Annotated in this window: 54 protein-coding genes and 1 tRNA gene (1 of these 55 running past the window's edge); 33 read left to right on the top strand and 22 right to left on the bottom strand. The window is 60.2% G+C overall.

Features of this window, described 5'->3' with window-relative positions:
- On the top strand, positions 1-590 hold the 3' portion of the coding sequence (locus tag HUK82_RS01920) for an MlaA family lipoprotein (protein ID WP_176612339.1). It extends 148 nt beyond the left edge of the window; 590 of the gene's 738 nt are visible here — the last part of the coding sequence; its start codon lies off the left edge, out of view; it ends in the stop codon at positions 588-590.
- A gap of 17 nt (positions 591-607) precedes the next feature.
- Entirely contained in the window at positions 608-1,243 is a 636-nt protein-coding gene (locus HUK82_RS01915) for an MlaC/ttg2D family ABC transporter substrate-binding protein (RefSeq protein WP_176612338.1), read from the top strand.
- An 86-nt stretch (positions 1,244-1,329) separates the two neighbouring features.
- Here HUK82_RS01915 and HUK82_RS01910 read toward each other — a convergent pair whose 3' ends face one another.
- The 3 genes from HUK82_RS01910 to HUK82_RS01900 form a co-directional block, all read right to left on the bottom strand.
- Entirely contained in the window at positions 1,330-1,830 is a 501-nt protein-coding gene (locus tag HUK82_RS01910; RefSeq protein ID WP_176612337.1) for a GNAT family N-acetyltransferase, read from the bottom strand.
- A gap of 34 nt (positions 1,831-1,864) precedes the next feature.
- On the bottom strand, positions 1,865-3,544 hold the full coding sequence (gene ettA / locus HUK82_RS01905) for an energy-dependent translational throttle protein EttA (RefSeq protein ID WP_176612336.1): 1,680 nt from the start codon (positions 3,542-3,544) through the stop codon (positions 1,865-1,867).
- A gap of 76 nt (positions 3,545-3,620) precedes the next feature.
- Positions 3,621-3,694: transfer RNA gene (locus HUK82_RS01900), tRNA-Ile, on the bottom strand.
- 121 nt (positions 3,695-3,815) lie between these two features.
- On the opposite strand from HUK82_RS01900, the gene ppa reads away from it, so the two are divergent.
- Entirely contained in the window at positions 3,816-4,343 is a 528-nt protein-coding gene (gene ppa, locus HUK82_RS01895; protein WP_176612335.1) for an inorganic diphosphatase, read from the top strand.
- A 332-nt stretch (positions 4,344-4,675) separates the two neighbouring features.
- Entirely contained in the window at positions 4,676-6,130 is a 1,455-nt protein-coding gene (locus HUK82_RS01890; protein ID WP_246495585.1) for a carbohydrate porin, read from the top strand.
- Between the two features lie 142 nt (positions 6,131-6,272).
- On the opposite strand, the gene gmk is transcribed toward HUK82_RS01890, so the two are convergent.
- Complete coding sequence (gene gmk / locus HUK82_RS01885) at positions 6,273-6,917, bottom strand: guanylate kinase (protein WP_176612334.1); 645 nt, start codon at positions 6,915-6,917, stop codon at positions 6,273-6,275.
- Between the two features lie 681 nt (positions 6,918-7,598).
- Between gmk and HUK82_RS01880 the strand changes: the two genes are divergently transcribed.
- The 19 genes from HUK82_RS01880 to HUK82_RS01790 all read left to right on the top strand — a co-directional run bounded on the left by HUK82_RS01880 (position 7,599) and on the right by HUK82_RS01790 (position 26,467).
- Entirely contained in the window at positions 7,599-8,165 is a 567-nt protein-coding gene (locus tag HUK82_RS01880; RefSeq protein WP_246495588.1) for a hypothetical protein, read from the top strand.
- A 536-nt stretch (positions 8,166-8,701) separates the two neighbouring features.
- Positions 8,702-9,076 carry a hypothetical protein gene (locus HUK82_RS01875; protein WP_176612333.1) on the top strand — a complete coding sequence of 125 codons (375 nt, stop codon included), beginning with the start codon at positions 8,702-8,704 and terminating at the stop codon, positions 9,074-9,076.
- Positions 9,060-10,376: a phage terminase large subunit gene (locus tag HUK82_RS01870; protein WP_176612332.1), complete on the top strand. Its 1,317-nt coding sequence runs from the start codon at positions 9,060-9,062 to the stop codon at positions 10,374-10,376. The genes HUK82_RS01875 and HUK82_RS01870 overlap by 17 nt, the downstream gene beginning before the upstream one ends.
- A 215-nt stretch (positions 10,377-10,591) precedes the next feature.
- The gene (locus HUK82_RS01865; RefSeq protein ID WP_256126879.1) at positions 10,592-11,779 is read left to right on the top strand and encodes a phage portal protein; all 1,188 of its coding nucleotides are present in this window, start codon (positions 10,592-10,594) and stop codon (positions 11,777-11,779) included.
- A gap of 50 nt (positions 11,780-11,829) precedes the next feature.
- Positions 11,830-12,282, top strand: a complete 453-nt coding sequence (locus tag HUK82_RS01860; protein WP_176612330.1) for a regulator of G-protein signaling domain-containing protein — start codon at positions 11,830-11,832, stop codon at positions 12,280-12,282.
- A 25-nt stretch (positions 12,283-12,307) separates the two neighbouring features.
- A complete protein-coding gene (locus tag HUK82_RS01855; RefSeq protein ID WP_176612329.1) occupies positions 12,308-13,690 on the top strand; it encodes an autotransporter outer membrane beta-barrel domain-containing protein in 1,383 nt (460 codons plus the stop codon).
- A 467-nt stretch (positions 13,691-14,157) separates the two neighbouring features.
- The gene (locus tag HUK82_RS01850; protein WP_176612328.1) at positions 14,158-14,775 is read left to right on the top strand and encodes a hypothetical protein; all 618 of its coding nucleotides are present in this window, start codon (positions 14,158-14,160) and stop codon (positions 14,773-14,775) included.
- Positions 14,776-14,828: 53 nt separating this feature from the next.
- Complete coding sequence (locus HUK82_RS01845) at positions 14,829-15,632, top strand: hypothetical protein (RefSeq protein WP_176612327.1); 804 nt, start codon at positions 14,829-14,831, stop codon at positions 15,630-15,632.
- An 82-nt stretch (positions 15,633-15,714) separates the two neighbouring features.
- On the top strand, positions 15,715-17,208 hold the full coding sequence (locus tag HUK82_RS01840; protein ID WP_176612326.1) for a phage tail protein: 1,494 nt from the start codon (positions 15,715-15,717) through the stop codon (positions 17,206-17,208).
- 1 nt (position 17,209) lies between these two features.
- Positions 17,210-17,635: a hypothetical protein gene (locus tag HUK82_RS01835; RefSeq protein ID WP_176612325.1), complete on the top strand. Its 426-nt coding sequence runs from the start codon at positions 17,210-17,212 to the stop codon at positions 17,633-17,635.
- Between the two features lie 71 nt (positions 17,636-17,706).
- Positions 17,707-17,955, top strand: coding sequence for a hypothetical protein (locus HUK82_RS01830; RefSeq protein ID WP_246495592.1), 249 nt, complete (start codon positions 17,707-17,709; stop codon positions 17,953-17,955).
- Between the two features lie 1,089 nt (positions 17,956-19,044).
- Positions 19,045-19,749: a hypothetical protein gene (locus tag HUK82_RS01825; protein ID WP_176612324.1), complete on the top strand. Its 705-nt coding sequence runs from the start codon at positions 19,045-19,047 to the stop codon at positions 19,747-19,749.
- Between the two features lie 346 nt (positions 19,750-20,095).
- On the top strand, positions 20,096-21,073 hold the full coding sequence (locus HUK82_RS01820) for a hypothetical protein (protein WP_176612323.1): 978 nt from the start codon (positions 20,096-20,098) through the stop codon (positions 21,071-21,073).
- Positions 21,070-21,717 carry a baseplate assembly protein gene (locus HUK82_RS01815; RefSeq protein ID WP_176612322.1) on the top strand — a complete coding sequence of 216 codons (648 nt, stop codon included), beginning with the start codon at positions 21,070-21,072 and terminating at the stop codon, positions 21,715-21,717. Before HUK82_RS01820 ends, HUK82_RS01815 begins: the two co-directional genes overlap by 4 nt.
- On the top strand, positions 21,714-22,076 hold the full coding sequence (locus HUK82_RS01810) for a phage tail protein (protein ID WP_176612321.1): 363 nt from the start codon (positions 21,714-21,716) through the stop codon (positions 22,074-22,076). Before HUK82_RS01815 ends, HUK82_RS01810 begins: the two co-directional genes overlap by 4 nt.
- A gap of 23 nt (positions 22,077-22,099) precedes the next feature.
- Complete coding sequence (locus HUK82_RS01805; RefSeq protein ID WP_176612320.1) at positions 22,100-23,242, top strand: baseplate J/gp47 family protein; 1,143 nt, start codon at positions 22,100-22,102, stop codon at positions 23,240-23,242.
- Between the two features lie 80 nt (positions 23,243-23,322).
- Positions 23,323-24,477, top strand: coding sequence for a hypothetical protein (locus HUK82_RS01800; protein ID WP_256126878.1), 1,155 nt, complete (start codon positions 23,323-23,325; stop codon positions 24,475-24,477).
- Positions 24,477-25,163: a hypothetical protein gene (locus HUK82_RS01795; protein ID WP_176612318.1), complete on the top strand. Its 687-nt coding sequence runs from the start codon at positions 24,477-24,479 to the stop codon at positions 25,161-25,163. Before HUK82_RS01800 ends, HUK82_RS01795 begins: the two co-directional genes overlap by 1 nt.
- Before the next feature lie 188 nt (positions 25,164-25,351).
- Entirely contained in the window at positions 25,352-26,467 is a 1,116-nt protein-coding gene (locus HUK82_RS01790) for a hypothetical protein (RefSeq protein WP_176612317.1), read from the top strand.
- Between the two features lie 10 nt (positions 26,468-26,477).
- On the opposite strand, the gene HUK82_RS01785 is transcribed toward HUK82_RS01790, so the two are convergent.
- Positions 26,478-27,959 carry a mannitol dehydrogenase family protein gene (locus HUK82_RS01785; RefSeq protein WP_176612316.1) on the bottom strand — a complete coding sequence of 494 codons (1,482 nt, stop codon included), beginning with the start codon at positions 27,957-27,959 and terminating at the stop codon, positions 26,478-26,480.
- A gap of 123 nt (positions 27,960-28,082) precedes the next feature.
- Between HUK82_RS01785 and HUK82_RS01780 the strand changes: the two genes are divergently transcribed.
- Positions 28,083-28,526 (top strand): NUDIX hydrolase, encoded by a 444-nt coding sequence (locus HUK82_RS01780; RefSeq protein ID WP_176612315.1) that lies wholly within the window; start codon positions 28,083-28,085, stop codon positions 28,524-28,526.
- 14 nt (positions 28,527-28,540) lie between these two features.
- Here HUK82_RS01780 and minE read toward each other — a convergent pair whose 3' ends face one another.
- The 3 genes from minE to minC all read right to left on the bottom strand — a co-directional run bounded on the left by minE (position 28,541) and on the right by minC (position 30,476).
- The gene (minE, locus tag HUK82_RS01775) at positions 28,541-28,831 is read right to left on the bottom strand and encodes a cell division topological specificity factor MinE (RefSeq protein ID WP_176612314.1); all 291 of its coding nucleotides are present in this window, start codon (positions 28,829-28,831) and stop codon (positions 28,541-28,543) included.
- A complete protein-coding gene (gene minD, locus HUK82_RS01770) occupies positions 28,828-29,643 on the bottom strand; it encodes a septum site-determining protein MinD (RefSeq protein WP_176612313.1) in 816 nt (271 codons plus the stop codon). The genes minE and minD overlap by 4 nt, the downstream gene beginning before the upstream one ends.
- A gap of 86 nt (positions 29,644-29,729) precedes the next feature.
- Positions 29,730-30,476, bottom strand: coding sequence for a septum site-determining protein MinC (gene minC / locus HUK82_RS01765; RefSeq protein WP_176612312.1), 747 nt, complete (start codon positions 30,474-30,476; stop codon positions 29,730-29,732).
- Between the two features lie 170 nt (positions 30,477-30,646).
- Here minC and fzlA point away from each other — a divergent pair, with 170 nt between their 5' ends.
- Both fzlA and HUK82_RS01755 read left to right on the top strand, forming a co-directional pair.
- On the top strand, positions 30,647-31,315 hold the full coding sequence (fzlA, locus tag HUK82_RS01760; RefSeq protein ID WP_176612311.1) for an FtsZ-binding protein FzlA: 669 nt from the start codon (positions 30,647-30,649) through the stop codon (positions 31,313-31,315).
- A 68-nt stretch (positions 31,316-31,383) separates the two neighbouring features.
- Positions 31,384-32,562 (top strand): BaiN/RdsA family NAD(P)/FAD-dependent oxidoreductase, encoded by a 1,179-nt coding sequence (locus tag HUK82_RS01755; protein WP_317134850.1) that lies wholly within the window; start codon positions 31,384-31,386, stop codon positions 32,560-32,562.
- Positions 32,563-32,579: 17 nt separating this feature from the next.
- Here the strand turns inward: HUK82_RS01755 and HUK82_RS01750 are convergent, their stop codons facing one another.
- Both HUK82_RS01750 and HUK82_RS01745 read right to left on the bottom strand, forming a co-directional pair.
- The gene (locus tag HUK82_RS01750; protein ID WP_176612309.1) at positions 32,580-33,275 is read right to left on the bottom strand and encodes an SH3 domain-containing protein; all 696 of its coding nucleotides are present in this window, start codon (positions 33,273-33,275) and stop codon (positions 32,580-32,582) included.
- Positions 33,276-33,382: 107 nt separating this feature from the next.
- Positions 33,383-35,185: an ABC transporter ATP-binding protein gene (locus HUK82_RS01745; protein ID WP_246495596.1), complete on the bottom strand. Its 1,803-nt coding sequence runs from the start codon at positions 35,183-35,185 to the stop codon at positions 33,383-33,385.
- 298 nt (positions 35,186-35,483) lie between these two features.
- Between HUK82_RS01745 and HUK82_RS01740 the strand changes: the two genes are divergently transcribed.
- From HUK82_RS01740 to HUK82_RS01715, 6 genes are all read left to right on the top strand, one after another.
- The gene (locus HUK82_RS01740) at positions 35,484-36,524 is read left to right on the top strand and encodes a glycosyltransferase family 4 protein (RefSeq protein ID WP_176612308.1); all 1,041 of its coding nucleotides are present in this window, start codon (positions 35,484-35,486) and stop codon (positions 36,522-36,524) included.
- A gap of 86 nt (positions 36,525-36,610) precedes the next feature.
- Positions 36,611-36,862: a DUF3297 family protein gene (locus tag HUK82_RS01735; protein WP_176612307.1), complete on the top strand. Its 252-nt coding sequence runs from the start codon at positions 36,611-36,613 to the stop codon at positions 36,860-36,862.
- 96 nt (positions 36,863-36,958) lie between these two features.
- On the top strand, positions 36,959-38,212 hold the full coding sequence (locus HUK82_RS01730; protein WP_176612306.1) for an NAD(P)/FAD-dependent oxidoreductase: 1,254 nt from the start codon (positions 36,959-36,961) through the stop codon (positions 38,210-38,212).
- Between the two features lie 78 nt (positions 38,213-38,290).
- Positions 38,291-38,497: an entericidin A/B family lipoprotein gene (locus HUK82_RS01725; RefSeq protein WP_176612305.1), complete on the top strand. Its 207-nt coding sequence runs from the start codon at positions 38,291-38,293 to the stop codon at positions 38,495-38,497.
- A gap of 156 nt (positions 38,498-38,653) precedes the next feature.
- Positions 38,654-39,712 carry a flippase-like domain-containing protein gene (locus tag HUK82_RS01720; protein WP_176612304.1) on the top strand — a complete coding sequence of 353 codons (1,059 nt, stop codon included), beginning with the start codon at positions 38,654-38,656 and terminating at the stop codon, positions 39,710-39,712.
- Between the two features lie 155 nt (positions 39,713-39,867).
- Positions 39,868-42,459, top strand: coding sequence for an MMPL family transporter (locus HUK82_RS01715; protein ID WP_176612303.1), 2,592 nt, complete (start codon positions 39,868-39,870; stop codon positions 42,457-42,459).
- 9 nt (positions 42,460-42,468) lie between these two features.
- On the opposite strand, the gene HUK82_RS01710 is transcribed toward HUK82_RS01715, so the two are convergent.
- The 9 genes from HUK82_RS01710 to flgF form a co-directional block, all read right to left on the bottom strand.
- Positions 42,469-42,720, bottom strand: coding sequence for a hypothetical protein (locus HUK82_RS01710; protein ID WP_176612302.1), 252 nt, complete (start codon positions 42,718-42,720; stop codon positions 42,469-42,471).
- 79 nt (positions 42,721-42,799) lie between these two features.
- Complete coding sequence (gene trhO, locus HUK82_RS01705; RefSeq protein WP_176612301.1) at positions 42,800-43,801, bottom strand: oxygen-dependent tRNA uridine(34) hydroxylase TrhO; 1,002 nt, start codon at positions 43,799-43,801, stop codon at positions 42,800-42,802.
- 79 nt (positions 43,802-43,880) lie between these two features.
- Positions 43,881-45,449 (bottom strand): efflux transporter outer membrane subunit, encoded by a 1,569-nt coding sequence (locus tag HUK82_RS01700; protein WP_176612300.1) that lies wholly within the window; start codon positions 45,447-45,449, stop codon positions 43,881-43,883.
- The gene (locus HUK82_RS01695) at positions 45,446-46,627 is read right to left on the bottom strand and encodes an efflux RND transporter periplasmic adaptor subunit (protein ID WP_176612299.1); all 1,182 of its coding nucleotides are present in this window, start codon (positions 46,625-46,627) and stop codon (positions 45,446-45,448) included. Before HUK82_RS01695 ends, HUK82_RS01700 begins: the two co-directional genes overlap by 4 nt.
- The gene (locus HUK82_RS01690; protein ID WP_176612298.1) at positions 46,627-49,800 is read right to left on the bottom strand and encodes an efflux RND transporter permease subunit; all 3,174 of its coding nucleotides are present in this window, start codon (positions 49,798-49,800) and stop codon (positions 46,627-46,629) included. Before HUK82_RS01690 ends, HUK82_RS01695 begins: the two co-directional genes overlap by 1 nt.
- 438 nt (positions 49,801-50,238) lie before the next feature.
- The gene (gene flgH / locus HUK82_RS01685) at positions 50,239-51,000 is read right to left on the bottom strand and encodes a flagellar basal body L-ring protein FlgH (protein ID WP_176612297.1); all 762 of its coding nucleotides are present in this window, start codon (positions 50,998-51,000) and stop codon (positions 50,239-50,241) included.
- Complete coding sequence (gene flgA / locus HUK82_RS01680; protein WP_176612296.1) at positions 50,987-51,988, bottom strand: flagellar basal body P-ring formation chaperone FlgA; 1,002 nt, start codon at positions 51,986-51,988, stop codon at positions 50,987-50,989. Before flgA ends, flgH begins: the two co-directional genes overlap by 14 nt.
- A 10-nt stretch (positions 51,989-51,998) precedes the next feature.
- A complete protein-coding gene (gene flgG, locus HUK82_RS01675; protein WP_176612295.1) occupies positions 51,999-52,784 on the bottom strand; it encodes a flagellar basal-body rod protein FlgG in 786 nt (261 codons plus the stop codon).
- A gap of 26 nt (positions 52,785-52,810) precedes the next feature.
- Positions 52,811-53,551, bottom strand: a complete 741-nt coding sequence (flgF, locus tag HUK82_RS01670; protein ID WP_176612294.1) for a flagellar basal-body rod protein FlgF — start codon at positions 53,549-53,551, stop codon at positions 52,811-52,813.
- 192 nt (positions 53,552-53,743) lie between these two features.
- Between flgF and HUK82_RS01665 the strand changes: the two genes are divergently transcribed.
- On the top strand, positions 53,744-54,964 hold the full coding sequence (locus tag HUK82_RS01665) for an NADP-dependent isocitrate dehydrogenase (RefSeq protein ID WP_176612293.1): 1,221 nt from the start codon (positions 53,744-53,746) through the stop codon (positions 54,962-54,964).
- 107 nt (positions 54,965-55,071) lie between these two features.
- On the opposite strand, the gene HUK82_RS01660 is transcribed toward HUK82_RS01665, so the two are convergent.
- The 3 genes from HUK82_RS01660 to HUK82_RS01650 form a co-directional block, all read right to left on the bottom strand.
- Complete coding sequence (locus HUK82_RS01660; RefSeq protein ID WP_176612292.1) at positions 55,072-56,235, bottom strand: GNAT family N-acetyltransferase; 1,164 nt, start codon at positions 56,233-56,235, stop codon at positions 55,072-55,074.
- A gap of 53 nt (positions 56,236-56,288) precedes the next feature.
- Positions 56,289-56,756, bottom strand: coding sequence for a RidA family protein (locus HUK82_RS01655; RefSeq protein ID WP_176612291.1), 468 nt, complete (start codon positions 56,754-56,756; stop codon positions 56,289-56,291).
- Positions 56,757-56,774: 18 nt separating this feature from the next.
- Positions 56,775-57,671, bottom strand: an 897-nt coding sequence (locus HUK82_RS01650; RefSeq protein ID WP_456304191.1) for a TSCPD domain-containing protein, incomplete at its 5' end; no start/stop codon positions are given.

Genomic DNA, 57,671 nt, shown 5'->3' with positions numbered 1-57,671 from the left:
AGTATGCCTTCAGGCCGGTGGGTAAGGCCTATATTTGGGCGGTGCCGTCGCCGGTGCGCGACGCGCTGGGCGATATGGTGCAGACGATGAACGAGCCGATCGTCTTCTTCACGGACGTGGGCGCCGGCCGTCCCCGTCGGGCGGGCGACGCGTTTGTCCGTTGGACAGTCAATATGACGGCGGGCGTTGGTGGTTTGATCGATGTCGCCAAGATGCTGGGCTATCCCCATCATGACGATGACGCGGGTCTGGTCCTGGCGACGTGGGGCGTGCCCTCGGGCCCCTATCTGTTCCTGCCGGGCATGGGGCCCTCGTCGTTCCGCGACTCGGCGGGGTATGGTATCGATGTAGGTCTGTCGCCGTGGAACTACGTGCCGCGGGGTTACGGCCTTTTAACTTTCAACTGGGCTTATAATATTGCCGGTATAATCAACGGCGCGGCAAATTCGATCGACGCCTTCGATCAGGTGCAGCGTGACGCGCTCGACCCGTATGCGTTCATTCGCAGCGCGTATCAGCAGCAGCGCCGTGCCCAGGCCGAAGCGATCAAGAACGACCATCGGGCCACGACGCCCGACTGGTACAATTGAAGCAGGACAAGTCAGACATGGGTTCTACGTTCTTCCGGTCCGTTGCCTTCCGTCGCCGCGCGCTCGGGCTCGTGGTCATCGGTGGTCTTCTGGCAGGTGGTGGTGCGGTTCCGGGCCACGCGGCGTCGGGCTCGGCGCATGATTTCGTCCAGCATTTCGGCGATCAGCTGGTTGCGATCATCAACAGCAAGCAGTCGTCGTCCGCCAAGAAGGCCGCGCTGGAGCCGTTGATCCAGCAGAATATCGATGTCGATTCGATCGGCCGTTATTGTCTGGGACGCTACTGGAAGGTGGCGACGCCGGACGAGCGGGCGCAGTTCCTGCAGCTGTTCCACAAGGTCATGATCAACGCCGTGTCCGAGCGGATGGTCGGCGACTATCAGGGTGTCACGTTCACGATCGGGAACACCATCAGCCAGGATGGTGATGAACTGGTTGATGGCGTCATCAATCGTCCCGGCAACCCGCCTGCCAACGTTCAGCTGGAGATCAGCACGCAATCGGGATCGCCGAAAGTCGTCGATCTCAAGGGTGAAGGCGCCAGCCTGCGTCTGACCCAACGTGGCGACTATGCGAGCTATATCGCGCAGAATGGTGGCCAGGTGAGCGCGCTGATCAAGGCGTTGCAGAAGCAGGTGTCGCGCAACGACTGAACGGCGGGCGAAAGGGCCCGGCGATTTTGGACCTCTGGCGGGGCCGTCTCGGATGAGGCGGCCTTTTGTCTATGGGGGGTGGTCCTTTAGCCTCTGACGCTCTCGAAGACGAGCATGCTGTGTCCGTCGCGGTCGAAGCGATCGCAGACGCGCATGCCGATGCCGCCGAGGATGGTTCTTGAGGCGATATTGGTCTCGCGTGCCACGGCGATGACCCGCGGCAGTCCTTCGTCATGCGCATAGTTCAGCACGGCAGCCGCGGCCTCGCGCGCGAGGCCGCGGCCTGTGGCCCATGGCCAGAGAGCGAAGCGCAGGCCCATGCCGCGCCCGTCCGGCCGTTCGTGCAGTCCGGTGATGCCGACGAAGCGCCCATTTTCGTGGATGGTGAACATGCCGACGCGCCGCCGGGCCCAGAGGGCGAGGTCGTCGGCCATGTCGGCCTCGGACTGGGCCCGGGTCCGGACGCCGCCGAGCATCAGGCCAAAGGCGCCGGGGTCGGCTTTCAGGCGCGCGACCTCGTCAATGTCCTGCCAGGTGACAGGACTGACGATAAGGCGGGGGGTACGGAGTTGACGCAGGGCGGTCATGGCCGGGGATCAGTCGTGCCCCCGGCCATACGTGTCAGCGGGCGAGCGGGCGATACTTGATGCGTCCGGGTTCGGTGGCATCGGGGCCAAGGCGGCGGCGTTTGTCCTCTTCATAAGCCTGGAAGTTCCCTTCGAACCATTCGACGTGGCTGTCGCCTTCGAAGGCCAGGATATGGGTTGCGAGGCGATCCAGGAACCACCGATCATGGCTGATGATGACCGCGCAGCCGGCAAATTCGGCCAAGGCGTCTTCGAGCGCACGCAGCGTGTCGACGTCGAGGTCGTTGGTCGGTTCGTCGAGCAGGATGACGTTGCTTTCCTTGCGGAGCATCTTGGCGAGATGGACGCGATTGCGCTCGCCGCCTGACAGGATGCCGACTTTCTTTTGCTGGTCCGAACCCTTGAAGTTGAAGGCACCCACATAGGCACGCGACGGCACGGCCCGCTTACCGAGATAGATGACGTCGGTTCCGCCGGAGATTTCTTCCCACACGCTCTTGTCATCGTCGAGCGAGTTGCGGGACTGATCGACGTAGCCGAGCTTGACGGTGTCCCCGATCTTCAGTTCGCCGCTGTCGGGCGTTTCCTGGCCTACGATCATCTTGAAGAGGGTCGATTTACCCGCACCGTTGGGGCCGATCACGCCGACGATGCCGCCCGGAGGCAGCTTGAAGCTGAGATCGTCGATCAGGAGGCGGTTGCCGAACGCCTTGCGCAGGTCTTCGGCCTCGATCACGGTGTTGCCCAGGCGGGGGCCGGGTGAAATGGCGATATCGGCCGCGCCGGTCGCCTGCTCGCTGGAAGCGGCGAGCATTTCCTCGTACTTCTGGATACGGGCCTTGCTCTTGGTCTGGCGCGCCTTCGGGCTGGAGGCGATCCATTCCTGTTCGGCGGCCAGGGCGCGCTGACGGCTGCTTTCCTCTTTTTCTTCCTGGGCAAGGCGTTTGCGCTTCTGCGCGAGCCACGACGAGTAGTTGCCTTCGAACGGATAGCCGCGCCCGCGCTCGATTTCGAGAATCCAGTTGGTGACGTTGTCGAGGAAGTAGCGGTCATGGGTGATGACCATGACGGTGCCTTCGTAGTCGCGCAGGGTGCGTTCGAGCCACGCGACGCTTTCCGCGTCGAGATGGTTGGTCGGCTCGTCCAGCAGAAGGATATCGGGTTTTTCGAGCAGCAGGCGGCATAGGGCCACGCGACGGCGCTCGCCGCCCGACAGCTTGGTCACCGGGCTGTCGGCGGGTGGGCAGCGCAGGGCGTCGAGCGCGATTTCGGTCTTGCGGTCGAGGTCCCAGCCGTCGCCGGCGTCGATCTTTTCCTGCAGTTCGGCCTGTTCGGCGAGAAGGGTGTTCATCTCGTCGTCGTCCATAGGTTCGGCGAACTTCATGGAGATCTCGTTGAATCGGTCGACGGCGATCTTGAGGTCACCGAAGCCCAGTGCCACGTTTTCGCCCACGGTGAGGGTTTCGTCGAGCTTGGGTTCCTGTTCGAGGTAGCCCACGCGCACGCCTTCGGCGGCCCATGCTTCGCCGCCGTATTCCTTGTCGAGGCCGGCCATGATCTTGAGCAGGGTCGATTTACCGGCGCCGTTGACACCCAGCACGCCGATCTTGACGCCTGGCAGGAACGACAGGGTGATGCCCTTGAAGACCTCGCGGCCGCCCGGATAGGCCTTGGTGAGGTCCTTCATGACATAGACATACTGATAAGCGGCCATGGGGTGCTCCTCTGCCGAAGGCGGGTGTGGGGTGCGGTGCGGTCGGCGGCGCTGCCGGGGCGTGGCGTCGGATGCCTGCGCCCGGCAGGACTTGAACCCGCAACCAAGCCGTTATGAGCGGCCCGCTCTAACCAATTGAGCTACGGGCGCGCAGGCTGTCCCTGATCTCGCGCAAGTTGGCCGGTTTGGCAAGCTGTAAAGGCGGCGGATTGGCAATGGATCGCGGCGTCGATAGGTTGTCGACGTATTCTGGTGAAGGAGTGTCACAGCTATGGACGTCTCGAAGATTTCTCCCGGCAAGGACGTGCCGTTCGACATCAATGTTGTGGTCGAGATCCCTGAGGGGTCATCGGTGAAGTATGAGGTGGACAAGGACAGCGGAGCACTGGTCGTCGATCGCTTCGTGTTCACGCCGATGGCTTATCCGGCAGCGTATGGGTTCATCCCGGGCACGCTGGCCGCGGACGGCGATCCTGCGGATGCGCTGGTTCTGGCGCCCGGGCCGATCGTGCCGGGCGCGGTGATTCGGTGTCGCCCGATCGGGATGCTGAAGATGGAGGATGAAAGCGGGCAGGACGAGAAAATCATCTGCGTGCCGCACGATAAGATCCATCCTCAGTTCTCGACGGTGCAGGCGATCGCTGATCTGCCGCAGATCACGGTGCAGGCCATCGAGCATTTTTTCACCCATTACAAGGACCTTGAGAAGGGCAAGTGGGTGAAGGTCACGGGCTGGGCCGGCAAGGACGAAGCTGGCCAGGTGATTACCGAGGCGCTGGCGGCCGCGACCAAGGGCTGAACGCTTCAAAGGGGGGGTGATGCCAAAATGGCACGCTCCTCCAAGATGTTGAGTTCGCTCTCAGATTCGTGTTTATGTGTGGATTAAATATCATTTAAAAAGAGAATACCGACGCGATGAGAGACGGGCGAGGTTCCGGACGAAGCGCGGCAGTCGACAGACCACAACAAGAAAAAATAAGGTATGACGATGCGTATGATAGGCTGCTGGTTTAGTCAGTACACATGATCTGACTTTATTAAAGTAGATTAGAAAATATCGACCGGCTCTCTACCTTTGTAGATGGGTTCTGGTTTTATGCTCCAACAATAAAGTCAATAAGAACGATGAGCATGAGAACACATAACACGCACAGCAACGTGCTGGCAGTGAAGTCTTTTTTGTATGCGGGGATCGCATGCGTGGCGATGTCGGGTGTGGCGTCGGCGCAGACGTCGCTTAATCCCAGTGTTCGTGTCAATACGCCCCTGAATACTAAAGCTTTTGGGGAGAGTTCGGTTCCTCCGCTACCTCATCCGGAGGCTGTGTGGGAGGATCCGTTTGGCTGGAATACATGGCTGCGTGACCGCGGCGTGGCGTTCCTTTTGGACAACCGAAACGAGTTCGCTGGTATTGTAGGTCCTGTGACGCATTCTTATGGATTGCGGAAGGGGAGTTCGAGTGCGGGCCAGTATGCTTTCGAAAATGATATCGATTGGGAGCGTCTGGCGGGCATTCGCGGGTTCAGTACGCACGCGCTGGTCGTGGGACGTTACGGTATCCCGGCGAGTCGCATGTTCGGTGACAATGTCAACCCAAGCCAGGAAATCTACGGCGCGGGTGGCAACGTGGCTGTCCACTTTGTCTATGGCTATGGTGAAGAGACGTTTGGCCATGGCCGATTTGACGTGGCGGCGGGTCGTATTCCCTTCCTGAACGATTTCTCGTCGAACCCGCTGTACTGTAACTATATGAATAACGCGTTCTGCGGAAACCCGAAGGCGGCATCTGACAACACGGCGCATTCGTCTTATCCGGATGCGGTGTGGGCGGCACGTTTTCGGCTTCGGCCTACGACGCATACCTATATTCAGACGGGTGTGTATTTCAGTCAGGCTGGAATCTATGGCGTGAAGCAGTATCGGACTGGTTTCAAGTTGAACGGCGCGGACATCAACGGTGAATCGATCCCGGTAGAAATTGGCTGGGAACCGGTGTTTGGGCATGGGACACTGCCCGGCCATTACAAGCTGGGCTATGCCCGCGACACAATCGATCACAGTGATAATTATTACGATGGTAACGGCCGGCCCTATGCCCTGACGGGACTGACGCCGCGTAAAGATCATGGCGCGAACGCAGCGTGGCTACTTGTCGATCAGATGCTTTATCATTTTGACAAAGGCACGCCAGATGCTGGCGTTACGTTCCTTGGCGGCATGTATTACAATAGTGAGCGGTCGTCGATGCGGTCGCAGCAGTACCAGGCTGGTGTTCTGGCGCGGGGCTTCTGGGCAGCCCGTCCGAAGGACGGCGCGGGGCTGAATTTCGCCTACACGCGTGTGTCCGGGCAAGCTGCGCGCACTCAGGAATTGCAGCTGATGCAGGGGGTTCTGCCGGGTTCCTTGCTAAACGGGTCTTACGGGCCTCAGAGCTACGGCATGGTCCTGGAAGCGAATTATCAAATCCATGTTTATCGGGGTATTACGGTTTCGCCGGATTTTCAGTACTACTTCCATCCTGGCGCACAACGCGTGCTGCGCGATACAGCGGTATTGGGCGTGTGGTCGCACTTCGAACTGTTTTGATACCGCAAGTTTCGGACGTGCGTAAAATCGTCTGAATTGCGAAGGGGCGGCCGTCGACGTGAACGTCGGTGGTCGCCCTTCGTCATTGTGTGACTGATTTCAGGCAAGGGGGGAGATCTGGTGCCGGGTTGTTGGCAGGGCTTCAGGGGGCGCCGAATGACGCGACCACAGAAGGGAGACCGGTCTGGCGTCGGGTCTGAAGCCGGGCGGCGGTAAGGATGGCGCGGGCGTCGGCAATTGCGCGATCCAAGTCAGCGTTGATGATGACGTGGTCGAATTCCTGCCAATGGGAGATTTCGTCGCGGGCGGCCTTCATCCGGCGGTCTATTTCGTCCTGGTTGTCAGAGGCACGCTTGTGGAGTCGGTGTTCCAGTTCCTGAAGCGATGGGGGAAGCACGAAGAGGCTGACGACGTCCGTGGGGAGGGCGGCACGAAGCTGGCGGTGTCCCTGCCAGTCGATGTCGAAAATCATGTCGAGGCCGCTTTTGAGCGCTGCCTCGACGGGTGCGCGTGGTGTCCCGTACCCTCGGCCGAAGACAATGGCGCCCTCCAGAAGGTCGCCGCTCTTTGACATGGATTGAAAATCTTCCATCGTCCGAAAATAATAATGCACGCCCTCATGTTCGCCGGGACGGGGTTGCCGGGTCGTGACCGAAACGGAGTGCCGGAGATCGGGCTCGGACGCCCGCAGGGCGTTGGCTATGGTCGATTTTCCTGCACCCGATGGCGCCGACAGGACGAAGCAAACGCCGCGGCGCCGTATGGCCGGCGATGAGTGAGGGGCCATAGGGCAAGTGCTCCCGTGCGTTCGTACAATCTGCGAATGATATCCCGGTGGGTCGTTGTTCGCACGAGAGGCGCGGCGTGGGCAAGAGGGAAGGCCGGGCCGTGAGTGCCTGAACGCAGGGTAGATCCGCTGGCCGGCGGCGAGGGTTTGTCGAGCCGGGTAATTTTTTTTAACGGACACTTGATCCGCGCGCGCGGCATGCGTAACGTCGTGCATAGAATACGGTTGCATTGCTCGGAGCAAACATTTCGTGCCGTCACGCAACCCGTTCGCTTTCCAAGTCCTATAAGAGGTGTCGCGACGGGTTCGGCGAAGTTGTCGCGCGCCGTGACACGGTTTGCCCCGGTGCTCGTGAAAATGCTGAGGGCTCTTTCTGTATCTCATACGCAATGACCACTGAGGTAAGACGTGTGCGTGGTGCGCGCCGTTGACGGAACCCTCATTTCCGCGCCACGGCACGGACAGTCCTGAGGCGGCTTAGATTTCAGTCTTATCGGGTTTCAAAAAGGGTTGAGGCTGAAAGCTGATTGACGTAATGGCGTTTTGCCATGAGCATGGCAGTAAGGAAAAAGAACCGAATCAGTACTGATTTTTATAAACACACTGCAAATATTTTAAAATTAGAATTTTATTTTATATACACAAATATTTTAATACTTTATTATAGTGAGAACTGAGGTCATGACTTGCATCGCTAATATTGCCGATGTTACTCGAAGAAAAGTCCTGGTTCCCGACTTGGATATGTTGCCTACGGTAGAACGTCGATCTCATTCCGACCTGGTGACGAAGGATGGTCTGATACGTGTGATATCGACGCTGAACGCCCTGTATGACGCCGGTGATATCGGAGATTCAGAACGGGGCGCGGCGGAGCGTTGGCTTAGGGATTTTCTGTATGCCCGATTTGGCACTATGGATAAACAAAGTCAGAAACAGGCTTATGAAAAAGGGGACGTTCATACATGGATGCTCAGTCGCGGTAAGGCTGCAGCCCGTGTGTCTGAGATTCGTGCCTGTCTCGGTTTGTGCGCACATGTTCGGCTTGAAATGCTTCTAGTTCAGGAAAAATCGTTCTCTGCAATGGCAAAGGTTCTCTTTCCCAATATCTCCGAAGCGCGCGCGAGGATGAAGGTCTCCGCTCAGTGCGGGCTTATTCTCGAGCAGCTGTCGTCCTATTACGATGCCCAAAAAAATCGGACGGCGCCCGGAAAAAACTTGCCTGACGCGCGCGGTTGCTGTATGTAAAACACCATACTGAGAAATTTATAAAAGCCACACCGTTTGACGGTGTGGCTTTTTTTTGGAGAAATGTCGTGGTGTCCACACGGGGTGTGTTGAAGCCGGGTGCAATCGTGGCCACTCGCGCCCGATACTCGGTGATACTCGAAACTTCGGCTGAGCAGTGTGTCCTGTGCCCTTTGGTTTCCCTTGACGAGACTAGGCATCGCGCTGATGTCGAGCCAGCCTGGTGTGAACTGGTGAACGCCAATCTCAAGAAAATCGACGTAAAAGTTCGCTGTATCCCTGCGGTAAGAGACATCAAGGGCCTTCAATATGTTGGGGATGTTTCGTTAGGTCTTGTCGAGCGTCTTCGTGCAGCGGTTTTGCGTGAACAATCACGACGTACGTGCGAGATTACGATGCGACGTCATATCGTATCGTTTAAATCGGAAAATAGGGTCATAGAGTAGGCTTCCTACGCAATTCCGCCTTTGTGTGGTGCCGGAAGTATAGGCGCGGGGCGCGTGTGCAATATATCTAAGCGTAAACGAGAAAAATTTTTGAGTGTCTTGTCGGAGACGGGAAATATCTCCGAGGCCGCGCGGTGCGTCGGGCTGAGTCGATCCAGTTTTTATAAACTCCGCTCCGAAGACGATGAGTTTCAGAGGCTGTGGAGATTAGCGCAAGAGGCATCAATTGATCTTCTGGAGGAAGAGGCGCGGAAGCGGGCGACAGACGGTTATGATGAGCCTGTGGTCTATGGTGGCAAGGTGGTCACGGATCCACTAAGTGGGAAGCCAATATTAAAGAAAAAATATAGTGATGCTCTTTTGATTTACTTGCTGCGTTCATCACGGGAGAAGAAAGATAAGGAGTATGGTCATGGGGCTTCAGAGATTACGGTTGTGATTTCGGCTGATGAAGGCGAACTTTAGTCTCAACGAGGGGCAGAAGGACGCGGTTCGACTACTTTCAGGTCCTGCCCGCCATATCTTTCTTCGCGGTGGATCCCGATCGGGTAAGACTCTGGTTTTGCTGAGGGCAATCGTCATCAGAGCATTGCGTTGCAGTCAGACAAAGCATGGCATTTTTCGTCACACTCTTTCGGCGGCGCGGGCGACGCTGCTCAGCGAGAGTTTCCCGGAGATGATGAGATTATGCTTTCCCGCTGTTCCTTACACTCTTTACAGGCAAGACTCGATCATTCGGCTAGGGAACGGGTCGACGCTTCTCTTTGGCGGACTCGACCAACACGACCGGACCGAAAAAGTTCTCGGGCACGAGTTTTCAACGATTTACCTTAATGAAGCCAGTCAGATCTCGTACCGATCCAGAAATATGCTTCTAACTCGTTTGTCAGAAAATTCGTCTCTGATGCGAAAGGAATATATCGACGCGAACCCACCGTCCATGTCGCACTGGCTCTATCGTCTCTTTGAAAACGGGGAAGAGCCTGACAGTGGACAGCCACTCGAAAACCGGGGTCTATATGCCTCAATGCAGATAAACCCAAACAGTAATAGAGATAATATTCCTGGGGATTACTTCGATCATTTGAACAGTCTGCCTGAACGCGAGAAAGCTCGATTCCTAAGGGGCGAGTATTCGTCTTGTGTCCAGGGGGCATTGTGGAAGATTGATAGCATCCAAAGACAAAGATCGATCGATCGCGAATCTCTGGATGCTATTCGATCGAACATGCAAAGGATTATCATATCTGTTGATCCTTCGGGAGCGTCGGGCCCTGACGATTATAGATCGGATGAAATCGGCATCGTCGTATGCGGCATCGACATGCATAAGAATCTTCATGTGCTGGAAGATTGCTCGCTACGAGAAACGCCGGCTAAGTGGGCTCTTGAGGTTCTTGCTGCCGTAAGACGGTGGCGCGCGGATCTGATCGTCGCTGAAAAGAACTTCGGCGGAGCACTGGTGGAAGCCAATATCCGGGCCGTTGATAGTAACGCACCTTTGAAGCTGGTGAGTGCGTCGCGGGGCAAGGTAGCTCGTGCCGAGCCCGTGGCGGCTCTCTATGAGCGTAAGAAGGTCTATCACCATGGCAGGTTCCAAGAGCTGGAGGAGCAGCTTTCTCTATTTTCGTCTGGGGGATACCGAGGAGTAAAATCTCCGGACCGAGCAGACGCCCTTGTGTGGGGAATAACGGAACTGGCGCTTCTGGATCCCCAGCAGGGGAAGGCGCAGTGGATACCTGCGCCTCTTTCATTTGAACGATAAGAGGTACGATGGATTGGCAGGCACTACGAGAGACATATGCATTTGACGCGATCGCATCGCCCCGGAGGAGGCGACTAAGTAGTCTTAAAAAAGTTCTCGATGGACACCATTATGATGGTCTGAGGTATCCCTTTTCCAAGGAGAGGACTGAGGCAGGCGAATACATTCCCCTCCGCTGTCGACGGCCTGCGGTGCGCACAAACCTGTGTCGTGGAGTGGTCGAGGATTCGGTGGCGCTTCTTTTTGGTGACTGCCATTGGCCCGATGTCGTTTCGGATGACCATGAGATTACAACGGCGCTGAGGATTTTTGCTTCGGATACTAATCTGGCGGCGTTGATGACAGAAGCGGCTATCCGAGGATCCATTGGATCAACCGCGATTCTCTTTGAGATTGAGAGTGGTAAGCCGCGCCTTCGTCTTCTGGATACGAGCCTGCTTGATCCGGTCTGGGACGAAGTCGATGGTGATCTGCTGCGGGTGTCGGAAAGATTTATCGTTGCGGGGCAGGCGCTGCGCGACCGCGGGTTCAGCGTTTCTGATGACGATCTTGCAACACGCTTTGTGTGGCATCGTGTTTGGGACCGAAGCTGTTGCATCGTCTACGAACCTTGTAAAGTCGGTAGTTCCGAGGGGGCGAATGTAGACCGCGTACATACGATCATTCATGACTTTGGGTTTGTTCCGATTGTCTGGATTCGTAATCTGGCAGCTGCAAATTCGACGGATAGGCCTGACGGCGAGTGTACGTTTGAGCGCGCAATTGATACTGTGATTGAGGCTGATTATCTTCTGTCACAAGCGGGACGTGGACTGAAATACAGTTCGGATCCGACTCTAGTTTTAAAAACAGGCGGGATAAACCGTGATCCTGTGGCGCGCGAGGGAGGTGTGGTGTCTGCTCTTACGCTGCCTCCAGAGGGGGACGCAAAGCTTCTCGAAATAAACGGTAATTCCGCCAACGCTGTACTCAACCATTACCGGGAATTGCGGGCTCTCGTCCTGGAGCAGTTGCACGGAAGTCGCGCACATGCGGATCATCTGACGAGTCAGGTATCGGGAAAGGCCATGGAGCGGTTGAACCAGCCTTTGATCTGGATCGCCGAGCGATTGCGTCACTCATATGGTCGTGGTGGCCTGGTTCAGATTTACAGGATGGCGTGTGAATTTTCGAAGCGCTTATCCGGCGGACTGGTGCTGTCCAGTGGAGCGGTTATCGGCATGGAGCCTTTGGGGTTGGGGTTGCGCTGGCCGCCTTGGTATCCTCCGGGAGAGGGAGAGTTACAGCAGTTATCGGCAAGTCTTCAGACTGCTATTCAGGGCGGTTTCATGGATGCTGGCGACGCTGCGCATATCTTTATGGGCGCGGTTAATATAGCCGGGCATCGTATCCGTGATTTCTGAAATATTAATAGCAGAAAATTACGTATTGAAACTAAGGTCTGGACTGAAATATGACGGATGAAACTGCTGCGGTGAGTGCCGGAGATGCGAGTGAGGTTGATGCCTTGCGGGCGCGTCTGGCTGACGTCGTGTCGGAATTAGAGTCGACACGTGTGCGTTTGTTGCAAGGCGAACAGGCGCAGCGAGAGGAGCGGCGGCGCGCACGCATTCATCTGTGCGCGATCAAGTTCGGGGCGCTTGACGCGCTTGATCTTGAAAAGCTCGTCGAATTTGAAGAGACGGAACTCCAGGTCGATATCCCGGACGACATACTGGATGAGAGAATTGAACGCCTTCGTCAGAGCAAGCCCTATCTGTTTGATATAGGACGCGCAAGAGGCGGCGGCATCATGGATACGGTGAGTGGTTTGGCGCCACAACCTATGGGCGGATGCGACGAGGATGTTCGTCGGATTCCGACGAGCGATTATGAGAAAGCGAAGAAATCATTTCTTCGTATTTGATATAATTTTGTACGGTGTAATTTGAATGTCGATTGATAATTTTCCTCTTCAGCTTCAGTCCGCGATCCAGCAGGGTTTTCTTGCCCGCGAGTTTGAAAACGGTCTGCAGTCGCGCCTCGGCTTTCGACGGGTGGCGGATCGCGAAATTTTTCCAAATGCGATTGGTGAGACACTGACCAAGACGCGTAAGAGTCTAAAAGCGCCGGTTACGACGCCGCTCGTGCCTTCCGCAAACACCAATTTTGATAACGGCCTCACGCCTGGATCGTGGTCCGTCGAACAGTACACGTTGTCTATAGATCAGTATGGCGATACGATTGACCTGAATATGGTGACGTCCGGGGTTGGAATCGCGTCACAGTTCTTGGCGAATGCCTACACGAATGGCGTTCAGGCGATGCAGTCGCTCGACCGCATCGCACGTAACACGTTGCTGGGTGGCGCGGCAAATGGAGTGGGTGGCTACCTGGGTGGGAACACGCGTGTAACGGTGGCCTTGTCGTCGGCTGCTGCGAGTGTGCAGGTTGATGACATCCGTGGCTTTCAGAATATCATCAGCGGATCAGGGCGCGTTGTCAGCGTGTCGGCCGGCGACGGTATGACGGTGACAGTTGGCGCGGGTGTTTATACGCTGGTTGCCGCACAGGCGGATGCGCTGAACGTATCGACTGCCCCGGGTGGCGTATCCGGATCTCTCACGTTCAGTGCGTCTGTGTCGACGAGTGATGGTGCCAAGGGGGCTGCGGTTGTGGCGTCTATCGCGCCTCTGGTTCTTCGCGCGAATAACCGTTCGACGACCGCGGCCTTGCAGGCTGGTGGTTCAACAGGCATCGGTGACATGCTTGGGATCCAGTCGGTGCTGGCCGGTGTTGCTGCTCTGCGTCGCAACAACGTTCCGACGATTGATGGTGCCTATCATTGTTACCTCGACGATATCCAGCTGCTCGGTCTGTTTCGCGATCCTGATTTCAAGTACCTGTATCGGGGTGCCTATGGGAGCGAGGAGTACCGCAGCGGCCAGGTTATTGAACTGCTCGGCGTCCGCTTCATTCCGACGACGGAAGCACCGCAGCAGGCGTCTCTTGGCAATGGCCCCATTCATCGGGCGCTGTTGCTGGGTCAGGGGGCGCTGATCGAAGGTGACTGCGCCCTGACTGGGCATTCGGATATTCCGGAGGTGGATCGGGCTCTGGTCGAAATGGTCGACGGCGTTGCCATGGTGACGCGTGAGCCGATAGATCGCCTGAAGCAGATCATTGCGCAGTCGTGGTATTGGATCGGCGGATTTGCCCTGCCGACGGATATGACTGCTGACACTGCAATTATTCCGACAGCGACCAACTCCTATCTCAAGCGGGGGGTTGTGATCGAGAGCCTGGGAACAGATGCCTATGGCGCGATGATCTGAATGTTTTATGGGGCCGATCTTTCGGGGTCGGCCACCATGGCGAAAGAGGTGCCGTGAGTTCGTCAAATTCAACCGAAAGTTTCACCGTGTCCGAGTTGACGGACCTTCGTCGCTATTGCGGTTATCCCGCCGTCGGTAGCACTGCCAGTGGAGAGGGGTCGTGGCGGTTCTTTTCGATCTATGGTGCTTTAGAGTGGAGGCTGCAGAACCTGTCGCCGTCCGAGATGTTGCAGAGTCGGGCTCTTTTGGATCAGCTCGCTCCACTCGAACAGGCGATTGGCGGAGCGTCTGCGGGGCTGGATACGGCGGCTGCCGCGACGTGGACACGAAATCCGCGCGAGTTGGAGGAGAGGATTTCGCTGTATGCCTATACTCGCCGACGCCTGTGCGGATTTCTGGGAGTGCCGGCCGGTCCGGACCTGCGAGATACCAGAGAAATTGTGGTCTAGGGCGCGGGACTTATGTCCGTGGGTACGCTGAAGGGTTCGATGGTGAATTTGCTTGACCTGTCGGCACGCTGTCAACGCGGGCGGGCGCGGCTTGCTGCGGTTCTCGGTGCAAGCGCGGTCCACTATCGGCCGGTGAGTTCCTCAGCTCCGACGGACACGCCCTACGGCAGCTGCACGCTTGTTGTATCGAACCACGCTGACTTCATGTTCAAAAAACCCTCTACGTGGTCTGATCCGTTCCGCTACGGCGTAGGCGACTCGGATGATATCCAACTCGGCGATATTTTTACGATCGGGTCGGCTATGTGGTTCGTGGCGGGCGTGGACGATCTGTCTCCGATGCTGCTTGTGGAATGTAATCACGTCGTCTCGTATTTTCCTTCGGGGTCGACGACCGCTGTTGGAGAGGGCTGGCCTTGCGCCATGGTTCTGCGTGCGCGCGGGGACCGTAGCCAGAGTGGCACGCCAGGAGCGCTGACGCCGGGGCAATTCGTGTTGTACAGTCCCGCTATTCCGGGTGTCGATGTCAGTCCCTACATGATCGTGCAGTCCGATGATGAGACAAGTTACATTGTCGATTCCGTGGAACGCACGTCATCGGGCTGGCGTTTGTATGTTTCAAGTCAGCAGGTTTGATGATGGCGGATGTCGGGAGTGTACGTGAAGCCCTTGTCGCGAGGTGCCGCGCGTTGATTGTCGAGATGCCGGACAACGGACGGAATCTTTTTGTTCGGAGCGGACATCTTCTGGCGAGTGATATGCAAGGCGCATCATCGGTCAGAACAGACAATGATTACGTCACAGTGTGTGCCCTCGAAGGACATTATGCGGCTGGTATAGCCCCTCTGGGTAGTCCATGGACAGATGGTCCTGCTGACGTTCCACCCGTTGTCGTAAATATTTCGGGTAAAAAGGCACAAATCGTAATTTCGGCAGGCGCCGTGAGCGGGGGAGTGGTAGGACTGGAGGTGATGCTGGAAGGATCGGGGGTCACAGAACTCTATCCCTATGCGATCCAGGCCACGGATGATTCAGCGGGAATAGCTCGGGCGTTGGGTGCCCAGATCCCGGGTGCTTCCGTCGAAGGGGATATAATCACCATACCGTCTTCGATCATATTGCGCGGCCGTGTAGGGGGTATTGCGAAAGCGTCCCGACGTTTGAGACGGCAAGTTCAGAGATTTCGGGTCTCACTGTGGACGAACGACGTGACGATTCGGGACAGCGTCGGATCGTTTCTTGATCTTGGTCTGAGCGACACTGTATGGCTCGAACTCGCCGATGGAGACACAGTGCGCATTATATCTGCCGGGGCATCGGACGGGGATGCTATGCAGATGCAGTCTGTCTATCGGCGCGATATATTGTTCGACATTGAGTTTGACACTGTTGATGCGGCAAACGATCAACAGATGATTTCCTACGGTATTAGAAGCGGACTTACGGAGTCTCCTTCCAGCAGTATAATTTTGTCAGGTGTGTCCCTTGCCTGACTCCCGCTAGTCAAGGCCGGATTTTAACGGGCTTGGCTTGTCGTGTATTTTATATTCTTCTTTGAAAGGTTACGTCGCTTCCATGGCGAGAGTTTACCAGTCGGGTTCTCTGAACACGACCAGTCTGGTGGTGCCTAATCTGTATGTGCAGGTGGTCCAACCCCAGACCCTGAGTCTGAACGGCGCGTCGAGCAGCCGGATCGGTATTGTCGGTACCGCCGGATGGGGGCCGGTTAACAGTCCGGTTGCTGTCGGTAGTATGGCTAACTGCCTTTCGCAGTTTGGCACGAAGCAGAGCAACGCATTTGATATCGGCACAGCGGTTAACATTGCGATTGTGCAGGGCGCGAATGATTTTCGAGTCGTCCGCGTTACGGACGGTTCTGACGTGCATGCCACAGCGACAGTGGACGGTGTGACGCTCACCGCGCGTTACTCGGGCAGTGCAGGCAACGGCATTTCTATTACGATCATGTCTGCACAGAATGGCGGTTATACGTTGAGTGTGGTGCATGCCGTGCTTGGTGGCGGTCTGTATTCCGGATCTACGTGGGAAGCGCTTCGGGATGCGGTCGCGGCTGATGCGGGCGCGTTGATTGCCGTGACGTTGCCGCAGACGGTTCCTGCCTTGGGGGTGGGAGCGGTAAGTCTGACGGGGGGCAGCGATGGAGATGTGCCCTCGTCTGAAGCGTTCATCGGGTCAGCGGCTGGTTCCGGAACTGGTTTGTATGCTCTTCAGGCGCAGAGTTGTGCTCTTGCGTTCATCCACGGTCTTACCGATTCGGCGACGTGGACGACGCAGGCGGCGTTCGGGTTGCAGAACGGCGTGTATATGCTGTGTACGGGGCCGTCGGGCGACACAATCACGAATGCCACGGCGCGAAAGGCAACTGCTGGGCTCGATAGTTACGCGGTAAAGCTGCTACACGGGGACTGGCTGTGGTGGCTTGACGATACGAACGGCATGATGCTGGTTTCGCCACAGGCATTTGTAGGCGGGTGTCTTGCCTCCCTTACGCCCGCGCAGTCGAGCCTGAATAAGCAGATTTACGGGATTTTGGGGAGCCAGAAGGCCGGCTTGTCGAGTGGTTCCGTAACGATTGCATATTCGGACGCGGAGCTGGGCGCACTGATCGACGCAGGGATCGATGTTGTCTGCAATCCTGCGCCCGGTGGCGTATACTGGAGCGCACGTAGCGGGCATAATTCGTCCACGACGTCGGTAATGTGGGGCGACAATTATACGCGGTTGACGAATTTCCTAGCCGACTCCTTTTCGGCAGGCCTCGGCGCTTACGTTGGTCGGTTGATCAATCAGTCGCTGTTTTTCGATATTCGTTCGTCAATTCTCGGGCTTCTGAGTTCCCTTCTCGGGCAGGGTATTCTGGGCAGTGTTGATGGTTCGCTTCCCTATGCCGTCGTGTGTGACAGCTCGAACAATACGCTTGCTCGTACGGCGTTGGGCTATGTTCAATGTGATATCCAGGTTCAATATCAGGGTATTAACGAGAAATTTATCGTGAATCTGCAGGGTGGAACATCTGTGCAGATCGCGACTGCATCGGGAAGTGTCTGATATGGCGAATCCGTACAGCATTGGTCGCGACTGCCGAATTACGTTGTTGTGGAATGGCAGTCGTGTCGATCTGAGGGACGTAACGGCTTTCCAGGCGTCGCAGGAGACGGTCGTTCAGCGGGCCAATCCTCTGAATGGCGTACCGGTGGAGTTTAATACGCCGAACGGCTGGCGCGGGAGCTTTTCGCTCGTTCGCGCAAGTGCGACTCTTGATACCTTGATCGCCAGCGTTGAGCAGGCGTTTTGGAGCGCCGGGACAATTGGCAGCGGTACGCTGTATCAATATATTTCCGAGCCGGACGGGACCCTCACGACATGGGAATATAGCGGTGTGTCCATGTCGTTGCATAATGATCGTTGGCAGGCCGAAGGCATTGTGCAGCAGACGGTGCAGTTCTTTGCATCGACACGGCGGCAGGTATCGTGATGGGTCTTCCAGCGACGCTCCATACCAAGGGTGGCCATGCGCTCTCGCTGCGTAGGCTCGACCCGGCTGACATGCTTGATCTCATCGAAGCTGGCGGTTCGGCGATGAATGGCGCCGCCGCGGACGCCTGGCTTGGATATGCGGAGATGATTTGCTCCGTCACGGCCATTGACCAGATACCCGTTCATATGCCGTCTTCGAAAGAAGAAATCAAAGAGTTGGCGAGGCGTCTTGGACACGACGGTGTCGACGCGCTTCTCGCAGCCTTTGAAGAGACGGCTACACCGCGCCTCGAACTATTGGACGTCTCAAAAAACTGAGCCGGCACCCCATATTTCAGCAGTTGATCTATCTGGTGCAGCATGGGGTGCCGTGGGAACTGGCGTCGAAGTGGACGGACGCGCGCAGGCTTGCTGCGTGTGTTATAATTGCAGAACGTGAAGGACACCGCTTTGATTGGTCCAGTGGGCGTTACGCGTAAATCAAGCGATTTAGGTCAACGCGCGACGCGTTCTGTTTTTCCGATCATATACGCAGGGTGTTTTCGATCGTCGAAGATTCTCGAACGCACTGGACGTGTTCGCCTTCGACTGTGGTCGGCTGTGCCTGGGGTCTCACGCTCGAGTCACCAAGGTGGAGATCATAGGCATGCCGTCGCCAACGTGCCTGGCTTGACGGGTGGGGTGAACGCTGTTTCCGCCGGGCGGCCGCATGTGCGGAGCGTTGGGGTCGCTGCCGTGGCGGACGGACCACGTACCGTGAGGCGTGTTGTTCCGGGCACCGACGCTCCGGCGGGAGCAAAACGAGCGGTCATACGACGGTCTCCGCAGACACGTGTCGTCAGGCGTGTCGTGGGTAGTGAGGTGACTAAGCAGTCGGACGGAAAAGGAGCCGGACGACCTACGGAACTCCCTCTGAAGCGATTGAAGGTTAGAGGCATGTCAAGAGCCTCGGTTAACGATACGGGCGCGGTCCGCGGCGACCTAAAGCGACAAGCGGAGCGTCATGGACCGGATGTGATTAAGGCTGGAAAACGCTACGGCGTACATCAGCTGGATAGCGTTCGTCGTCGGGAAAACGGTGTGCCACCACATAATTCTTCCGCTGCACCCGTGCGGCGCGAGAGTGCCGAGGACGGTGGAAGCCGCAAGACATCGCTGATACATGATGAGTCACCACACCCAAATTATTGGGGGACAGGTAGCCTCGCCACGGAGCGCGCGCCTGAGCGTGGACGAAGCGCTTACGCCGCGTACCGGCAGCCGATGCGCGATGCCGTCATTGCGGAACGTGAAGCGCGTATGGTGAGGCGAGCGTCGTCCAGCGCGGTCGACCAGATCGCGCAGATGCTGTTGCCGGGCTATAGCGCCGGTGCTTGAGATAAACTTTCAGTATGAGATGTTGCTGTCTTGGATGAGATTTATGTCGGCCCGATTACACTGTCCGGGATGGAAATACCCGACCGTGTAATTTTGGGCGGTGACCAGCGTGTCGTGATCACTGAGATGCCAGGTGGCGGTCGGGTCATAAATGCACAAGGTGCGCAACCGGGGCCTCTGGTTCTTGAGGGACGTTTCGTCGGGCCAAATGCTCTCTCGAGGGCGCGGATATTGGATCAGCTTCGGTGCCAAGGCACCGCGGTCACGTTTATCGGTCTGGGCTTCTCATGTGATGTCTGGGTAACCTCTTTTTCTTTTAGCTATGAGTCTAAAGGTATCGTCTGTCCGTATGTCATGCGTCTGGAGCGTCGCTTTGACCAGACGGCAACGACTGCGACAACGAATGCCCTGGGGGCGGTGGTAAACGCGCTTGCGAGTTCGGATGCTGCTCTTTCGAGAGCGGCAGACTCTTCGAGCGCCTTCGACGTTTCTTCGGCGAGTATTCAGAGCATTATCGCACGGAATGACATTCCAGATGTCGATGACCTTGTGACTCTTGCTTCTTCAGCAGAGGCGTTGGCCTCGATAGCCGAAGTGGGAGGTGTCGCGCTCGATAGTGTCGAGTTTCAAACGTCTTCCGACGTATCCAATGCACTTGTTCTTGCATCGGCGCAGAGTGCTGTTGTTGAAGCCAGTGACTATATCCGGCAGGCCATTGTTCTGTCGAAGTCGTGACTTGGGAGTTGATCATGTCGACTACGAAAAGTGTGAGCGCGAGTGATATTTCTCTGTTTCACGTGGCGGCCGCGACGTGTGGAGATGCTCTACAGTGGTGGCAGATCGCTCAAGCGAACGGTCTTTCGAGCCCCGATCTGACCTGGTTGCCTGTGCCTTTGATGATCGTCCTTCCCGATCTGGACACGTCATCAACGTCTGGACTGCCTGTGGAAGCCTGACAGTGGAAGACGTTCAATATGCGACGCGGGTACGACTATCCATCAATGGACAGGCGACGTCGGCGTGGTCAGTGACCGGGTTTGAGATATCGGTATCACGGTATGCCCGCGCGGGGACATGTGTGGTGCGTGCCGTGCGATCCAGCGAGGAGAGTGACGCCCTTGCGGCACTTCTGCGTGCCACGGCGTTCGTGGATCGCACGACTGTTCTTTTGGAGGTGTCCGCGAGCCTGACGAGCGAATGGACGACAATCTTTCAAGGTGTCGTCGATCATATCGAGCTCGAGCCATTGACCAGTTCACTTATTCTGGAGTGTCGCGATTATCTTGCGCTGTTGATAGATTTGCGTGTCGCATCCTCGTGGCTGAACATGACGGGCGCCGAACTTGCGGAGGCGGCGATCCTTGAGGCCGGTCTTATTCCTGGGGTGGAGTTTACGGCGGCAATGGTTGGGCAATTCTGGCAAATTGATCATCGACGCACAAGCGCAGTCGCCGCAAGCCGGTTTCAATCGGCATATGACCTTGTGCTGTCGGTAGCGTCTTCGTTCGGGTGCGAGCTTTATGCTATGGGGCGTAAGGTTATGTGCGTTCCGATAGTTCTGGAGGCCCTCGATCCCGGGACCGTCGGAAACGTGCAGATGGAATTTTCGTCAGCGTCGACGGGCGCAGACTTTTGCGTTCGCCATATTTCTGTTGCTCGCGATCTCGTCAACACGTCTGGCCTGTCTGTCCAAATGTTATCCTGGGACTCCCGTCAGCGTTCGAAGGGCGAAGTGTCGGTACAAGGGGGGAGTGTTGTTCAATCTGCCACCAGGAATTCAGCGGCTTTCCATAGCTTTAGAATGCCCGGATTGCGGGAAGACGATCTGCAGCGTGTCGCGATTGAGAAATATAACGCTCTTTCCGCCCACGAATACGTCGTTCGCGTAGAGGGACCGGCCAATACGTCGATAGGAGCACGCAGTTTCCTTCGACTGGGAGGAACGGGTACGGCGTGGGATCGCGTGTATAGTGTTGATCAATGCATATATCGCTTTGATTCGCAAGAGGGGTTCACGCAGGCCATGACACTGCGTGACCGAAGCGGGGCTTTGGCGTGATTGATTATCGAATGGACGCGGCGGCGGTCCTGTGTCGCACGGCGACGGCTCTGCACGGCATTGTCTCGGCGGTGGACCCCGAGAATGGAGCCGTAAAAGTTCACATTATGCCAGAGGGGATTGAGAGTGGGTGGATACCTGACGCGGCCGGTGTCGCTGCGGGTGACTTGAGGATCGCCCGGCCGAACTGTGTCGGTTCGCATGTTCTTTTACTTCCGATTGACGGGGACGCAGAGCATCTTGCGATCGTCGGCGTCGTGTTTGATGCTGTTGTGACGCCACCTGTTTCAAGGGTGACGGGGAAAGTAGCGCAGCCTGGAGAACTTCTCATACAGACAGGCTGCGGCACCCCACCTCTTGCCGAGGGCGGTCAGCCTGGAGCGCAGGCGGCGACGGATTCGTGGTGGCATATGCTTCCCAAAGGACTATTTTATGGATCCGGGTCGGTTAGTGTTGCCATCGAATTCGATAAGATCACGTGGAAAGCGGGGGAAGCTGTCATGATCTTCGGATCTGACGGGCTTCGGGTTTCAGGCGTTGATATCGTAAGTGATCAAGACGTGAAGGCGGGTGTTCACTCGATGACGGGTCATGTCCACAGTAACGGCAATCAAGGAGCCAATACAGGGACTGCGATAGGATGACGACGCTCGCTCATATGTGCGGGGCAGACCTTTCACTGGATGCGGCGGGTGGGCTTGGCATGTCTTCGGCCGCGCAGGAAACCCGCGAGATGATCCTCCGCCGGTTATGTACAGGATCTGGCGATTATATATGGCAAATTCAATATGGTGCGGGTTTGCCGGCAATGATCGGGGAGCCGGTTGATCTCTCAAAGATCAAGTCGTTGGTGCAGTCTCAGATCCTGATGGAGGAGGGGGTCGACTTATTCAGCCTCACGGATGTGTCCATCAGTCAGGATAACGTGGGCGGTGTATATTGCACGATTTCATATAGCACTGCGTCAAGCGCCGCGCAGACGATTACTGTCAAATCTTCCTGACGGTCATTTAAGGAAAATAATACGTGAATTTGTCTGTGCGCTCATTCAGTGCGGCGGTATCGTCTGCCCTGGCGGCAGTGCAGGCCAGTTGCTCTGCGCTGACGAACGTTGGGGTGGGTACGCCGATCCGTGCTCTCATGGAGGCGGCGGCTGCAACCGGTTTGTGGTTGCAATATATTGCCCTGCAAATTCTTGCAACAACGCGATTGTCGTCATGCAGTGGCACCGATGTGGACAGTTTTGTCGGTGACTTCGGTATGGCCAGGCTTCCCGGTACTGCGGCGTCCGGGAGTGTACTGTTCACGTCGTTCAATGCTACGGGGCAGTCTGCGACGATTCTCGTTGGCGCTACGGTCAAGACCGCATCATCCCTTGTATTTGCGGTCGTTTCAGATACCGGAAATCCTTACTGGTCATCAGCACAGGGCGGCTACATTCGCCCAGCTGGAGTGGCGTCGGTATCTGTGCCGGTGCAGTGCCTGGCTGTGGGCAGTGTTGGCAATGTGGCCTCGGGAGCAATCGGTCTTCTGGGAACATCGGTGTCGGGAGTTGATACAGTCACAAACGTGGCCGCGTTCACAAATGGTACGGACGGAGAAACGGACGCGGCGTTGAAGGCGCGCTTTCCCGTGTGGATGGCGTCGAAGGCATCTGGAACATCGCGCGCCGTCGACAGTGCTATCGCCGGAGTACAGACAAATCTGACGAGCGCGCTGATGGACGGACTTGCGCCCGATCAGGCCGCACGGTCAGGCTATTTTACGGCGGTCGTGGATGACGGGAGTGGCGATCCATCAGATGACGTCTTGGCTTCTGTTCAGAAAAATATCGATGTCGTCAGGTCTTTGGGTGTGGGATTTTCCGTGCAGCGGCCGGTTCTTCTTCTTGTCAATGTTTCGATGACGGTGACGATCGCCGCAGGAGGAAGTCCGGGGACCGTGCAGGCTGCTGTACAAGCGGCGCTTACGAAAAGTATTAACGGAACTTCGGTGGGACAAGGCTATGCTTACAGTCTTCTTCCGGTCGTTGCGTATTCAAGCGCCGGTGTAACGATTTTGTCGGTTACGGATGTTCTCATGAACGGTGCCCAGGATGATATTCCCGCTTCCACAGTGCAGGTAACCCGGGCGGGTAGTGTCGTTGTGACGGTCCAGGAGGCCGGTTGATGCCAAAGTTTAATAGTTACGAGAGAAAGCGCTCTCTGAGCGGAAACGAACTGTGCGTCCTTGCCGAGGCCGACGGTTCGATGACCGTTACGGCAACTGTCGGTGAGGTTGCCGGGGCCCCCGCTCAGACGACGTCTTCGGGACAGTTTTATGCCGATGCGGGCGCGGCGATTTCCCGTTATGCCGACCGTGTGCTGGTAGGCGCGGCTGCGGACAATCCAGGCCAGACAAGTCGTGATACGGTCCCTACTGACTGGCTCTCCAAAATGATGGGAGCGACGTCGATTGGTGCTTGGCCGGTCTGGGGCGCGCAATTTTCTTCTCTGGCGCGATATGGCTCTACGGGTATCCTGGGTGCTTCCCGGACATCCGATGCAACCGCGAGCCGTGGGCTCTTGGGGTATGTGCCGAGCTCGATCGGCGTGGCGTCCTGGGCTGTGTCGGACGATACGTCCGCGGGATCGACGTCGACAGGATATGCGTTCTACGGCGAGACGTGGCGCATGGCCGGTGCTGACCAGGAGCCATGCTTTGGCCTTGAGCTTGAGGCGGTCAATTTCGGCGGTCTGCCAACGGGTGTTTCGACACCTTATAAGGTCAATGTTGGCGGCGGTGCAGTCGGCGTGCAACTCGGCGCTGGAGGAGGGCAGACGAGTGGTACAAGCGATGCGGCTTCGGGAATTACCTTCGTGTCGAATCCGAATGCGTGGCAGGTCGGAATCGTGTTCGGCGCCGATGCGCTGACGGGGACGAATGGTAAAGACGCCGGATATGCATCGGCCATTTCGATGGCGTGCAACCATGCGATAGAATGGCATACGCCTGAAGTCGTCTCAGGCGCCGATGGCATTAACGTGGGTGCCTTTGTGCGCTCGACGGTTACGCGCCGTGCGGACGGGGGGCGGCTTGAGTTCGCCGACGGCACTGTGTCGGTCAGTAATATCGATGGGAAGCCGATGTTTGTCGTTCAGACATCGGCGTCGCCGGATAATATCCTGATGGTACAGTCCGGAACTGGCACGCAGGCAGCGGGTTTGTATGCGATCCCTGCGGCGAGCGGTAATGGTAATATCGGGCTTTTCCCGGCATCGGGTGGCGAGTTACAGATTTCATCGCCGATAAGTGGTTCCGGCAGTGTGATGCCGGCGACCGTGGGGGGAGGCTTTTTGCATATCAATATCAATGGGGCGGATTACCGGATCCCATTGTGCACCGTCGAGCAGGCCGGGGGCTGATGTCCACGCTGTATGATGTCTCGGGCTCGCCGCTGCTGGCGACCGATGGACAGCCGTTACTTGATACTGGCATCGTTCCTTACAGCCAGAGAGATTTTGCACGTCGCATTCGCGCACTTTTGCCAAATGGCTGGTTTCCGGCACCTCCGGGTGAGGATGGTGTTGAGACGGCGCCTGTTCTTGATGGCGTTCTGAACGGTATTGGGTTCGTCTTCGCCTGGATCTTTTCGCTTCTCACGGCTGTTCAGGCGCAAACGCGTATCGCGAGCGCGTATGGCGGATTTCTCGATATGATTGCGGCCGATTTCTTTGGTGCGGGCGTTCTTCCCCGACTGGAGGGAGAGGGGGACGTCGTCTATCGCGCGCGTATCGTGGCCACACTGAAGGCGCCGATGAATACCCGGCAGGCTGTCACCGCCGCTATTGCCGCCGTCACAGGTGTTCAGCCTGTCGTCATCGAACCGTGGTCGGCGCAGGATTGCGGCGGGTTGGGCGCGCGTGTTGCGCCCGGCAGGGGGGGGGGGCGAGGCTACGGCACGCGCGGATTGCGTTACGGAACACTCGGGGGTGGCCAGTTCTTTGTGGAGACGGGCATTTCTTCGGGCGCGTCGTCCATGGCAGTGCGTTCGGCGATCACGCGCACGAAGGCATTGGGCATCATTGGTTGGTTGAAAGTAGAATCCTGATGGATCGTCCAATTGTTTATGCGGGTAGTATCCCGCTTGATACAGATCTTCTGAACCTGGGGCGTGGGACAAAGGTTGCTCTCGGTCGCATGGCGGACCAACTTTACGGTGGCGTGCCGGCTGCGTATGGGTTGACGTGTCGTGCCGTGCCGGGGGAGATGGCGGTGTCGATAGATCCAGGCGTAATCTTGGCCCCAGGTGTCGTGGATGGCACGCTGTTTGGTGGCAATGGTGCGGGCCTGGCGGCCGACCTGACGGCGTTGACGGTGCAATATCTGGCGCCGACGACGCAGACGATTCCGATTACCCAGACGGCAGTGACGCTGACGGTGTACGCCATCTGCCAGGAGATCGATGCTGAGCCGGCGGTACTTCCGTTTTTCAATGTATCCGATCCGTCGGTCACGCAAGCCGGCATTGGCAATGACGGAGCGATGCTCCCGACCAGCCGACAGGGGCGTTTAAGCTTCGTGGCCGCGACGACGGCACCCGCGGCTCCGGTCGGTGGATATATCGTCGCCCTCTACACGCTTCAGATTGCCGACGGTGTCCGTGATCTGTCCTCCGTGATTGTCTCGCGTGTTGCCAATGTGTTTTTCCCGACCATACCGACGCTGGTGAAAGGGCGTCTGTTACGGGAGATCGTCATGGCCACCACCGGTATGTACACGTCAGGTCCTGATGCCGCGATCATTGAGGTTGAGCAGGTTGGCGGTGGCGCAAGTGGAGCGGGTGTGCCCGGAAATGCGACTAACTACGTATCCGTGGGGTCGTCGGGGGGCGCGGGAGGTTATGCGCGGTACTGGTGTGCGCCCGTGATAAATGGTCTGGTGACGATCGGTGCTGGCGGTAGCAAGACGGCGAGTGGCGAGGGGGCAAACGCCGGAGGCGCCACCACGTTCTGCTCGCTCGTGTCTACGGCAGGGGGGGCTGCGAATACGGTGGGTCCGTCCATTGCTCCCGGGACCAGTGCGCAGGTAGGGCAGGGGCCGGGGGGAGCCGTGTCGGTTCTGAACGCGACGGCTGTCACGATGGTGGCGTCCTACGACGGGGAGAACGCTGCGTGTTCGTACGTGTTCAATAACGGGCCCAGTGCGCCGGGGATTGCGGTCTCGGCGCTGGGTGCTGGTGGGCCGTTTGGTACAGGCGGGGCCAACACGAACGGTTCGGACGGAAATCCGGGCCGAGGCTATGGAAGTGGTGGTGCGGGTGCCGCATCGACGGACGGCTCCCCCCATGCGGGGGGCGCCGGAATGGGGGGGCTTGTTATCGTGAGGGAATGGAGTGGGGTAATGCTTTCGTAGGCAGGGAGTTTTAAAAACTGCCCTCGGCGAGCGCGCGTTCGAGGGTGCCCTGCGTCCCGAGATCATACAGGCGCTCCAGCCAGCGTGAAACAGGGGCTACGAACCGTGTATCGTCCGCGAGGTTCCCGAACAAAGGCCGGATTCCAATCACGGGTCCGGGATCTCGCCGGCCCTCACGCGCCTTGTCTCTGAGAGGCGCTGCGAGCGGGTGACGGATGTCGAGCGGCTGGCCGTGGTCGTTTTCGCCGGCCACGCGTTTGATCCACGCTGCGATCGCCAAGGCCAGAAGATCGATCGACTGGTCGTCCTTCAATCGGTCCCGTGCAGAATCGAGTAGGGTCGCCAGTGGTGCGTCGGTATTGACGCGTTGGGTCGTGTCACGGATTTTCGGGTTCGAAAAGCGCTCAATTAGTGTTTTTTTGTACAGAGTGAGATCAATGCCGGGTACCGGGCGGAGGGTCTGGCCGGTTTCACGGTCCATCAGCGCCCGCATGAAGGCCGAAATTTTCTTATCGGCCATGGCCTCGGCCATGAATTCGTAGCCGGAGAGCTGTCCCAGCCCGGCCACCGCGAGGTGACTCGCATTGAGCAGACGCAACTTCATGAATTCATAAGGCGCGACGTCCTTGACGAACTGTGCGCCGACGTGTTCCCACGCCGGTCGGCCGCGGATGAAGTCGTCTTCGATGACCCACTGGCGAAATGATTCGCAGAAAACGGGCCATGCATCGTCGACCCCGAATTCGTCTCTCAAGATGAGCAGGTCGTCCGACGTCGTGACGGGCGTGATGCGATCGACCATTGTGCCGGGGAAGTGGATATTGTCTTCGACCCATGCCACGACGTCGGGGGACGAGAGGCGTGCCAGAGCAAGCACCGATCCGGCGAGCACGTGGCCGTTATGTTGAACATTGTCGCAGCTGAGTGCTGTGAACCCGGGTTGCCGCGCGAGCATGCGGCGTTTGGCCGCCTGAACGATGATGCCGGGCGCAGACACGGGTTCGGTCGGGCTGGCGATATCGTGCCGGATCGCAGGATTGTCGACGTCCAGTGCGCCAGATGCGCGATCCATGCAGTAGCCGTTTTCGGTCACGGTGAGACTGACTATGCGCACGCGCGCGTCATCCAGTGCGTCGAAAAGCTGCGCGCGGTTGTCTTGTGCGTGCAGGACGCCGCAGACGGACCCGATAACGCTTGCCGTGTCCTGCGTGGCGGTACGTTCGACCAGTGTGTAGAGACAGTCTTGCGGCAGCAAGGCGTCGCGCATGTGCCTGTCGCCGTCCAGAAGGCCGACACCGACGATGCCCCAGTCACCATGATCCCGGGTAGAGCCCATCAGATCGTGTGTATAGCGGGCCATATGGGCGCGATGAAAGCCTCCGAAACCAAGGTGGACAATCCCGGCCGAGATGTTCTCCACATCGTAGGTCGGGGTCGCCACCGTGGGAACGAGAGAGGAAAGGTTTGCTCGGGAAAGCTTGATGGGGAGCATGCGGCGCGCCGTTCGTTTTTATTTTCAGGCAGCTTGCACCGAGCAGGATCAGGCGGCAAGAGGTGCGTAGGCGGGTGCGGGTCTCACAACACCTTGAATGCTATTCCGTGAAGGAGCCCCGAGATGAACGAACATTATCCGCGCGCCGGAGTAGTTGCCATTGTACGTCGGGGTGATGCGTTTTTGCTTGTGCGTCGCGGACGCGCACCGAATGCCGGTCGGTGGGGATTCCCCGGAGGCAAGATCGAGTACGGTGAGACGCTTTTTCACGCCGCCGAACGGGAGCTGAGGGAGGAGACCGCGCTGGACGGGCGCTCGACGAGAGTGGTCACGGCCTTTGACGTCATTGATCGCGCACCTGACGGAACGGTCGGTTACCACTATCTGGCGGCTGCCGTGGCGTGTGAGGTCGACGTGGGTACACCACGTCCGGGCGACGACGCCGCCGAGGTGCGATGGTTTACACCGGGCGATCTTCGAAGCGACGACGACGTTCTGCCCCGCGTTCTGGACGTGGTTGCGTTGGTTCTGGGCTTATCGCCGGAGGCGGCCGAAGAGGACGACTGAAGATAAAGACCGAATCAGGCGTCTCTCTTGTCCGCGTCCCTGGATTTCGCGCTTCCCAGTTGCGGCACTTCGACGTCGATTTCGAGGAGCGAGCATCCGGACCCTCGATCCAGTTTCACTTGAACCTTGTCCTGATCGACGGCGACGTGCCGGGCGATGACTTCCAGAATCTCCTGATGAAGTTTGGCCAGCAGGTCAGAATGACCCTCCCCTGCGGAACGCTCGTGCGCCAGCAGAATCTGAAGGCGATCACGCGCGACAGGGGCGGAGTTGCGCTTGGCGAACAGGTTTGCCAGGAAGCTCATGCGACACTCCGCTTGAAAAGCCAGTCGAAAAGACCCTTCTTTTCGGTTGGTACGCTGACGTCCAGCTTCTCGCCCTGCAGGCGGCGCGCGGCGTCAAAGTAGGCCCGTGCCGGCGCGCTCTGGGGGTTGGAGATCGTCACCGGCGCGCCGACGTTCGATGCGCGCAGGACTTCTTCGCTTTCCGGCACAATACCAAGGAGGGGAATCGACAGGATCTCCAGCACATCTTCCGTGCGCAGCATTTCGCCGCGCGCCGCACGCGCCGGGTCATAGCGCGTCAGGATAAGATGCTTGTCGATCTTTTCGCCTTTTTTGGCCTTCTCGGTCGTGCTGTCGAGCATGCCGATGATCCGGTCGCTGTCGCGAACCGACGATACTTCGGGGTTCGTGACGACGACGGCGACGTCCGCATGGTACATCGCGAGTTGCGCCCCACGCTCAATACCCGCCGGGCTGTCGCAAATCACCCAATCGAACTTCTCGCGCAGTTCTTCCATGACGGCGGCCACACCCTCGGCAGTGAGCGCGTCCTTGTCGCGTGTCTGCGAAGCCGGGAGAATCGACAGGGTTTCGACCCGCTTGTCCCGGATCAGGGCTTGCGACAGTTTGGCATCACCCTGAATGACGTTCACGAGATCGAACACCACGCGGCGTTCCGCTCCCATGACGAGATCAAGGTTGCGCAGGCCGACATCGAAATCGACCACCACGACGTTCTGGCCGCTTTGAGCGAGAGCTGCTCCCAAAGCCGCGGTGGACGTCGTCTTGCCGACGCCGCCCTTGCCGGACGTGACAACCAGAACTTTCGCCATACTTTTCCCATCCTTCGTCGAACAGCGCCGCTACGCTGTTCGTTTCTTAGTTAATCTGCCCGCAAGCCCGCAATCAAAAACCCGGTTCAAGTCGCGGTCCGGGCAATCGACGTAACGACTGGACGTACGACGATCCTCTCCTGCTCTAGCAGAGCCTGAGCCGGGGCTCCGGTTACAGTGGCGTCCATTTCGTCCGCCGTCATGTAGAAACCATCAATGGCCAGCAACTCTGCATGCATCGCCATGGCGAAAATGCGGCTGGACGCATGGCCGCCTACGCCCGCGATCGCCCGACCACGGAGCGCGCCGTATACATGGATCGAGCCGCCGGCCGTTATTTCGGCGCCTGATGCGACAGAGCCGATCACGATCACGTCGCCTTCCGGATAAAGAACGCTCTGGCCGGAACGCACCGGCTCCTCGATCAGGAGGGACTCTCGTGCCGCGGCCCCGGAGACCTCGGGGGGCGGCGTGGGCGCGTCTGCTTCGTCGGGTATCTCGACCGGTCCGGACGCGCGACCACCGGCAAACCCGGTCGGCATGTCCCAGTCCCGAAGTGCCGTCCATGCCGGGTCCGCGCCTTCAACGCCGATGACCCGGACGCCGCGTTCGCGGATATCGGCGAGAAGTGACGCAAGGCCGGTTTCGTCCGGGCCCAGCAGCCCCAGATCGAGGATGACCGGCTTGCCAGCGAAGAACTGCGCCGAGCGGGCAATCTGTGCGTCAAGGCCGGCGATCCAGCCGTCCAGAGGCGCTTCGGGCGAGAGCACGAGGGCAAGGAACGAGCGCCCACGTGCGCGAATTCGCGTGGGGGAAGGGCTTTCTTCAGACACTGCGCGCGCGCTCCTGTCGCGAACAAACGGTACTCGCCGCAGCAGCTAGCGTCACGGCGAGGTCCTGTCGAGGGGTGGCGGCGGAATCAGCCGGAAGCCGCATGAATTTCGGCCGCTCCGTGCCGTGTCGGCTCTTGGCGCGGTGTGCGTTTGTGGCATAAAATCCTGTGATGCGTATCCTGTATCATTTCCCGCTCTCGCCACAATCCCGCAAGGTGCGGCTCGTGCTGGGTGAAAAGCGTCTGCCGTTTGAACCGTTGACCGAACGGACCTGGGAACGGAGGGAGGATTTCCTCGCCATCAATCCTGCCGGCGAGGTTCCTGTCCTGACCGAGGATAACGGTCTGGCCGTTCCGGGCGGTTCCGTTATCACGGAATATTTGGAAGAAGCCTATCCTGACGCGCCCCTTCTGGGCCGTACGTTGGGAGAGCGTGTCGAAGTGCGTCGTCTGGTGGCGTGGTTCGACGGGAAATTCGAAGCCGACGTGACACGTAACCTGCTGGGCGAGAAGCTGATGAAGCGTGTGTCTGGTGGCGGCAATCCTGATGGCAATATGCTGCGCGCGGGCTATACCAATATCAAGTTTCATCTCGATTATATCGGTATGCTTGCCGAGACGCGGCGCTGGCTTGCCGGAGCGTCGCTCTCGCTGGCCGATTTCGCGGCCGCTGCCCATCTTTCGGCTCTCGATTTCATCGGCGATATCGACTGGGCCAAGGCTCCATCCGCGAAGGAATGGTATGCGCGTGTGAAGTCGCGCCCCTGCTTCCGGTCGCTGTTGAACGACAGAATCACGGGTGTAACGCCGCCGGATCATTACGCCGACCTGGATTTCTAAGGGGTGCCTGGTCCCGACGGCATACGCTCGTGAAGGCGGCAACGCCCCCTCATTCTGTCGATGTGGCGGTGATCGGCGCGGGTGCAGCGGGATTGATGGCCGCCGGACGCATGGGCCAAGCCGGGCTGCGAGTGGTCGTATTCGACCATAATGACGAGCCCGGGCGGAAAATCCTGATTTCCGGTGGCGGTCGGTGCAATTTCACGCATCTGGACGCGGCGCCGCGACATTATCTGTCCGCAAATCCCCATTTCGTGAAATCGGCGTTAGCGCGTTACACGCCTGCGGATTTCGTGCGCATGGTCGATCGTCATCATATCGCCTGGCATCACAAGAGCCCCGGGCAATTGTTCTGCGACGGCTCGGCGCGGCAGATCGTAAACATGCTCATGGCCGAATGTCCGGCTGGGCAGGTGACCTTTCAGTTTGGCACGCGGCTTACGGCCGTCGACCATTGCGAGGATCGATTCTGCCTCGCGACCACGGCTGGGGCGTTCGAGGCCCGCAGCGTCGTGCTGGCGACAGGCGGATTGTCAATCCCGAAGCTTGGTGCGTCTTCCTTTTCCTACGACGTTGCCAAGCGCTTCGGCCACAGTCTCGTTCCGACACGCGCCGGGCTTGTGCCCTTCGTGCTGTCCGGCGGCCCGGAGGCGGATGCTTTGCGCGATCTGGCCGGTGTCTCGGTACCGAGTCGCATCAAAGTGGCAAAAGAGACATTCAGCGACGCGCTGTTGTTCACGCATCGTGGCCTCTCCGGCCCGGCGCTCTTGCAGGCCTCGTCATACTGGACCCACGGCGGCATACTCGGGATCGATCTTTTGCCCGGGGGGGACGCCCTGTCCTTTCTGACCGATGGCAGGCGCCGCCGCCCGCGGGCCGCTCTGGCCACCGTTTTGTCCGAACTACTGCCACAGCGCCTCGCTCGCTTCCTGACCCATGAGGTCGAGGAGACAGAAACGATGGCGAACCAGCCCGATCGCCGTCTGCGCGGGTTGGCCGAACGTATCCATCGCTGGCAGATCGTGCCGGCTGGAACGGAAGGCTACGCCAAGGCGGAAGTCACCTGCGGTGGTATCGACACACGTGACCTGTCCTCGCAAAACATGGGCTCGAGACGGGTTCCGGGGCTGTTCGTCATTGGCGAAGCGGTCGACGTCACCGGTTGGCTTGGCGGCTACAATTTCCAGTGGGCGTGGTCGAGTGCCGTTGCCGCAGCGGGTGGCGCCGTCGAACACTGCCGGGGCTGACAGTCCGACGCCCGGGCTCAGGGGTGAGGCTGGTGATCGCCGCCGCCGTGAGTGCCGCCCCGATCGCTACCCTGAACCCCATGCTGCGGTCCGTCGCCCGGTCCATGGTTGGCGTGTGCCTCCGGGGCGCCACCGGGATGTCCCATGTCACCGCGCCCCTGATTGCCGCCATACCCCCTGAAGTCGGGACCACCGCTTTGGCCGCCGGCGTCGTTGCCGCCACGCATCATTCCCGGACCGCCGGGGCGGCCCGGTGGTGCAAAACCACCCGGCCGCCCGTTCCATCCGCCCGGACCACCGCTCGATCCCCGCCCCCAGCGGTCCCGGTCCGCAAACCAGGGCTGGCCACGATAATGCGCGCCCCAGTAGTCTCCAAATGCGAAACCGATGATCGGCAGACCCATCGCGGCGCCATATTGCCAGACCGGACCACCCATGCCCGGGCCCATCATCTCGATCGCCTGCCCGGCGACCCAGCCGCGGTAAGGACCAGTGGCGACGTCGCACCACCCCCAGCCTGATTCACAGCCGAAAATCTCGACCTGCGTTCCGGGCGGCAGCATGCCGACAGCAGGATATTCCGGCGATGGACCAGCGAAAACCTGCGCGCCCTGCGGCAACAGGCCGGGTGACGCGTGCGCAAGGGGGGCTGCGGCAAGCATGCCGATACTGACGACCGAGGCACTGAGAGCGGCAAGGAATACGCGGGCCATGGAGAGTCTCCTTCGTCCATCCGAGCGGGACGACGACCTCAAGAGATCATTGCGATGCGGGCATTCTTAAGGCTCCCGGCAACCGCTTTTGGCCATGATCGAACCGATCAGATCACGTCGTCCAGAGACATGGCCTGCCGCGAAAGCAGGTCCCGGTAAGGGCCGTCCATGCGCTCCAGCATCTGCGGGCTGTCATCCTGTACAATGCGGCCATATTGCATGACAACGATCCGATCGAAGGTCTTCAATGTCGACAGACGGTGCGCGACGGCGATGACCGTCCGTCCCATCATCAGGCGATCCAGCGCGGCCTGGACATGCTGCTCGCTCTCGCTGTCCAGGGCGCTTGTCGCCTCGTCCAGGATCAGGATCGGCGCGTTGCGCAGGAACGCACGCGCGATCGCAATCCTCTGCCGCTGGCCGCCGGACAGCTTCACGCCGCGATCCCCGACCTCCGTCGCAAATCCTTCTGGCATCGCCTCGATAAAGTCTAGGCAACCGGCGGCGGTCGCCGCGGCGATCACTTCGTCTTCCGAGGCTTCCGGCTTGCCGTAACGGATGTTCTCCAGCACCGACCGGCGCAGCATGGTCACGTCCTGCGGCACGACGGACATGCTGGCGCGAAGGCTTTCTTCCGTCAGGCGCCGCGTGTCCAGCCCATCGACCAGAATAGCGCCCCCCTGCACGAACCGCATCCGCTGCAGAAGCCCGATCACGGTGCTCTTTCCCGATCCGGAGCGACCCACCAGCCCCACCCGCGTGCCGGCCCGGATGTGCAGGTTGAAATGATCCAGAACCGGCGTCTCGCCGCCTGGATACGCGAACGTGACATCGTCGAAGATGATTTCGCCGCGTGGATGCGCCTCGAACGTAAGGGCGTGGGGATCGTCCTTCATGTCGTGCGGCACGAGAAGCGCGGACAGGGCTTCCTCCAGCCGCGCCGTATGCTGGATAGTCTCGACTAGAGCCACAGCCAGGTCACGCGTGCCATGGAGAATCATGAAGCCCAGCGTGATGACCATAACCACGTCACCGATGCTGGCCGCGCCCGAATGCCACAAAAGCACGACCCATATCAGCAACCCGGCCGTGAGCAGCGCCGTCAGGACGGCATGCACCAGGCGCAGCTTTTCTAGATAACGCAGCGAGCGTCCCCGTGCCCCCATTTCCCGTTCGATCACGCCCGCCAGCCGTTCGCGCTCGCGTCCGACCATGCCGAACGACCGCACCAGCGGCATGCTGCTCACGACGTCGAGCATTTCCGCGTCAACTGTTGCCGCCTCCGACGCGAACAACTGGTGATGGCTGCGGCCGCTCTCCGCCATGCGGAACATCAGCAACGCGAGTGCCGCCGCCAGCACGACGATCACCACTGCCATGACCGGGCTGACGGTGGCCAGAAGCGTGATCGACAGGGCAACGTTAAGGCAGGGCGGCAGTACGTTCCACGTCGCCAGACTTTCCAGCGTGAACGATGCCGTCGCGGCCGTGCCGATCCGCGCGGCCAGCGCGCCGGGCATGCGGTCGGAGAAATACGGCGCGGAGTGCGCGGTGAGGTATCGGAACAGGTCGCGGCGAAGGTCGCCCGTCACCTCGACGAAGGCATGGCTCGCATACCAGCCGCCGACGCGCCATGACATGTTGTCGCACGCGATCAGAACCGCAAGCAGCGTCACCGCGTGCCACACCGGGCCCATCGGGCCATGCGCGTGCGCGGTCAACGTATCGACCAGATAGCGTGTCGCGTACGATCCGATCACCGTACACGCGACCGCGAACACGACCGACAGGAAAATCACGCCGTGCCGCACCGGGTGGTGCCGCACGTAGCGCCACATCAGGGCAACCGGACGATGGGCGTAACCGACGAGTGCGTCATCGGGGATCACCGTATCAGAGGCATGGGGCAAGAGGGGCTGTCTCCGGCGCGGCGCAGGCGCAGTCGGCTGAACGTTGGACGGACGGGGGAGAACCCGAGAGCGTGTCACATGGAGTGTAACGGCATCGGACCGGATTCAGAAGCCCCCCCGATCCGCTTGGCGCCGTTGCCTGTCCCGCCGCCATCCTTGCCCGGATATGGCCATTATATGGCCGCTTGCCCGCCGCCTCGTTGGACGATACCCATGACGAAACCCGTCCGCAAACGGGTCGGAACTTTCGGGGCGTGTCGGCGCTCCCATCCCGTCAGCTCGCGAAGTGAAAGAACCTATGCGTATCGCCCAGATCGCGCCCCTGCATGAAGCCGTTCCTCCCAAACTCTATGGTGGGACCGAACGCGTCGTCTCGTTCCTGACCGAGGAACTCGTGGCCATGGGACATGACGTCACGCTTTTTGCCAGCGGCGACAGCGTGACGTCTGCACGCCTGAATGCGTGCTGGCCGCGCGCCCTGCGTCTTGATCCCGCCATACGCGATCCCATCGCTCCGCACATGCTGATGATGGAACAGGTCGCCCGCGCCGCGCCTGATTTCGACGTGTTGCACTTTCATATGGACTACTGGCCGTTCACCTACTTCAGCCGCCAGCCCGTCCCGTTCGTGACCACGATGCACGGTCGGCTCGACCTGATGGAGCTTCAGCCTGTTTTCGACACCTTTCCCAAGGTGCCGCTAGTGTCGATTTCCAACAACCAGCGCGGCCCCCTGCCGCAGGCCAATTTCCTGGCGACGGTGCTGCATGGGCTGCCGGAAAAGCTGCTGACGCCGCAGGATGGCACACGCGATTATCTGGCTTTTCTGGGCCGGATCTGCCCGGAGAAGGGGGTCGACAAGGCCATCCGCATGGCGCGCGCCAAGGGTATTCCCCTGAAGATCGCCGCGAAGATCGACCGCGTTGACGCCGAATATTTCGAACGCGAGATCAAGCCGATGCTCGGCGAGGGGGTCGAATTGATCGGCGAAATCAACGATTCCCAGAAGCCTGCGTTCCTGTCCGGGGCCAAGGCCCTGCTGATGCCTATCGACTGGCCCGAACCGTTCGGCCTGGTTATGATCGAGGCTATGGCGTGTGGCACGCCCGTGGTGGCCTTCCGGCGCGGGTCGGTGCCCGAAGTGCTCGAAGACGGCCTGACGGGCTTCATCGTCGAGAACGAGCAGGAAGGTGCCGCGGCCCTGGACCGTATCGACACGCTCTCCAACGACCGGGTCCGACAGCGTTTCGAGGAGCGCTTTACCGCCCGTCGGATGGCCGAGGACTACCTGCGGGTGTTCGACCAGATCATCGCGACCGGCAACTCCGCGCCGGCCTGAAGCTCCCTCGGCAAGCGGGCCCGGTTTATCAGTCGGGCCCCATGCGCTAAGACGCGCCTTTCAGCCCAGCATGAGAGGCCCATATCATGAGCGACACACCGCCCGACCATCTCTCCGCCAGCCCGCGCAGCCCCTTCTTCAACGAAGCCGTGCTGGCGCGCGGCGTGGGCGTGCGCTTCAAAGGCGAAGAAAAGACGAACGTCGAGGAATACTGCATCAGCGAAGGTTGGGTGCGGCTGGCCGTGGGCAAGACGGTTGATCGCCACGGCAATCCGATGACCATAAAGCTTCAGGGGCCGGTCGAGGTCTGGTTCAAGGACCCAGCGGACAACGGCTGAGTCGCACAGGCAACATGCCTGCTCCACGGGCAGCGCGTTGGCCCACTGGTAAACGCGCTGTAACGTTTTCTTGATCGAACAGAGGAGTGTCGCATCATGAGTGCATCCGAAACGTCCGGCACGGACCGTTATACGGTCGTTATCGTGGGCGGAGGCGCGGCGGGGATCACCGTTGCGGCGCGTCTGCGCCATGCGCGACCTTCGCTGTCCATCGCCATCATCGATCCGGCCACCACCCATGCCTACCAGCCCGGCTGGACACTGGTCGGTGCCGGCGTGATGAAAATGCGTGAGACGCTGCGTCAGGAAGGCGGCCTCATCCCGCGCGGGGTGCGCTGGATCCGTGCGGCCGTGGCGTCGTTCGAGCCCGCCGACAACACCGTCACGCTGACCGATGGTCGCACCATCGCGTATCGTCGACTCGTCGTCTGCCCGGGCCTGCAACTCGACTGGGACAAGATCGAGGGACTGTCCGAGACCCTTGGCCGTAACGGCGTATGCAGCAATTATTCCCGCGACGCCGCCGAATACACCTGGGTCTGCATCCAGTCGCTCAGGGGCGGGACGGCATTGTTCACGCAGCCGCCGATGCCCATCAAGTGTGCCGGCGCACCCCAGAAGATCGTCTATCTCGCCTCTGATTACTGGCGCAAACAGGGCACGCTCGATCGCACCAACGTCGAATTCCGCATGGCTGGCGATGTTCTGTTCGGGGTCGGATACTTCGTGCCCTCGCTTCAGGACGCCATCGACTATTACGGCGTGCACGTCACCTACAAACAGAATCTGATCAAGGTCGACGGACCGGCGCGCAAGGCCACCTTCTCGGTCGTCAAGCCCGACGGGACGACCGACACCATCACGCGCGACTTCGACATGCTGCACGTTGTGCCACCCCAGAGCGCGCCCGATTTTATCAAGAAGAGCCCGCTCGCCAACCCGGCCGGCTGGGTCGACGTCGATCCGGCGACGCTGCGTCACGCCACATTTGACACCGTCTTCGGGCTGGGCGACGTCGTTGGAACATCCAACGCCAAGACCGCGGCCGCCGCCCGCGCGCAGGCGCCCGTCGTTGTCGAAAATCTTCTGGCCTCCCTCGATGGCAAGCCGATGGGCGGTGTCTATGACGGCTACGGCGCATGCCCGCTCACCGTGTCGTATGGGCGCGTGGTGCTGGCGGAATTCCTGTACGGCGGCAAGGTCGCGCCAAGCTTTCCCTACGACCAGCGCAAGCCGAGCAAATTCGCCTGGTTCCTCAAGACGAAGGTGTTCCCGAAGCTCTACTGGAACATGATGCTGACGGGACGCGACGTTGCCATACCGCACAAGACATCACGCGTAAAAAATTAGTACGGAACCCGGTCGGGTCGGAAACCCGACGGCCTGAAGCGACGTTGGAATGTTCCAGAAAAACAAGGAGCAACATCAATGTCGCGTCAAGTTCTGCCTCACTCCCGCGCCCTGCGTAACGGTGCTGCTCTTGCGCTTCTCCTGCTGGCCGGGGCCAGCCTGAGCGCATGCAACACGGTCCACGGTGCCGGTCAGGACGTGAGCGCGGTCGGTCACAACGTGTCCCGTGGCGCGAATGCCACCCAGAATGGCTTGGTAAACGCGACCGGCACCTCGCGTAACTGACGTCATACGCCGACATAAGAGCCGCGACTGGTGGAGAGCATCCGCGGGTCGCGGCTTTTTTGATCGGGAACGGCGGTGCCGCTGCGTATAGTGGCGTCAGGGGACCGGGCGTTCATCGTGACCTGACCACCCCTGTGTACGAGGGAGTGCACCGTCATGAAGCTGGCCACCATGCTGGCGGGCTTGCTCGGCGCTCTACTGACCGGCGTACTGCTGGCGCGGTTCGGTATGCACGCGGTCGCCGGGCTGGTGCTGTCGGCGGGCTGGGGTCTGGCCGGTGCCCTTGTGCTTCACGGCCTCCAGACCATCTTGTCCGCGCGTTCCTGGCAAATCATGACAGCCGACGCCGGCGCGACGTTGCGGCTGCGGGATTTCTTTCTGCTGCGGTGCGTGCGCGAGGGGGTCAATAATCTTCTGCCCGTCGCCCAGGTGGGGGGCGAGGTCGTCACAGGGCGCCTTCTCGCCCGGCGCGGTCCCGGCACCCGTCGCGCCGCCGCCGCCACGATCTGCGATCTGACGCTGGAATTGCTCAGCCAGCTGGCGCTCACCGCTTTGGGACTTCTGGTCCTGCTGATGCTCGTCCATCGGTCGCATACAACGGACCTGCTCCTTGAGAGCAGCATGACCGCCCTCATCGCCGGCGTCGTAATGGCGGCGCTCCAGTTTTGCGGCGCTTTGTCGATCGTCGAGGGGCTGCTGCTGCGCATCGGCGGTCATCTCGGCTGGACGGGCACCGAAGGGGTTCGCGGGCTGAACAGCGAAATCCTCTCGCTCTACAAACGCGGCAACAACGCCCCACGGGCCGGTTTCGCCCAGTTCTTGGGCTGGCTGCTGGGCACGTTCGAGGTGTGCGTCATCCTCGGCAGTATGGGCCATCCCGCGACGGTCAGCCAAGGGCTGGTGATCGAAAGCGTCGGGCAGGCGGCCAAATCCGTGGGCTTCGCCGTCCCCGGCGCACTCGGCGTGTCCGAAGGAGGCTACATCCTGATCTGCGGCCTGTTTGGCTTCCCGCCCCCCGTCGCCATTTCATTGTCGCTGGTCAAGCGACTGCGCGAACTGGCCTGGGGCCTGCCGTCCCTCGGGCTCTGGTCGTGGCTGGAGCATCACTGGTGCGCACCGGCGCAGCATGACGCGGTAAGCGTGCCGAGGCGCTGGTGGTCGTGGGGCGCCGGCGCGCGCGACGGTGTTCATGGTGGTGGCCCGGGCGCGGTTTGAGGCATCGACATGAAAGATTTTGCTCGCGGGCTTGCAAGCGGGGGCGGGATTGGGTCAAACCCATGACTCCTTCAAACGGCGCGACGCCGGGCCACACAGTGCAACCGGGTTCCTGATCCCGTGTCGCCGAGGATCAGGGATCTGAAGTTCTCAGCATGATTGCCGCATTGATCGGTCGCACCGTCTCCCTATGCGCGCGCCACGCGCTGGCCGTTACGGCCCTGTTCACCGTTCTCGTGGCCCTTGCGGTTGGCGTCACGGTCAAACGTCTCGACGTCACCACCGACACGGACAAGATGTTCTCGTCCGACCTGCCGTGGAAACGGCAGGCAGCGCAGATGGCGCATCTCTTTCCGCAAAACCAGGACCTGCTGGTCGCCGTCATCCGCGCCGATATCCCTGAAGAGGCCGAGGCGACGGCGCGCGCCCTGACCGCCGCCCTGTCGACCAACCATGTCGATTTCCGCACGGTCAGCGATCCGGACGCCAACCCCTTTCTCGCCCGCAACGGCCTGCTCTATCTCGACCGCAAGCCGCTGGGGCAGGTGCTGGACGACACGGTCAACGCGCAGGCGTTCCTCGGGACCCTGGCCGCCGATCCGTCCGCGCGGGGGTTGTTCGATGCGCTGTCGCTGGTCGCGCAGGGCGTGCAGGCGGGCCAGGACCTGTCCGGGTTTGCCGGGCCGCTGAACAATTTCGCCTCCGCACTGGGGAACGCGGCCGGGGGCAAGGCGGACTATCTTTCGTGGCAGCGCCTGCTTGCGGGCGACCTCGCCAATCTGGCCGGTCAGTACCAGTTCGTGCTGACTCAGCCGCGTCTGGACTATGGTTCGTTCCAGCCCGGAGGGGCCGCGACGGACGCCATGCGAAAGGCCATCGCGTCGCTTGAATTCGTCAGGAACGGACACGCGCAAGTGTTCGTCACCGGCGATGTGGAAATCTCGGACGAGGAATTCGCCACCGTTGCTCAGGGCATGGTCGCGGGGCTTGCCGGCTCGCTCGTGCTGGTCACGCTGTGGCTTGTGCTGGCTGTGCGTTCGTGGCGCGTCATCGTGCCCATCGTCGTGGTGCTCGTCTTCGGATTGACGCTGACAACCGGCTTCGCGGCCATTGCTGTCGGCACGCTCAATCTGATCTCCGTCGCCTTCGCGGTACTGTTCGTCGGGATCGCGGTCGATTTCGCCATTCAGTTCTGCGTCCGTTTCCGGGCGCAGCATTCCGACAATGGCGGTTCGCCCCACCTGACCGAAGCGCTCCTGCATACGGGGGCGGAGACCGGGCATCAGATCCTGGTCGCCGCCTGCGCGACAGCCGCCGGATTTCTGGCGTTTACCCCCACCGCCTTCATCGGTGTCGCCCAGCTGGGCCTGATCGCCGGTATCGGGATGCTAATCGCGTTCGTCTGCACCATCACGCTTCTGCCCGCACTCCTGCTTCTGATGCATCCGCGACTGGAGTATCGGTTCTCCGGCTTTGCCTTTGCCCAGCCCGCGGATCGCGCCGTGCGCCGCCATCGTCGTTTCATTCTGGGCACCTTTGCGGCCCTGGCCGTGCTAGGCGCGGCGCTTGTGCCCATGCTGCACTTCGACGCCGATCCGCTGCACACCAAGGACCCCCACACCGAAGGCATGCGGGCCATCCATCTCCTGACGCGCAATCCGCAGACCACCCCTTACAGCGCGGAACTGCTCGTCCCGTCTCTGGATCAGGCTCGCGACTACGCCAAACGGTTCGAGGCTCTTCCAAGCGTCGACAGCGTGATGTGGCTGGGTTCGTACGTCCCCGAGGACCAGCCGCAAAAGCTGGCCATGATTCAGGACGCGGCGTCGCTTCTGATGCCCGGCCTTACCGTCACTCAGCCCGCTCCGGCGCCCGATGCCGCCGCACTTCGCCAGTCGGCGAAAAAGGCCGCCGACGCGATCGCGAGTATTTCGTCCAAGCTGGCCGCCAACGATCCGCTACGCCGCATCCAGTCGGAACTGTCGACCCTCGCCACCCAGCCGGACGGCAGCTTGCTGCACGTAAACGACCTCCTGACGCGTTTCCTGCCGCAGGAGCTGGACCAGCTACGCACCGTGCTGGGCGCGGGCCCGGTCACGATCACGGACATCCCGCCTGACATCGCGCGCAACTACCTTCTGCCCGACGGCCGCGCCAGACTGGAAATCCGGCCCAAGAACGTGCTGGGTGCGGACGCGGCCATGTACACGTTCGTGGGTCAGATCCGATCGGTCGCGCCCGACGTCGGCGGCACGGTGGTGACCGTCATCGAGAGCGCGCACACCATGGTGCATGCGTTCACGGTGGCCGCGCTCTCAGCACTCGCGATGATAGGGATCATCCTACTGCTGGCCCTGCGACGCGTGGGTGACGTGCTTCTGGTGCTGGCGCCGCTGTTGCTGTCGGCGCTGATGACCGTCATCCTGATCATCGTGGTGCCCGAACCGCTGAACTTCGCCAACATCATCGCCCTGCCGCTTCTGCTGGGCGTCGGCGTATCGTTCAACGTCTATTTCGTCATGAACTGGCGTTCTGGCGTCCGGCGGCCCCTGTCATCGCCGACTGCACGCGCCGTCCTGTTTTCCGCACTCACCACGGGCACGGCGTTCGGATCCCTGGCGCTGTCGCACCATCCGGGCACGGCCAGCATGGGCCGGCTCCTGCTGCTGTCGCTGGGGTGCACGCTGCTGGCGACGCTGGTGTTCGTGCCGGCGTTGCTACCGGAACCGCCCACCAAGCGCGACTGACGCAGCCTGTCAGGTGTAGCCGATCCAGAACGCGAGCCCCCAGAAGATGGCGGCTCCCATAGCGACGGTAATGATCAGTACCGTCTGTGATGTCGGCATATGCAAAGGGCGGTGTGAAAGAGCGAGGCGCATGGTAGCCCCCTCCATTGTTCTTGTTTTTTGATCTCGTCCCAATCGCGTTGTTCGATTGCCGAGCACGGTGATTACACCATGTTCATCCCACACGAAGAACATCGGCGGCGCATGGCTTGCGACCGGCATCCGTGATTCATGCATGCGTGTAGGGTAACTACGGGTTCAGATCGCTCATTTCTACGCGATCAAGTCAGTGCCTTCTCCCTCAGTCGATGTCGTCCTTGTCGGATCCGACCTGTCCCAAATGCGTGGCGCCGCGCGATCTGGCCAACTGGACCTGACGTTCGCGCTCGGCATAGCGTGCGCGCTGCTCATTTGTGCGGGCCGCATGACAATGGGGACACGACTCGCCAGGACGATACAGGGGCGATTTCTGGTCTTCGTGGCTCAGCGGTGCGCGGCAGGCGTGGCAGACTGTATGCGTGCCCGGTTTCAGATCATGGGTAACCGCGACGCGCTGGTCAAAAACGAAACATTCGCCCTGCCAAAGGCTCTCCGACGCCGGTACCTTCTCGAAGTAGTTCAGTATCCCGCCGTGAAGATGAAAGACGTTTCCCACCCCTTCGGCACGAAGAAAGGCCGTGGCCTTTTCACACCGTATGCCGCCGGTGCAGAACATCGCGATCTTGGTGTCGGGCGTCGATAACAGGCGCTCCCGGTTGGCGCGAAACCAGTCGGGAAAATCACGAAAGCGCTGCGTGTGTGGGTCGATCGCCCCGGCGAAGCTGCCGATCGCCACTTCGTAGTCATTGCGGGTGTCGATCAGGATTGTTCCAGGCTCGCTGATCAGAGTGTTCCAGGCTTCGGGCTCGACAAGAATACCGCCTTCGCGGGCTGGGTCGAGGCCGGGCGCATCCATGCTGACAATTTCGCGCTTGATCCGTACCTTCATGCGCAGGAACGGTAATGCGGCAGCCCGAGCGTATTTAACCTCCAGCGTTGAACAGCCGGGAAGCGTGCGGATATGGCCTAGTACGGCCTCGATCGCGTCGTCGCTGCCCGCGATCGTGCCGTTGATCCCCTCGGGCGCGACGAGAAGGATTCCGCGCACACCATGCGCGCCGCACACCGCCTGCAGCGACGCGCGATAGCCATCGCAATCGTTGAAAGGGGCGAAACGATAGAGGGCCGCGATCCGGACTGGCAGGTCGGCGGTGTTGGACTCGGGTGCCTCGGAACAGGCGGGGATTGGGGATGATGGCGGCATGATGCCGGTCTAACGCCATCTGCCGTCGGTCGCCAGCCTGACCAGCGCTCTTGCGCTGGTCAGGCCTTGCGGGCGGGGCTCAGTGTGCCGCGGGCGCCGAGGCGGTGAGGTTTTCGAACGCCTCAGGATGCGTCGAGATGTCGATTCCACCCGCCGGTGCCGGATGGTGAATACCCTGGTACTGCAGGACATCGAACGTCATGGTCTGGTCAGGCGTCGGCAACAGACGATCGCTCCAGCCGCCACCTAGCGCCCGGATCAGTCCAACCTCGGCCTCGAAATAGCGTGCTTCGACCTGCACCTGCGAAATACGCGCGTCCAGCGCCGCTTCCTGCGCGATGATTGCATCCAGATAGGCCGACAGCCCACCCTTGTAGAGCGACATCGTCATCGACTGCATGTCGATCGCCGCCGCCGCCGCCTGCTTCAGGCGATCATTCTCGGCCCACAGCCGGGATTCACGTGAAATCCCGTCCTCGACTTCGCGGAATGCCGACAATACAGTGCCGCGATAGGTATCGCGCGTCTCGCGGTAGGCCGACCACGACGACTGCATCGCCGCGCGCCGCAAGCCACCCTCGAAGATCGGCATCGACGCGGACGCGCCATAGGACCACATGCTGTTGGCCAGATTGGCCAGATCGAATCCGTTGGCATCGAAACCGCCATTCGCGTTGAGCGAAATATGCGGATAGAACGCCGCCCGTGCCACGCCGATGGCGCGATTGGCCTGCGCCATCTCCCGCTCCGAGGCCGCGATATCGGGGCGGCGCTGCAGCAGCGTCGACGGGATCCCGGTCGGGATAGCGACGCGCGCCAGACCAATGGTATCGCGTGGGGCAATATGAAAGCTCTGCGGGGCGCTGTTGGTCAGGATCGCGATTGCGTGCTCCGTCACCTCGCGCTCGGCCTGAAGATCAAGTTCGGCAGCCTGTGTGACGTACAGTCTGTTCTGGGCACGATCGAGATCAAGCTTTGGCGCCGCCTGATTGGTCAACTGCGTGCGTGTCACATCCACCGCACGCTCGTAGTAAGCGATCGACTGGCGATAAATCGCATCCTGAGCGTCGTAACCACGCAGCATCACGTAGTCCGTCGCCAATTCGGCCTGCAGGCTCAGGCGCGCCGCCGCGTATTTCGCGGCCCGTTCCTGGGCTGCGTATTTGCTCATACGCACCTGGTTGCGGATCTGTGACCAGAAATCCGGCTCCCAGGACGCCAAGCCCCCATAGAACTCGTCCGTCTGTGTGATCGCACCCTTATAGCGGAACAGGCGGTCGGCGGACTGCTTGTTGTCGCTCGCACCAAAAGCCAGGCCGAAATGCGGCAGCAGATCAGCGCGCGCCTGCATCACCATCGCCCGCGCCTGTACGAAGCGCTCGGCCGCGGCCTGCAGATCCGCGTTCTGGGTCATGGCCCGGCTCTCGAGTGCATCGAGTTGCGGGTCACGCAGCAGCGTCCACCAGTCGGACGGCAATTGTGTATCGGCTGGGGTCGCGATCGAAAAGGCACCTTGGCCGTGCCAAGCGGCCGGTACGATAAACGTCGGAGTTTTGTAATCCGGCGCAAGATCGCAGGCCGACAAGGCGGCCAGCGACAGTATTGCGCAGCCGGGCAGTATTGCCCGGCGCAAGGAACGCATGCTCATCCCTCGATTTCCTCGCTCGACTCGTCATAACCCTTCACGGGTACGACGACGTGCACTTTCTGGCCTTCCAGAAGGTCGGCAGGAGGGTTGTTGATGATCCGGTCGCTGGCGGATATGCCAGACAGAACGTCTGTCTGGGTGTCTGCCATACGACCGATATCGATATTGCGATAATGAACAATGTTGTTGGCGTCTACTACGCCCACTTGCATGCCCTTTTCCTGAAACACCAAAGCAGCAGTTGGAATCTCGAAGACGCCCGCTAATGCGGGTGCCGTCATCGTGACAGAGCCGAACGTGCCGGGCCACAACTCATGCTTGTCGTTATCGATCGTGAACTCAGTCACGGCCGTACGGGTGTTCGGGTCATATCCCTTGGCAATCGTCAGGAAGTCCGCCTTGAAGGTGCGTCCCGGAAATTGTGGAACGCTAACTTCGGCAGTCATTCCGGGCTTCAAGATGTAAGAGAAGGTCTCGGGAACCGACACAAACAAGCGCATCTTGTGCATGTCCGAGACGGTAAACAGCTGGCTCGCATCGCCGTTACTGCCATGTTCACCCGCACCACTGCTGACGTAGTCGCCGACGTTAATATTTCTGGATGTCACGACTCCGTCGAACGGGGCCACAATAGTTTTGAAGCGTTCGAGAGCGTCAAATCGGTCAACGTTATGCTGGGCCGCTTCCATTGCGGCCCGGCTGGCTTTTTCGTTGGCCTCGGCTACCGAAACCGACTGCCCGGAAACAGCCTGTGATTTGCTCATGGCGCGCCAACGGTCCGCACTGATCACGGCCAAGTTGTACTTCGCCACTGTGGCGGCTAAATCAGCCTTGGCCTGTGCATATTGCGCGTCAAGGCCAGGTGCATTGATCTCGGCCAAGACATCCCCGGCGTGCACGTCAGCACCATAGTCCTTGTACCACATCTTCACATAGCCCGAGGCCTGCGGGTAGATCGGCGCCTGGTACCAGGCATCGAGGTTGCCAGGTAGCGTGAGACTTACGACGTTTGGCGCAGGCTTCGCCTGAATGACGGCGACATCTGGAATGGCATTGGCGGTCGTCTCGGCCCGAAGTTGCCCCACCGCGTGGACGCGCGTGACAACTTGGTAGCCGATAAGGACTGCACAGGCACAAACTCCCACCGTCAGGGCGGTGTTGCGTGACAGGGAAGCCATCAGACGGTCTCCTTCCGGCTCGACGACCGGTTATAGATGATCGCGTAAACGCAGGGAACGAAGAGAAGTGTGGAGACTGTTGCAACCAACAGGCCACCGATCACCGCTTTGCCCAGAGGGGCATTTTGAGAGTTGCTGATCGACATTGGGACCATGCCAACGATCATCGCAGCGGCTGTCATCAGCACGGGACGGATGCGCCCGTAACCTGCCTCGAGTGCCGCCTTCAGAGCATCGCCGTGAATTTCCAGTCGCTCACGCGCATAAGAAACCACGAGGATGGAGTTTGCTGTTGCAGTGCCCATGCACATGATCGCACCGGTCAGAGCTGGAACCGAAAGATGCGTGTGCGTCAGGAACAGGCTCCAGGCAATACCGGCCAGGGCGCCGGGAAGAGCCGAAATGATGATGAACGGATCCAGCCAGGATTGAAAGTTCACGACGATCAGGAGGTAAATCAGCGCGATCGACACAACCAGGCCGCCGATCAGCTGAACATAGGCGCTGCGCATCGTTGGGGCTTGGCCCTCGATATCAACAGCTGCCCCGCGCGGGACGTCAGAGGCAGTTGCTGCGATCACTTTCTTCACGCCGGCCAGCACTGTGCCAAGATCCGTCCCTTCCGCCGAAACATAGACGTCGAACGCGGGCATCGAGTTATAATGGGAGACCTGTCCGGGCGTGCCTTTTGCTGTAATGGTGCTGATTGCACCGAGCAGTTGCATATCTTTGCCACTTGGGTCGCCGTCACCTTTGTCAACTGGAATGGCCAGTAGATTATTGAGGTGCGTCAACTGGTTCTGGGGGACATAGGTGTTCAGCAGAAACGTCACACCCCATGCCGGATCGTACCAATACTGCGGATCGACTGTGGAACTGCCGGACAGGGTCATCAACTCGTTATCGGCCAAATTGGCAGCGCTGACGCCCATGCCTTGGCTGAATGTTCTGTTTCCGTTTACGAACAGCGTTGGAGTTTTCATCGTCTGCTGCAACGTGACGTCGGCCGCCCCTGGGACGAGCTTCAGCTTGTTAACCAGTTCAATGGCATAGGCATAGCTCTTGTTGAGTTCCGGACCACCGATCTTGATGTCGATCGGTGACGGAGAACCGAAGTTCAGAATACGTGCTGTCAGATCAGCCGGCTGGAACGTGAACGCGGTGCCCGGGAAGCTTTCAGACAAGCCCTTACGGAGAATTTTGCGATAATCCCAGACAGGTGACTCCTCGCTGGTCAAGGAGATCGTCAGATCGCAGTCTTGCGTGCCGATGGTTGGTGTCGGAATAAATGCCTGGTTGTGCGGACCTTCGGGAAGGCCGCAGTTGCTGACTACGTCGTCAACTTTTCCGGGCAGAAGCTGATGAATCCGATCGCTCACAAGGGTTGCGATACGACCAGCCACCTCGATACGTGTTCCGAGAGGCGCTCGGAAATGCATCTGCAATTGGCCTGACTTGATCTCAGGAAAGAAGTCTCGGCCGGATACGGCGAAGAGGCCGAGCGACAGCACGGACAGCCCCAGGAATACGGACGCGAAGCGGATACGGTTATCGATGGCTCGCTGCAGGAAGCGACCATAACCTTCTCGGAAGTGCGTGAAACGATGTTCAAAGCCGCGTTGGAAGCGGGCGAATACATTGCCGCCCTTCAACTCGTCGTTGTGTGTGTCGTGCCCATGTCCGCCATGTGTCTGACCGGCGAGCAGGAACTTCGCCATGGTAGGGACTAGGGTTCGTGAAAGAATGAACGACGCGATCATGGCGAAGATAATGGCTTCCGCCATGGGCATGAACAGCCAGCCGGCAACACCGCCAAGCTCGAACAGTGGCAACCACACGATACAGATACAGGTAGTCGACACAAATGTTGCAATAACGATCTGGTTGGCTGCGTCGATGATCGCGACCTCCAGTTCCTTGCCCATCTCCAGATGTGTGTCGATATTTTCGATCATGACGGTCGCATCATCGACCAGAATACCGACGGCCAGTGCTAGACCGCCAAGCGTCATGACGTTGATCGTTTGACCGGCCCAGCCCAGCCCGATGACGGCACAGAGAATGGCGAGGGGGATCGACGTCGCAATAATAAGAGTCGAGCGCCAGGAACCCAGGAACAGCAACACCACGAGGCCGGTCAGGAAGGCGGCCGTGACCATTTCGCGAAGCACGTCTTTGATCGAGTCTTTCACGAAGCCGGAGGCGTCGTTCAGGACCGAGATATGCGCGCTGGGAGGAATGACCTGCTTCAGGCGGGGCATGAGAGCCTTCACCCCTGAGACAACATCCAGAGTTGAGGCTTCACCGCTTTTCATGACCACCATGATGACGGCTTGGCGTCCCTTGACGAGCACCAGGTTTGTCTGAGGATGTCCGCCACGATACACATGCCCGAGGTCATGCATGTAGACCACCGAGTTGCCTACGCGCTTGATCGGAATGTTGTTCAGTTCTTCCATGGTGCGTGGTTGCGAGTTCGTCTGCACCATCCAGTCCGTCGGACCGATTTTCTGGTCACCCGCCGGGCGCACGATGTTCTGAGAGTCAAGAACGTTCTGAACGTCCATAGTCGACAGATGGTGCGCCTGCAGCTGAGTTTGATCGAGCGCGAACATCACGAACGCGTCCATACCACCATAAGGATGAGGCACGATCGCTCCCGGTACCGTAACCAGCAGCGTTCTGACGCGAATCTGGGCAAGCTTGAAGAGGTCGGACGGAGTCATTGTATCCGACGTGAGCTTGAGTGTGATGACCGGAACGGAAGATGCCTCGAGCTTCATGATCATCGGCGCCGGAATTTTCACCGGGAGCTGCATCAAAACCGTTTGTGAAATAGCCGTCACGTCAGCTTCGGCCGAGCCGATATCCGTGCCCGGCTGGAAGAAGATTTTGACGATCCCGCGACCGTAATAGGAATCGGACTCCATATGTTCGATTCCCTCGACTGTCGAGGTAACGCCCTGCTCGTAGTTGTACATGATACGGCCGGCGAATTCATCGGGCAGAAGGCCACCGTATGTCCAGACGACCGCAATGGCGGGGATCTTGATGTTAGGAAAGACGTCTGTTGGCGTCTTGATTGCTGACATTACGCCAAACAAGACGATCAGAATCGAGAGGACGACGAAGGTGTACGGGCGCTTCAGCGCCGTGACGACAATGGCGTTCATGGCGGCTGATGCCCCATTCGTTGCGTGATATCGCGCATGCTCTGGTCTCTGTCTGTCCGTGTTCAGAAGGCGTACTGACGGGTTTAGGTCAGCAGACATAAAAATACATAAAAGAGACATAAAACAAGAGGGCGCACACGACATCCGGCCCGCAGAGGCGAGAATGACTATTTCTTAATAGAGCGCGCGCGGCATCTCCTGTTGTTTGCGGGAAAGAATGAATTTTTCTTTAGAGTTTGCATCACTGTTCGCACCGGAGCGCGAATTTCAGCGATTATCAGGTGGCTTCGACACTCAGGACTTGCCACGAACATCTATGATAGCCAGAGAAAAAAACATATAACGACACGTCAGGAGCAGTGGAGGCAACTCTCTATCGTCGCGCGATAAGCGTGACGGATGCGCCGGTGGACGCCGCCCCCGTGCCGGCCGCAAGGCTCAGAAGGGCAGTATGGCGTCCAGAACCTGCTGCCCGTAGCGTGGTGTCTGGATCTGGGTCAGTTGCCCGCGTCCGCCATAGGATATGCGCGCCTCGGCCATCCTGTCGTGGGAGATGGTGTTGTCCGCCGTTATATCCTGCGGCCGAACGATCCCACTGACGGTCAGTTCGCGCAATTCCGAATTGACGCGGACTTCCTGTTTTGCAATCACAACGAAGTTGCCGTTGGGCAACACCTGCGTGATTGTGCCTGCCAGACTGAGGGTGATCGCCTCGTTACGTGTGATCTGCCCGGTGGCGGTGTTGCCGTCATTGCTGGTCGTGGACAGTGAGTTCGCGCCTGTCAGGTGGCTGACGATTTTTTGCTTGATCCCAAAGAGATTGGGAATGCCCATGCTCTGGCTGTTGGCACGCGACGCCGTGGTATCGTTAACCACAGTGGCATTGTCGCTGATTTCGACCAGAATCGTAATCAGATCCCCGACCTGGGCCGCACGCTGGTCCTTGAAGAATGCGCGGCTGCCGGGTCGCCACAGACTGGCCAGTTCGCTCGGCGGCGGCTGCAAGGGCGGCATCGGCATGGTAATCGGCCGATAATTGGGGGACAGGGTCGGATCCTGCACCTGCGTCATGCGGGGCGGCCGTCCAATCTCGGACAGTGTTCCCAACGTTCCGCATCCTGCCAGTAGGACAGGCAGCAGCAAGAGCGGCAGGCCCCACGTGTGGCGCAGGCGTGGCCCTGACCGGTCAGAGTTGAGCATGATGGTTCGCCACGGTGAAGGCCCCGCGATCGTTCATCGGGGTTGGTATAGACCCCGGCTGGATTTCCACCTGTCCCCGATCGATGACCGTCCCCAGCATCATGACGTGAGAGCCCGGATTGGCCACGTGGATCGGATCGCCGGTACCGGCGTCTTCCAGGGCGACCCCGGACGCCGTGATCCGAAGATTGTCGGCCGTATAAATCAGTATCACGGGGGCACCCTTATGGATCACGTGGGGACGCTCCATAGATGTCCGTGTGAGGGGCTGTCCGGCCGCGATCGGACGCCGTGCGATCATCCCGTCCATGTCGCCAGGTGCAAGCACCGCGTCTTTGGGCAGATCGCGCGACAGGCAGTCCGCCATCACGACATTATCGGGTGTGATGGCATCTCCGCTCTGAACGGCATGGCGAAGTTCCACGGCCCGTGCGGGGATATCGATGGTGCCGGTCAACCGCAGCACGATCGGTGTCGTGTCGCCGGGAAACTCAAGCGTCGCCTGAAAGCGGCTGCCACCCAGGCCGGACACGTCCAGCGACCGGACCGTCGGCGGACCCGTGAATCCTATCGGCACGAGCGTGTCGGGAAAGGGTGCCACCATGACGCGGGCGCTGTCCGGTGTGCCCCGGTCATGGAGAACGCCTGCCATGACGGTTGCCATGTCCTCCCGCGTGACCAGGCGACTGGCCCGCGTGACGACCGCGTGTGCCAGATGGCCGTCGTTTGACCAATCGATCCCATATTGCGCGGCGATGGCTTGTAACTGGGCGGCTCCGATATCGAAGCTCCCCCCCAGCGGGGGGGCATCGCCCAGATCCGCGTCGTTCGTCGGCGGCACGTCGGAAAACAGATCGGACAGATGAACCCGGGTTCCGTCGACGCTGATCCGTGGTCGGACAGTCGCCGCGCGAGCGTCGTGACACAGAGAGACCCCGAACAGAAGAGTGGCGGCCACTGGCAGAACAATGGAACGGATCGACCGCATCTGGAGGGCGTTACTGCAGGTTCGTCAGGGTCTGCATCATCTGGTCCGATGCGGTAATGACCTTGCTGTTCATTTCGTAAGCGCGCTGCGCCGTGATCAGGTCCGTGATCTCGGTGACCACGTTGACGTTCGACGTCTCAATGTAACCCTGCTGCACGTTGCCATAACCAATGGTATTGGGATTGCCGGTTATCGGATTGCCCGATGCCTCAGTCTGGGTGAACAGGTTCTGTCCCATCGCGGCGAGACCGTTGGGATTGGGAAAGTCGGCGAGCTGGATCTGGCCGAGAATCTGCGGTGTCGTCTGGCCCACGATCGTGGCCTCGATCTGGCCGGAGTTGTCGACGGATATGGACTGCGCATTGTTGGGGACGGTGATCGGCGGCGACAGGGGATAGCCGTCCGATGTCACGATTTCACCGGAATTCGACAGGGAAAATGTCCCGTCCCGCGTATAGGCGGTTTCGCCGGAGGGCAGGCTGATCTGAAAATAGCCTGTTCCCTGAATGGCGAAATCGAGGCTGTTACTGGTCTGTTCGAGATTGCCCTGTTCATTGATCGCGTAAATCGCTGCGGTCTTCACCCCCAGACCCACCTGCGCACCGGAGGGAACAATGGTGCCGGTATCCGAACTTGTCGTGCCGACACGGCGCAGATCCTGATAGATCAGGTCCTGAAACTCCGCCCGGCGCCGCTTGTAGCCGGTTGTGGTCATGTTCGCGATGTTATTGGAAATGGTTTCGACGTTGGTCTGCTGGGCCTGCATGCCCGTGCCGGCGATATCGAGTGAACGCATCTGTCTTTTCCTTGAGGCTGGGGCGGTCAGGACATGACCTGTGCGATCTTGTCGATCGCGTTCTGCTGACGCTTTCCCTCGTCCTCGACGAAGCGCATGACGGCGGTGTAGTCACGCTGGATCTGAAGCATATGCGTCATCTCGGCCATGGCCTGGACGGTGCTGCCCTCGACCATCCCCTGGACGATTTTCGGCGTGGTGCTCTGCCGCGTGCCGGACCGGCTTTTGAACAGCCGGTTGCCCTGCGCCAGAAGCTGGTTCGTATCGTCCGCCTCGACCACACCGATATAGGCGGCAACCCCGCTCTCGGTCGTCAGGGTGCCGTCCGCGCTGATGGTCACGCTCTTGTCGGTCGGTTGCAGACGCACCGGTTGACCCAGCCGGTCCAGAAGCGCGTTACCGCTCTCGTCGGCGATCGTGCCATCGGACAGGCGTTGAAAGCGCCCGGCGCGCGTCAGGCGCACCCCGTCGGTGGTCTGGACGGAGAAATAGCCCGAGCCGCCGAGGGCCAGGTCCAGCGGGTTGCCGGTCGCCTGCATCGGGCCCTGGCTCTGGTCGCGATATGTCGCGAGATCCTGCGTGAACTGATAGGTCGATCCGCCCTGCGGCGTCGTGGCGCTGTCCTGCCGGACCAGATAGTCGGAAAACAGCCCGTGTTCGGCCTTGTATCCGCTGGTCGATGCGTTGGCGATATTGGTCGCGACCATCGACAGGGCGCGGTCGGCGGTATCGAGGCGCGATAGGGCGATATAGGTCGGATTGTCCACGGGGCGAATATCCCTTGTTCGTCTCCGCATCATGCCGACAAAAGGATTAACAATTTCCTTCCTGAGTGCGCGGCGAGCGAAACACTGAAGAGGAATTGACCCATCCGTCGCTTGCAATGTCCGCCGTGCTTCGCACACTACGGACGCCCTTCCATCCGGGGTCCAGAACAAGAAAAAAAAGGAAATGGGCTGATGGCCAAAATCAAGGTCGCCGAACCTGTGGTCGAACTCGACGGCGACGAGATGACCCGCGTGATCTGGGGTTTCATCCGCGACAGGCTGATTCTTCCCTATCTCGATATCGATCTGAGATACTACGATCTCGGCATCGAAAGCCGCGACCGGACGGACGATCACGTGACCGTCGAGGCGGCCGAGGCGATCCGCACGTACGGCGTGGGCGTGAAATGCGCCACCATCACGCCGGATGAGGACCGGGTGAAGGAGTTCGACCTGAAGAAGATGTGGCGCTCCCCCAACGGGACAATTCGCAACATCCTCGACGGCACCATTTTTCGCGAGCCGATCATCTGCAACAACGTGCCACGTCTGGTGCCGCACTGGAGCCAGCCGATCGTCATTGGCCGCCATGCCTACGGCGATATCTACCGCGCAGTCGAGACCCGTATTCCGGGACCGGGCGCGCTGAGCATGACCTTTACGCCGCAGGACGGCTCCGCGCCGATCGAACTGGCCGTGCACGACTTCAAGGGAGAAGGCGTGGCGCTGGGGATGCACAACACCCGCGCGTCGATCGAGGGATTCGCCCGTGCGTCGTTCGCCTACGGCCGGGATCGCGGTTTTCCGGTCTATCTTTCGACCAAGAACACCATCCTCAAGGCCTATGATGGTATGTTCAAGGACGTCTTCCAGTCGATCTTCGATGCCGAGTTCAAGGCCGATTTCGACCGCCTCGGACTGACGTACGAACACCGGCTGATCGACGACATGGTGGCCTGCGCGCTGAAATGGCGTGGCGGCTATGTCTGGGCGTGCAAGAACTACGACGGCGACGTGCAGAGCGATATCGTCGCGCAGGGCTTCGGCAGCCTCGGCCTGATGACCTCCGTGCTGCTCGACCCCACCGGATCTGTCGTGGAGTCGGAGGCGGCGCACGGCACGGTCACGCGTCATTACCGCGAACATCTGAAGGGGCGCGCGACCAGCACGAATCCGATCGCCTCGATCTTCGCCTGGACGCGGGGACTGGCCTATCGGGGTCGGTTCGACAACACGCCCGATGTCACGCATTTCGCCCAGACACTGGAAAGCGTCTGTATCGAGGCTGTCGAGGATGGTCAGATGACGCGCGACCTTGCGACTCTGGTGGGTGAAGGGACCCCCTGGATGACCACGGAGGCCTTCCTCGCCGCACTCGATGAGCGTCTGACCAGGCAGATGGCGGCGGCCTAAGGCAGAACCGGGTTTGAGTGGATACGTTCAAATATTTGAAAAGAATTGATAAATAATGAACGGGAGCCATTCCGCCGGACCAGGGTTCGGTGGAATGGCTCCGGGCCTCAGTCAGGCCCGTCGTCGCGGCGATACGGCGACAGCGTGCCCAGCTCGGCCATCTCCGCGCGCACCGCCGGGGTTTCGTGGTCCAGATACTCGGCGACGGCGGCGCGCAGGCCCGGATGCGCGATCCAATGGGCGGAGGCGGTTTCGACCGGCACGTAGCCGCGCTGGATCTTATGCTCGCCCTGCGCGCCTGCCTCCACCCGCGCCAGACCGTGTTCGATCGCGAACTCGATCGCGCGGTAATAACACAACTCGAAATGCAGGAAGGGCCAGTCCCCTTCGCAGCCCCAGTTGCGGCCGTAGAGCGTGTCACGCCCCATCAGGTTCAGGGCCCCGGCCACCGGCGTGCCTTCATGCTCGGCGATCATCAGGACGACACGGTCGCCCAGACGTTCGGACAGCAACGGAAAGAATGCAGGCGTCAGATAGGCGCTGCCCCATTTGCGATCGATCGTCGCGCAGTAGAACCGGTAGAAGGCCTTCCAGTGGTCGGACGTGATGGCAGACCCTTGCAGGGTGCGGAACATCAGCCCGGCGGTCTGCGCGTCCCGCCGCTCGCGGCGCACGGACTTGCGCTTGCGCGACGCGAGCGCCCCCAGAAAGTCGTCGAAGGTGGCATACCCCTGGTTGTGCCAGTGAAACTGAATCCCAGAGCGCGCAAGCCAGCCGGCATCGGCCAGCTGTTCGCGCTCCTGCAGTGTGCAGAAAGTGACGTGGACCGAGGACAGGTCGAGTTCGGCGCAGGCCTGCTGCAAGGCCCCCGCCAGTGCCCGGGTGATCTCGGGCGCGGATTCGGCAAGATCGGGACGAATCATCAACCGCCGGCCCGGTACGGGCGCGAACGGCACGGCACCCTGCATCTTCGGGTAGTACGCGCCGCCCGCCTGCTGGAATGCCCGCGCCCATGCCTGATCGAAGACGTATTCGCCCCAGGAATGCGACTTGAGATAGAGCGGCACGACCGCGGCGGTCCGGCCGTCAGGCGCGATCAGACGCGCATGGCGCGGCAGCCAGCCGGTGCGCGCCGACGCCGATCCGCTGTCTTCGAGACATCCCAGATAGGCATGGCTGACGAAGGGGTTGTCGTCACCGGCGCAGGCATCCCATGCGTCGGCGGGAATATCGGCAATAGAGGGGTGAAGGGCGAGAGACCAGTCGGACATGGGTCAGATATGTCTCTCGCCTTGCCGCATGGTAAGGGGTGCCGTCGAGAGGTTCAGCCGATTTCGAACAGGCCCTCGACCTCGACCGCGGCATCCAGCGGCAGGGACGGCACGCCGATGGTCGAGCGTGCGTGCTTGCCGGCGTCACCGAACACTGCCACGGCCAGATCGGACGCCCCGTTCATCACGGCGGCATGCGTGGTGAAGTCGGGCGTGCAGGCGATGAAGCCGCCCAGCCGTACGACGCGCCGCACGCGCGACAGGTCGCCGATCGCGGCCTGAAGCTGTGCCAGCACGTTGATCATGCAGGCGCGTGCCGCCTCGACCCCGCGTTCGGTCGATACAGCGCCGCCAAGCTTGCCTGTGGCGAGAAGCTTGCCGTCCACCAGGGGTAACTGGCCGGACACCACCAGAGTGGACCCTGTCTGCACGGCGGCAACATAGTTGGCGACCGGCACGGCGGCCGTCGGCAGCGTGATGCCGAGGGCGGCAAGGCGGTCGGTGGGTGTGGTCTGGGTCATCGATAAGATCCTGTATGGTCAGCTGACGAGACGTAGCCGGGCGCGTCGGCCCCCGGACGGTGGGTGATCCGGCGTGGCCTCGGGCAGTTCGAGCGGCAGCATCGGAACGCCTTCGGGTGCCTCATCGCGATGGGGCGCGTCCGGCAGACGCTTGCCTAGATAGGCATCGGACAGGGCCCGAAACGCGTAGTCAAGGAGCGACGTGGCATAGGAGGCGACCGGATCGCCTTCCACCGTGCCCCCGGGGCCGAAGCGCGTATAGGCGAACGCGTCCACATAGGCATCAAGCGGCGCGCCGTATTGCAGGCCGATGCTGACTGACTGGCTGAAACAGTCCATCAGTCCGCGGACCATGGGGCTTTCCCGGGCCGGGGTCAGGCTAACTTCGCCGAGTGTCCCGTCTTCGTACTCCCCGGTGCGCAGGAACAGCTTGTGCCCCCCGACACTTGCTTTCTGGCTGAAACCGCCATGACGGGCGGGTAGCGGACGGTGCGCACCGCGCTCGTTGGACAGCCTCGCGCGCATTGGCAGCGACAGGGGCTCCGGGCGCGCCGGCAGGCGATCGACGAAGCCGGCCAGAGCCCGGTGCATCGCCAGATGAGCGTCAGGCCCAGGCAGCGGCAGCACCGGCTCGCCCGCCAGACTGAGCGCCAGGGCGGCTTCCGGCGTCAGACCGCGCGCGGCCAGACGGGCACGCGTGCTCAGCGCCAGATGGCCATCCGCGCTCAAGGGCGAGAACGCCGGCGCAAGACCGCAGGTCTCCACCCCCAGCAGGCCATCCACCGGGCCCGGCGTCGAAAACCCGGTCTCGATGCGCGACAGGGGGGCGTCGGTCAGGACCGCGGCCTCACTCCAGATGGCACGGGCCACGGCGGCCAGCCCGGGCACGACCGAGCGCTGCGGGGGCAGCGGCAC

The sequence above is a fragment of the Ameyamaea chiangmaiensis genome, assembly GCF_013376175.1.
Classification (GTDB): domain Bacteria; phylum Pseudomonadota; class Alphaproteobacteria; order Acetobacterales; family Acetobacteraceae; genus Ameyamaea; species Ameyamaea chiangmaiensis.
This window is presented reverse-complemented; position numbering and strand designations above follow the sequence as displayed.

What these genes read in the sequence shown, in the direction of transcription:
- ettA (WP_176612336.1), bottom strand. Translation starts at nt 3,544, where the DNA reads ATGGCCGCTTATCAGTATGTCTATGTCATGAAGGACCTCACCAAGGCC.
- HUK82_RS01785 (WP_176612316.1), bottom strand. Translation starts at nt 27,959, where the DNA reads ATGCTCCCCATCAAGCTTTCCCGAGCAAACCTTTCCTCTCTCGTTCCC.
- HUK82_RS01880 (WP_246495588.1), top strand. Translation starts at nt 7,599, where the DNA reads ATGACTTGCATCGCTAATATTGCCGATGTTACTCGAAGAAAAGTCCTG.
- HUK82_RS01780 (WP_176612315.1), top strand. Translation starts at nt 28,083, where the DNA reads ATGAACGAACATTATCCGCGCGCCGGAGTAGTTGCCATTGTACGTCGG.
- HUK82_RS01830 (WP_246495592.1), top strand. Translation starts at nt 17,707, where the DNA reads ATGCTTGATCTCATCGAAGCTGGCGGTTCGGCGATGAATGGCGCCGCC.
- HUK82_RS01740 (WP_176612308.1), top strand. Translation starts at nt 35,484, where the DNA reads ATGCGTATCGCCCAGATCGCGCCCCTGCATGAAGCCGTTCCTCCCAAA.
- HUK82_RS01660 (WP_176612292.1), bottom strand. Translation starts at nt 56,235, where the DNA reads ATGTCCGACTGGTCTCTCGCCCTTCACCCCTCTATTGCCGATATTCCC.
- HUK82_RS01870 (WP_176612332.1), top strand. Translation starts at nt 9,060, where the DNA reads ATGAAGGCGAACTTTAGTCTCAACGAGGGGCAGAAGGACGCGGTTCGA.
- trhO (WP_176612301.1), bottom strand. Translation starts at nt 43,801, where the DNA reads ATGCCGCCATCATCCCCAATCCCCGCCTGTTCCGAGGCACCCGAGTCC.
- HUK82_RS01855 (WP_176612329.1), top strand. Translation starts at nt 12,308, where the DNA reads ATGTCGATTGATAATTTTCCTCTTCAGCTTCAGTCCGCGATCCAGCAG.
- minD (WP_176612313.1), bottom strand. Translation starts at nt 29,643, where the DNA reads ATGGCGAAAGTTCTGGTTGTCACGTCCGGCAAGGGCGGCGTCGGCAAG.
- HUK82_RS01795 (WP_176612318.1), top strand. Translation starts at nt 24,477, where the DNA reads ATGTCCACGCTGTATGATGTCTCGGGCTCGCCGCTGCTGGCGACCGAT.
- HUK82_RS01700 (WP_176612300.1), bottom strand. Translation starts at nt 45,449, where the DNA reads ATGAGCATGCGTTCCTTGCGCCGGGCAATACTGCCCGGCTGCGCAATA.
- fzlA (WP_176612311.1), top strand. Translation starts at nt 30,647, where the DNA reads ATGCGTATCCTGTATCATTTCCCGCTCTCGCCACAATCCCGCAAGGTG.
- HUK82_RS01840 (WP_176612326.1), top strand. Translation starts at nt 15,715, where the DNA reads ATGGCGAGAGTTTACCAGTCGGGTTCTCTGAACACGACCAGTCTGGTG.
- HUK82_RS01655 (WP_176612291.1), bottom strand. Translation starts at nt 56,756, where the DNA reads ATGACCCAGACCACACCCACCGACCGCCTTGCCGCCCTCGGCATCACG.
- HUK82_RS01835 (WP_176612325.1), top strand. Translation starts at nt 17,210, where the DNA reads ATGGCGAATCCGTACAGCATTGGTCGCGACTGCCGAATTACGTTGTTG.
- HUK82_RS01890 (WP_246495585.1), top strand. Translation starts at nt 4,676, where the DNA reads ATGAGAACACATAACACGCACAGCAACGTGCTGGCAGTGAAGTCTTTT.
- HUK82_RS01730 (WP_176612306.1), top strand. Translation starts at nt 36,959, where the DNA reads ATGAGTGCATCCGAAACGTCCGGCACGGACCGTTATACGGTCGTTATC.
- HUK82_RS01910 (WP_176612337.1), bottom strand. Translation starts at nt 1,830, where the DNA reads ATGACCGCCCTGCGTCAACTCCGTACCCCCCGCCTTATCGTCAGTCCT.
- HUK82_RS01665 (WP_176612293.1), top strand. Translation starts at nt 53,744, where the DNA reads ATGGCCAAAATCAAGGTCGCCGAACCTGTGGTCGAACTCGACGGCGAC.
- flgG (WP_176612295.1), bottom strand. Translation starts at nt 52,784, where the DNA reads ATGCGTTCACTCGATATCGCCGGCACGGGCATGCAGGCCCAGCAGACC.
- HUK82_RS01720 (WP_176612304.1), top strand. Translation starts at nt 38,654, where the DNA reads ATGAAGCTGGCCACCATGCTGGCGGGCTTGCTCGGCGCTCTACTGACC.
- HUK82_RS01695 (WP_176612299.1), bottom strand. Translation starts at nt 46,627, where the DNA reads ATGGCTTCCCTGTCACGCAACACCGCCCTGACGGTGGGAGTTTGTGCC.
- HUK82_RS01710 (WP_176612302.1), bottom strand. Translation starts at nt 42,720, where the DNA reads ATGCCGGTCGCAAGCCATGCGCCGCCGATGTTCTTCGTGTGGGATGAA.
- flgH (WP_176612297.1), bottom strand. Translation starts at nt 51,000, where the DNA reads ATGCTCAACTCTGACCGGTCAGGGCCACGCCTGCGCCACACGTGGGGC.
- HUK82_RS01735 (WP_176612307.1), top strand. Translation starts at nt 36,611, where the DNA reads ATGAGCGACACACCGCCCGACCATCTCTCCGCCAGCCCGCGCAGCCCC.
- HUK82_RS01915 (WP_176612338.1), top strand. Translation starts at nt 608, where the DNA reads ATGGGTTCTACGTTCTTCCGGTCCGTTGCCTTCCGTCGCCGCGCGCTC.
- HUK82_RS01725 (WP_176612305.1), top strand. Translation starts at nt 38,291, where the DNA reads ATGTCGCGTCAAGTTCTGCCTCACTCCCGCGCCCTGCGTAACGGTGCT.
- HUK82_RS01800 (WP_256126878.1), top strand. Translation starts at nt 23,323, where the DNA reads ATGACCGTTACGGCAACTGTCGGTGAGGTTGCCGGGGCCCCCGCTCAG.
- minE (WP_176612314.1), bottom strand. Translation starts at nt 28,831, where the DNA reads ATGAGCTTCCTGGCAAACCTGTTCGCCAAGCGCAACTCCGCCCCTGTC.
- HUK82_RS01860 (WP_176612330.1), top strand. Translation starts at nt 11,830, where the DNA reads ATGACGGATGAAACTGCTGCGGTGAGTGCCGGAGATGCGAGTGAGGTT.
- HUK82_RS01750 (WP_176612309.1), bottom strand. Translation starts at nt 33,275, where the DNA reads ATGGCCCGCGTATTCCTTGCCGCTCTCAGTGCCTCGGTCGTCAGTATC.
- flgA (WP_176612296.1), bottom strand. Translation starts at nt 51,988, where the DNA reads ATGCGGTCGATCCGTTCCATTGTTCTGCCAGTGGCCGCCACTCTTCTG.
- HUK82_RS01690 (WP_176612298.1), bottom strand. Translation starts at nt 49,800, where the DNA reads ATGAACGCCATTGTCGTCACGGCGCTGAAGCGCCCGTACACCTTCGTC.
- ppa (WP_176612335.1), top strand. Translation starts at nt 3,816, where the DNA reads ATGGACGTCTCGAAGATTTCTCCCGGCAAGGACGTGCCGTTCGACATC.
- HUK82_RS01810 (WP_176612321.1), top strand. Translation starts at nt 21,714, where the DNA reads ATGACGACGCTCGCTCATATGTGCGGGGCAGACCTTTCACTGGATGCG.
- HUK82_RS01715 (WP_176612303.1), top strand. Translation starts at nt 39,868, where the DNA reads ATGATTGCCGCATTGATCGGTCGCACCGTCTCCCTATGCGCGCGCCAC.
- gmk (WP_176612334.1), bottom strand. Translation starts at nt 6,917, where the DNA reads ATGGCCCCTCACTCATCGCCGGCCATACGGCGCCGCGGCGTTTGCTTC.